Origin of the sequence: Allosphingosinicella sp., from assembly GCF_036402135.1 — a bacterium.
Taxonomy (GTDB): Bacteria; Pseudomonadota; Alphaproteobacteria; order Sphingomonadales; family Sphingomonadaceae; genus Allosphingosinicella.
This window is the reverse complement of record NZ_DASWTN010000037.1, coordinates 1-52258: the sequence shown is the minus strand read 5'-3', so window position 1 is coordinate 52258 and position 52258 is coordinate 1. Positions and strand designations below refer to the sequence as shown.

Sequence of the window (52258 nt, the reverse complement as noted above, 5' to 3'; positions counted from 1 at the left end):
AGCACGCGCATGCCGGGCTTGATGTTCAGCTTGGCGGCGAGGTGCGCCTTCTTGTCGAGCTGCGCCTGCTCGAGGCTGTCGTCGGGGTTCAGGAAGTAGGCGCACGTATATTGTCGGTCCTCGTCGAGGAAGAGGTCGTAGAGCGCGTTCCCCACGTCGTAATGATGGGCGACGTTCCGCTTCGAGCGACGTTCCCAGTTGACCTGGTCCACCTTCCGCAGGAGGCGTTTGGCGCGGTTTTTGCCGAGATTCGCCCCTCGCTCCCAGCGAGCGTTTGAGCGGATGAGGTCGAGGAGGTCGAGTATCTCGCCTCGCTCCATCACCAGTCGCCCGTCCATATAGGCTTCGGCGGCACCGAGCCGCGGATCGCTGACGATGTCGAAGGCGGCGCGGCGATCGGTCAGGCGGAAGGCCACGGGTGGCCGCTCCGGATCCCGCGATCCGAACCTGTGCTCACGCCCGTCTGCATCGATGACGATGAGTTCGCCTTTACGGACGACGCGGTTCAGGAATTTGCCGAGCAGCCACATGGCCCTCACCCGAATTCAATTGCTTCCAATGCTAAAGAAAGGTCCCGCTCCCGAAAAGGCTTTTGCAGGACGGGGTAAGAACGGAACTCCTCGATAATGCCTTTGATGCCGTAGCCGGTGGCGAAGAGGAAGGGGATGCCGCGGTCGCGAAGGATGGCGGCGATCGGGAAAGAGGGCGATCCGGCGAGGTTCACGTCGAGGAGCGCGAGATCGAATTCGCCTTCCCGGGCCAGCGACATGGCCGGCTCGACGCGGCTGGCAAGGCCCGCCACTTCATGGCCGAGGTCGAGCAGCATATCCTCGATATTCATCGCGACAAGCATCTCGTCCTCGACGATCAACACGCGGAGCCGCCGCTCAGCCAAGCTCCGCCTCCCGTGCCTGGATGGCCTCAAGCGAGGCCTCGATCACGCAGCAAAGGCCGTCCGGCTCGAAATGGAGGGTCGCTGTTCCGCCTAGATCGGCGGCAAGGCCACGCTCGATCAGGCGCGAACCGAAGCCGCGGCCCACCGGCGCCTCAACTGGCGGGCCGTCTCGCTCCTTCCATTCGAAACGGAGCGTGTCGCCCTCCGTTCTCCAGGAGATCGACACCCTGCCGCCATCGTTCGACAGAGCGCCATATTTAATTGCGTTGGTGCTGAGCTCGTGCAGCGCCAACGCAAGGGCGAGAGCGGCGCGGGGCGCGAGCCAGATCGCCGCGCCCTCCATGTCGATCCGGGTGCGCTCTCCGGCCAAAGGCGCGATCGAGTCGGCGACCACCCGGTGCAGCGGCGCGCCTTCCCAATTCTGCTCGGTGAGAAGATTGTGGGCGTTGGAAAGCGCGAGCAGCCGCGCCTCGAACCGCGACCGGGCCTCGGTGAGCGAGATATTGCCTTTCAAGGTCTGGAAGGCGATCGCCTGAACCGTCGCCAGCGTGTTCTTCACCCGGTGGTTGAGTTCGTTGATGAGGAGGCGCTGATGCTCTTCCGCGACTTTTTGCTCGTGAATGTCTTCAGTGGCGCCGTACCAAAGGACGATCTCGCCTTTCTCGTCGCGGCGAGGATAGGCGCGGGATCGGGCCCAGCGATAGCTGCCATCCCGCATCTTTACGCGGTGCACGATGTCGTAGGGGTCGCCGGTCGCGATGCAATGGCCCCAAGCTTCGAAGGTGCGCTGACGATCATCGGGGTGGAGGCCTTCCGCCCAACTTTCCCCAGTCCCCGGCGTACCGGTCCAATCGAGCCAACGTCTTGAGACGCGGTTCAACTGGCCGTCCGGAAGCGAGGTCCAGCTCACCTGCGGGTTGAGCTCGACCGCGTGCCGGTAATGGTCCTCGCTCGCGCGGAGCCGTAATTCCACCTCGGCACGCTCGACGGCAGCCCAGGTGCTGTCGGCGACGTCGCGCGCCAGTGCTATTTCCCACGGCGCCCAACGCCGGGGCTCGGCGGCGTGAAGGTAGAAGAGGGCGCGAAGCTTGCCCACTCTAAGGAGGGGCACCACGATCAGCGACCGCGTATTGATGCCTTCCCAAGTGGCGTAATGTTCGGGCGTCGTGACACGCGCGTCTTCCCGATAATCCTCGATCACCAAAGTCTCGCCGGCCCGCAACGTATCGATCACCGCTGGACCAAACGCGTCCATGATGCGGCTCTCGCCCGCCAGGCTCGGCATGTGCTCGCCGCGGGTCCAGTCGCGGCGCACAATCACCTGCTGACCCGCAGGATCGATCTCCCCATACCCCGCTCGGTCGATGCTGAGATGCGCGCCGAGCATTGACGCCGCCTCCATCTTGACCTGCTCAGGGCTCGATATGCTCCGCAGCCGTTCGGACAGGGCCACTTGGAATGACAGCCGCCGTTCGTTCGTGACAGCCTGAGTGACTTCATTGCCCTGGTTGAAGATGCCCGCAACCTTGCCGGTCTCATCGACGATGGGCGTGAAGCTGTAGTTCCAGTAGGTCTCATGGGGGACGCCATCTCGGACCATTGGCAGCATCTGCTCGAACGCGGACATTCCCTCGCCGGTTTCGATCACCTTCCGGAATTCCGGCCCGACGACTTCCCAGATGTCCGACCAGACTTCCGCCGCCGGACGGCCCAAGGCCCAGGGGTGGCGCTCAGCCGGAATAGGCGCCCAGGCGTCGTTGTAGAGAAGCCGAAGCTCCGGCCCCCAGTAGATGGCCGTCGGGAAGGCGCTGTGCTCGGCGATATTGAGTGCGAGCCTGAGGGCGGCGGGCCATTGCTCCATCGGCCCGAGTGGGGTCGCCGCCCAGTCATGGGCACGAATACGAGAGCGCATGTTTGCGGCTTCGCCTTCGCCGATTTCAAGAACAGGAGACGAGGCCATAGACGCTACGCGGTTCTCCACCACCTAGTTACCCCGCCCGGCGAGCGGTGATAACGGCGAACTATTAAAAGACAAGAAGCGGCAGGCAGATAGGGCCGCTCAGCCAAGGGCGGCGAGCTTTTCCTCGGCGAGTCTGTCGAGTTCGGCACGGCTCTTCTTCTCCGCCGCGGACTTCAGCTGCCCACAGGCGGCCATGATGTCGCGCCCGCGCGGGCGGCGGATGGGGGCGGAGATTCCAGCTTCAAAGATGATGTCACTGAAGCGTTGCACCCGTTCGTCTGACGAGCATTCGTAGGGGGCGCCGGGCCAGGGGTTGAACGGAATGAGGTTCACCTTGGCGGGAAGCTTGTACTTCTTGATGAGGCGGACCAACTCACGCGCGTCATCGTCGCTGTCGTTCTTGTCCTTCAGCATCACATACTCGAAGGTAATTCGGCGGGCATTGTTGGCGCCTGGATAGGCGGCGCAGGCGGCGAGCAGCTCCTCGATCCCGTATTTGCGGTTGAGGGGCACGATCTCGTCGCGCACTTCCTTCGTCACCGCGTGCAGCGACACGGCGAGGTTGACGCCGATCTCCTCGCCAGCCCGCTCCATCATCGGAACGACGCCGGAGGTCGAAAGGGTGATGCGCCGCTTGGAAAGGGCAAGCCCGTCACCGTCCATCACGATCTTCAGCGCGTCGCGGACATTGTCGAAATTGTAGAGCGGCTCGCCCATGCCCATCATCACGATGTTGGAGAGCATGCGCCCTTCCGGCTGCGACGGCCATTCGCCGAGCGAGTCCCGCGCCAGCATCACCTGCCCCACGATCTCGCCTGCGGTGAGGTTGCGCACCAGCCGCATCGTGCCGGTGTGGCAGAAGCGGCAATTGAGGGTGCAGCCGACCTGGCTCGAGACGCACAAGGTTCCGCGGTCCGCATCGGGGATGAAGACCATTTCGTAATCGTGGCCGTCCGGCGTCTTTAAGAGCCATTTTCGGGTGCCGTCGGTAGACACCTGCTGCACGACCACGTCGGGGCGCCCGATCACGAAGCGATCCGCTAACCAGGCACGCTGCGGCTTGGCGATGTCGCTCATCGCTTCGAAGCTGGTGGCGCCGCGATTGTAGATTTGATGCCAGATCTGCTTGGCGCGAAGCTTCGCCTGCCGCGCATCGAGCCCCGCTTCTTCGAGTGCGGCGCGAATTTGGTCGCGCGAAAGGCCGACAAGGTCCAGGCGCGCATCGTCCGCGGTCATCGGCGGACGAGGCACGGGGACCGGATCGATATGTCCGGGGATGGGCATCGCGGCTGTCATGATCGCGCCCATGTAAGGAGGAATGCGGCTTTTTTCCAGCCGTTTCAGGTCCGTGTGCAGGCGATCGCCGCGGCATCGACGGCGGTTGCGGCGCCGCGCAGATGGTAGCGGTCCCGAATGAGGCCGCCGCGCACCGAGCGGCTGTCCACCACCATTTCGGTTCCCGTCCTCATGGCGGTGACGATTTGCCGGTCCGCTGCCCCATTCGCAGTCCAGGCATCCTGCCCGCCGCTGCGGAGCTGGAACAGCTTCCCGTCGATGCGGAGGATCACGGCCGATCCAGCTCGCTTCGGCTGGCTGAGCCGGACATGGAATTGGGAGCGGATATTCCGAACGGGCCAATAGCTGACGGTCGCCCATCCCGATCCCTTGAGCCGGTCCGGAAGATTGTGCGGCTGCCCGATCGCGTAGCATTTTCCCGGCCTTTGATCGCGAAAAGCGCCCCACCCGAAAAAAATTCCGAGCGGCACCCGCTGCGCATGGGCCGGAGCCGTAACGATCAGCGAAAGAAGGAGAAAAACTGACGGCCGCATTGCAGCAGGACGATCAACGCATCGTGATCACAACGCAACAGAAAACCGCGTTTATCCGCCATTCATGGAACATTTTGCAGCTGCGAACGCTGGGTGCCACCGTTCCTTCGGGACCCTGTAATTAGTGGAGTTGATTAATGCGTAAATATACTTTTGCCGCGCTTCTCGCGGCTACCGTTGCCACCCCTGCTCTGGCTCAGGAAGCCGCACCGTTCACCGGCCTTCGCGTGGAAGGCATTGTAGGCTATGACCGCGTCGGCGTCGAGGATCTCGACGACGATCAGGACGGCGTGACCTACGGTGCGGGCATCGGCTATGACGTTCAGTTCGGCGCGGGTGTTGCCGGCGTCGAAGCCGAAATCACAGATTCGACCGTTGACGAGTGCCAGTCGGGCGTTCTCGTGACCGGCGACGAGCTCTGCGCTCAGGTCGGTCGTGACATCTATGTTGGCGGCCGCATCGGCACGCTCGTCGGCGCCAACACGCTCCTGTACGGCAAGGCCGGCTACACCAATGCCCGCCTGCAGACCGAATATGATCCGGTCACCGGTGATAACGTCGAGGAGGGCGATAACCTCGACGGTGTCCGTCTTGGTGCCGGTCTGGAGCACGCCATCGGTCCGAACAGCTTCGTGAAGGCGGAATATCGCTATTCTAACTACGAGTCCGGCTTCGAGAAGCATCAGGGAGTAGTCGGCATCGGCTTCCGCTTCTAAGCACTCAAGCCAAAGTAGTACTTTGGCTTGGCAAGAGAGAGGCCGGGGACTTGTCCCCGGCCTTTTTTCGCCGACGCCAATAAGGCTCTAGCGATGGCGCAAGAGCCGCTTTAAGGTTCCCGCCAAAGCACCATTTGGGGGATCTCATGAAGGCGACGATCGAACGGGCCACGCTCCTTAAGAGCCTCGGGCACGTCCAGTCCGTGGTGGAGCGCAGGAACACGATACCCATCCTGTCCAACGTCCTCATCGAAGCGACGGCGGACGGCGCGATCCGGCTGATGGCGACCGACCTCGATCTCCAGGTTAACGAGACGGTTGAAGCCAATGTGACCGATGCGGGCGCGACCACGGTTTCTGCCCACACCCTGTTCGACATCGCCCGGAAGCTGCCGGAAGGGAGCCAGGTCGAGTTGACCGCCGCCGAGGGCAAGATGCAGGTCGTCGCCGGCCGCGCCCGCTTCAATCTCGCGACGCTTCCGCGCGACGATTTCCCGGTGATCGCCGAAGGCGAGCTTCCGACCCAGTTCGAGCTTCCGGCCGCGACGCTCCGCCAGATCATCGACAAGACGCGCTTCGCCATTTCGACCGAAGAAACCCGCTATTATCTGAACGGCATCTTCATCCACGTGTCGGACGAGGATCAGCCGGTGCTGAAGGCGGCCGCGACCGACGGCCACCGTCTCGCCCGCGTCACCGTTGCCCGTCCGGAAGGCGCGCAGGGTATGCCGGACGTCATCATTCCGCGGAAATGCGTCGGCGAGCTCCGCAAGCTCCTCGATGAAGTCGACGGCACGGTGCAGGTGTCGCTGTCGGAATCGAAGATCCGCTTCGGCCTCGGCAATGCGATCCTGACCTCGAAGCTGATCGACGGAACCTTCCCGGATTACAGCCGCGTCATCCCGACCGCGAACGACAAGCTGCTCCGGATCGATCCGCGCAGCTTCGAAGAAGGCGTCGACCGCGTCGCCACCATCGCCAGCGAGAAGACGCGGGCGGTGAAGATGGCGCTCGACCGCGACAAGATCACCCTCTCGGTCACAAGCCCGGAGAACGGAACCGCCGCGGAGGAAGTGCCGGGCGATTACGGCGCCGACAGCATGGAGATCGGCTTCAACGCCCGCTATCTCCTCGACATTCTCGGCCAGATCGAAGGCGACACCGTCGAAGTCCACCTCGCGGACGCCGCCGCCCCGACCCTGCTTCGCGAGAATGATAAGGCGCCCGCGCTTTATGTGCTGATGCCGATGCGGGTATAAATATCGGGCCGGAGTGGTACTTCGGCCCTGCAATGCCCGCACTTACTCGCCTCTCCCTTACAAACTTTCGCTCCTACTCCGATGCGTTGATCGAGCCGGGCCCCCGCTTCGTCATCCTCACCGGTGAAAACGGCGCGGGGAAAACGAACGTGCTGGAGGCGGTGTCGCTGCTTTCGCCGGGGCGGGGGCTGAGGCGCGCGAGCCTTTCGGAAATAGCACGGACCGACGGGCCGGGCGGCTTTGCCGTGGCGGCGCGGCTTAGCGACGTAGAGATCGGTACTGGGACGAAGGCTGCCGCGCCCGAGCGGCGGCAGGTGCGGATCAATGGGGCTGCGGCGTCGGCGAACAGCTTGAGCGAATGGCTGTCGGTGTTGTGGCTGACTCCAGCGATGGACCGGCTGTTCAGCGAGGGTGCGAGCGGGCGCCGGCAATTCTTCGACCGGCTGGTGCTGGCGCTGGAGCCGGGCCATGCCGGCCATGCCACGCGCTACGAGGCGGCGATGCGCGCCCGAAACAAGCTGCTGGCGGAGCCTGACAGTGCCGACCCCTCCTGGCTTGCCGCGCTCGAAGCCGGAATGGCGGAGCATGGCGCGCTTCTCGCGGAGGCGCGGGAGCGAACTTTGGCGGCGCTGCAGGAACGGCTGCGGGCGCAGGTGGAGGGCCCGTTTGCCAGGGCGGGTCTCGCCTTCGATCGCTGGCGGCCTGAAGCCGCCGATCTGGCGGAAGCGCTCCGCCAGGCGCTGAAGGAGGGGCGCGGCCGCGACGCGGCGGCCGGCCGGGCGCTGACTGGGCCGCACCGAACCGACCTCCTCGTCACCCATCTCGGCAAGGGGCAGCCGGCGGAGCGCTGCTCGACCGGCGAGCAGAAGGCGCTCCTCCTGTCCATCACCCTCGCCCATGCCGATCTGGTGGCGGAGAAAACCGGCCAGCGGCCCATTCTCCTCCTCGACGAAGTGGCGGCGCACCTCGATCCCAGCCGCCGCGCGGCTCTGTTCGAGCGCCTTGCAACGGGCGGAGGACAGGTGTGGATGACAGGCACCGAACCGTCGCTTTTCAGTGCGGTTTCCGGCGATGTTTCGTGGCTGGCCGTGCGGACGGGAAAAATCGTTCAAGAACAGAGGCTTGCTGGCGGCGAAAACTAGCCGGATCGCGGCCTTTTTCCTTGGGTTTTCGTCACTCCGTCGCTATATCCTATCCATGGCATCTACACCTCAAAATTCGGAATATGGCGCGGAATCTATCAAGGTTCTGAAAGGCCTCGACGCGGTCCGGAAACGGCCTGGAATGTATATCGGCGATACGGACGACGGTTCGGGCCTCCACCACATGGTGTTCGAGGTTTCGGACAATGCGATCGACGAGGCGCTGGCGGGGCATTGCGATCTGATCCGCATCACTCTGAATCCCGACGGCTCCGTCTCGGTCGAGGATAATGGCCGCGGCATTCCGACCGGAATCCACAAGGAAGAAGGGGTGTCGGCGGCCGAGGTCATCATGACCCAGCTCCACGCCGGCGGTAAGTTCGAGAATACCTCCGACGACAATGCCTACAAGGTGTCGGGCGGCCTCCACGGCGTCGGCGTTTCGGTGGTGAACGCGCTGTCCGAATGGCTGGAGCTCACCATCTGGCGGGACGGCGAAGAGCATTGGATGCGCTTCCGGCACGGCGATGCCGAAGCGCCGCTTAAGGTCACCGGGGCTGCCGGCGACAGGAAGGGGACGAAGGTCACCTTCCTGCCTTCGCCAGAAACCTTCAAGATCACGGAATTCGACTGGGACAAGCTTGAGCATCGCTTTCGCGAGCTCGCCTTCCTCAATTCCGGCGTGCGCCTGATCCTCACCGATGCGCGGCACGAGGAGGAGAAGGCGGTCGAGCTATACTACGAGGGCGGAATCTCTGCCTTCGTCCGTTATCTCGATCGCACCAAGACGGCGCTCATCCCGGATCCGATCTCCGTCACCGGTCAGCGCGACGATATCGGTATCGAGGTCGCGCTGGAATGGAACGACAGCTACTACGAGCAGGTCCTCTGCTTCACGAACAACATTCCGCAGCGGGACGGCGGCACGCATTTGGCCGCTTTCCGCGCGGCGCTGACCCGCACGCTGAATAATTATGCGGAAAAGTCGGGCGCGCTGAAGAAGGAGAAGGTGAGCCTTACCGGCGACGACATGCGCGAGGGGCTGACCGCCATCGTCTCCGTGAAGCTGCCGGACCCGAAGTTTAGTTCGCAGACCAAGGACAAGCTCGTTTCGTCCGAGGTGCGCCAGCCGCTCGAGAGCCTGATGGCCGACAAGATGTCGGAATGGCTGGAGGAAAACCCGCAGCACGCGCGCACAATCATCCAGAAGATCATCGACGCCGCGGCGGCGCGCGAAGCGGCGCGGAAGGCGCGCGAGCTTACCCGGCGGAAGGGCGTGATGGATATCGCCTCGCTCCCCGGCAAGCTTGCCGACTGTCAGGAGCGCGATCCGTCCAAGTGCGAACTGTTCCTGGTCGAGGGTGACTCGGCCGGCGGTTCCGCCAAGCAAGGCCGCAACCGCGAGGTGCAGGCGATCCTTCCGCTGAAGGGCAAGATCCTCAACGTCGAGCGGGCGCGGTTCGACCGCATGCTGTCGTCGAAGGAAGTCGGCACGCTTATCCAGGCGATGGGCACCGGTATTGGCCGCGACGATTTCAACATCGAGAAGCTGCGCTATCACAAGATCGTGATCATGACGGACGCCGACGTGGACGGCGCCCATATCCGCACGCTTCTCTTGACCTTCTTCTACCGGCAGATGCCGGAGATCATCGAGCGCGGGCACCTCTATATCGCCCAGCCGCCGCTCTATAAGGTCGCGAAGGGGCGCTCCGAGGTTTATCTCAAGGACGACGCCAAGCTCGACGATTATCTCGTCGACGCGGGCATCGGAGCCATGGTTCTGGAGACGCCGGACGGGCCGCGTTCGGGTGAGGATCTGCGGTCGCTTGCCGAGCATGCGCGCCGCGTGCGGACATTGATGCGCTACATTCCACGCCGCTACGATCCCGCGATCATCGAGGCGCTCGCACTGTCCGGCGCGCTCGACCCGGCCGTCAAGCCGGAGCAGCACCGGTCCGCGATCGAGCGCGCCGCCGCCTGGCTCGACGCGGGCGACGAGGAAGGCAATTGGTCGGGCGAGATCGGCGCCGACGGCAATTACGTTCTGAAGCGGCTGTGGCGCGGCGTCACCGATTATCATGTGATCGACCACAAATTCACCGTCTCTGCCGAGGCGCGGAAGCTCCACACCTTAATGAAGGAGCAGGCGGCGACCTACGCCAGGGCGTCCCGCCTCCTGTCGCTCAAGGCCTCGGCGGCCGCCAATGAAGGCGACGGCCAGACGGATGACGAGGACGAGCCCCAGACCAAGGTGGAGGGCGTTCCGAGTTCCGACAGGGCGCCGGACGCGCGCGGTGTGCTGGTGCGCCGGCCGATCGAGCTTCTGGAGGCGATCCTCGCCGCCGGGCGGAAGGGCCTGTCGATCCAACGCTACAAGGGTCTCGGCGAGATGAATGCCGACCAGCTCTGGGAAACTACGCTGGATCCCGAAAATCGCTCGCTTCTCCAGGTCGAGGTCGCGCAGGCGGACGTCGCCGACGAGATCTTCACCCGCCTGATGGGTGACGTGGTCGAGCCGCGCCGCGACTTCATCCAGGAAAATGCGCTCAGCGTCGCCAACCTCGACGTCTGAGCACTAGCGGGCGGCAGAGGCTCAGTCCCGGCCGCCGCCGCCGCTATTCTGGGATCCGGTGCGGCTGTTTTCGTTGCGGTTATCGCGCTGCTTCTTGTCGCCGCCTTTGTCTTCCTGCTGCCACTGGTCGAAATCGCCCTTCTTCTTGTGATCGGTCATCAATGCTCTCCTTTGGTTGGAGAACAGTGGAGGAGGGGCTTTCGTTTCAGGCGGCGCGTGCGCCCAATGCCTTTTGCCGCCGCCGCTGAACTGATGAGCCGATCCCCATTGCCTCGCGATATTTGGCGACGGTGCGGCGGGCGATGTCGAAGCCCTTGGCACGGAGCAGATCGACCAGTTGGTCGTCCGACAGGATCTTGGCGTCCTCGGCACCGATAAGCGCCTTGATGTGACTCTTCACCGCTTCGGCGGAGACGGCATCGCCGCCGTCGGCGCTCTGAATTCCGCTGGTGAAGAAATATTTGAGTTCGAAGAGACCGCGGTCGCAGGCGAGATATTTGTTGGAGGTGACGCGGCTGACGGTCGATTCATGCATCCCGATCGCTTCGGCGACGGCGCGGAGCGTCAGCGGCTTCAGATGCTCAACGCCGTTCCGGAAGAAGGCGTCCTGCTGCTTGACGATCTCGGTCGAGACCCTGACGATGGTGCGGGCGCGCTGGTCGAGCGCCTTCAGCAGCCAGTTGGCGCTGGCGAGGCATTCGGACAGCCATGCCTTCGATTTCCGGTCCTGCGGCCCGCTTGCAAGCTCGGTATAGTAGGTGCGGTTGATCAGCAGCTTCGGCAGCGTCGCGCCGTTGAGTTCGATCGCCCAGCCGAGGCCTTTCCGGGCCACGAACACATCGGGCACGATCGCGTCGGCGCCATCTTCGTTCTGCTGGAACTTGCAGCCGGGCTTGGGGTCGTAGGCGCGAAGCTCGCGGATCATGTCCGCAAGATCTTCATCGTCGACACGGCAGATGCGCTTCAACGCGGGGAGATTGCCCTTGGCGAGATAGTCCAGATTGTCGATCAGCCGCGCCATGGCCGGATCGTAGCGGTTCGCGTCCGTTGCCTGCAGCGCCAGACACTCGGAAAGCGAGCGGGCGCCCACGCCAGGTGGATCGAAGGTCTGCACGATCCGGAGTACCCGCTCCGCCTCTGCCAGAGGCACGCCGAGGCGCTGCGCTATATCGCCGAGGGCGGCGAGAAAATAGCCCGTCTCCTCAATCTGCTCGATGATGTGGGCGGCGATGATCAGGTCCGTGCCGGAAAGGCATTCCCCCGCCTGCGCCATCAGGTGATCCTGAAGCGAAATCTCGCTGGCGGCGAAGCTGTCGAAGTCCGGACCCTCACCCGATCCGCTTCCCACATCGCCGGAAAGGCCGAGCCCGCCATCAAGGCCGAGTGTGGCGTCGGCTGTGCTGTCCTGATGGAAGTCTTCGCTATTGTAGTCGACGTCGAGCGGCGCATCCGCACCGGCGTCACCTGATAGAACGAGTTGATCGACCGTCGCCGGTTCTTCGCTTTCGAAATCGGAGTCTGCCTCTGTCGCCTCCGACGGCGCATCCTCGTTCTCGCCCGCGCTTTCGAGCAGTGGATTGCGGTCCAGCTCCTCGGCGATGAAGCTTTCGACTTCAAGGTTGGAGAGCGCCAGCAGGCGGATCGCCTGCTGAAGCTGCGGGGTCATTACCAGTGACTGGCTTTGCCTGAGATCGAGGCGCGGCCCGAGCGACATGGCTACAGCTCGAAGCTCTCACCGAGATAGAGCCGCCGGACATTCTCGTCGGCGACCAAAGCTTCGGGGCTGCCCGCGAACAGCACCTGTCCGTCGTAGATGATGCAGGCGCGGTCGACGATGTCCAGCGTCTCGCGGACATTGTGGTCCGTGATGAGAACGCCGATGTCCCGTTTCTTCAATTCGCCGACGAGGTCGCGAATGTCGGAAATGGAGATGGGGTCGATGCCGGCGAATGGCTCGTCGAGCAGCATGATCGAGGGATTGGCCGCCAGCGCCCGCGCGATTTCGCAGCGCCGTCTCTCGCCGCCTGACAACGCCATGGCCGGAGCGTCGCGGAGATGCTGGATGCTGAATTCGTCCAGCAATTGCTCCAGCCTTTGCGCTCGTGCATGCCGATCAGGCTCCGCCACCTCCAGCACCGCCATGATGTTCTGCGATACGGTGAGACCACGGAAGATCGAGGTTTCCTGCGGGAGATAGCCGAGGCCCAGGATCGCGCGCCGATACATGGGGAGGCCGGTGATGTCCTTCCCGTCGAGGAGGATACGGCCGCTGTCGGGCTTCACGAGGCCCATCACCGAATAGAAGCAGGTGGTCTTGCCGGCGCCGTTCGGCCCAAGCAGACCGACCACCTCGCCACGGTTCACGTCGAGCGACACGTCCCGGAGCACGGATTTGCGGTCATAGGACTTGGCGATCGAGATGACGGACAGGCCGCGCACATCCGCACGCGCTTCCGGCTGCCTTTCGATGGTCGTTACGTCGTTCATCCCTGCCTTGCCCTATAGTCGCCCGCCTGCCGGAGCGCGACTGGCAGGAATCCTGCATGACTTTGCCTGCCGGGTCCAGCCGTGAAGCGCCTAAGTGGTTCAGATTATGGGAGTCGCGCCCCTAATTCGTCCGCTGCGGCACGGTGAAGACGCCGGTCACCCGGCCGCCCTCGCTCCGCGTTCCGACAGGCGCCGCGCCGCCGCCGTCCATGACCGCGCGTCCGCTGTCGAGATCCAGCACCAGCCGCCCGCCGTTCACCCGCGATTCTCCGCGCGTCAGCGTGACGTTGCCGATCATGGTGATGAGGCGGCTGTTGAGGTCGTAGATGGCGAACTGGCTCCGTGCCGTTTCGGACGGGCTTCGAAGCGTAACGCCGCCGGACGCGTCGATCCGCTCGATCTCGATGCCGCCTGCATTGGTGTAGGCGAGTGTGATGCGAGCCGCATTCAAAGTAAGGTTGCCCTGCTGCGCGACGACATTACCGGAGAAGATCGCCCGATCCGCGCGGTCCTGAACCTCGATCCGGTCGGACGCCACGTTGACGGGTGCGTTGCTGTCATGGCCCTGAAGCGCCGATGTCGCGCCCTGGCTGAAGGCGGGCGATACCGCCAAAGCTGCCAACGCGGTGCCGCCAAGGGTGAGGGACAGGACGAGGCCTTTCATCCTGCTCATCTGAGGCCGCCCTGGACGATATGCAAGCGGGCGCGGCCCTGAAGCGTCACGTGGCGCTCGGGAAGGCTTGCCGTCATGCTATCGGCGGAGAAGCGGCCGAGCGGGATCTGTCCTTCGACGCGGCCGGTGCCGGTAACGGTGCGGTCGTTGAGGTTGACGGCGACGTCCCGGGTCTGCAGCCGGTAGCCGTCGGCGGCGGTGAAGAGGATCGGGCCAACGACGTTCACCGTCTCCCGCTCGAGATCGTAGCGCCCGCGCTCCGCCTCAATCGTGGCTGGCCCTTCGTCGAGGCGAATACCGGCGCGCATGCCGTTGATCTCGACAAGCGGATCGCTGGACGTCGCTTGGATGGCCGAGGCGGCGCTGATCGTGAAGGGGCGGCCGCGCGCGTCGAGGCCCTGATAGCGCGCTGCCTGCACCCGCATCCGTTCCTTCGCGACGTCGACCTTGTTCTTGTCGAGGATGAAGCTGATTTCCTTCGTCTTCTGAAGCGGAGCGAGCGCGAGATAGGCGGCTAGGAGGCCGATCGCGATCGGGAGCGCGAGCTTCAGAACGCCGATCAGGAAGTCGTGAAACCCGCCGGGCGCGGCCCAGCTGCGCTTTACCAGCCGTTCCCGGTCCGCAAGCTCAGACATGGGCGAAGATGTCCACCTCCGCCCAGCCGGCGAGGTCGAGCAGCGCCCGGTGCGGCAGGAAGTCGAAGCAAGCCTGGGCGAGCGCCGTCCGGCCCTCCCGCTCCAGCCGCTCGTCCAGTTTCTCCTTCAGCTGGTGGAGATAGCGGACGTCCGAGGCCGCATAATCCTTCTGCGCGTCGCTGAGGTCCGGGGCGCCCCAGTCGGACGTCTGCTGTTGCTTCGAGATTTCGTTGCCGAGGAGCTCGCGCACCAGATCCTTGAGGCCGTGCCGGTCCGTATAGGTGCGGATCAGGCGCGAGGCCGTTTTCGTGCAGTAGACGGGCGCGGGCAGCACGCCGAGATAGGCCTGGATCGAGGCGATGTCGAAGCGGGCGAAATGATAAATTTTGAGCCGCTGCGGATCGCCGAGCACCGCCTTCAAGTTCGGTGCGGCGTAATCGCTCCCCCTGGAGAAGCGCACCAGATGCTCGTCGCCGCGGCCGTCGGCGATCTGGACGACGCAGAGCCTGTCGCGGCTCAGCTGCAGCCCCATCGTCTCGGTATCGACGGCGACGGGGCCAGGGGCGAGCACGCCTTCCGGCAGGTCTTCTTCGTGGAAATGAACGGCCATAGGGCCCCGCATAGGCCGAAGCGGCCCGCGCCTCAATGCTTTGGCGCGCGGTTGCCCACTCGGTCTGCCTCCCTTACATGGCAGAGCGCCGGTGCTGGCGGGGAGACAATATGGAAATGGCCATCTTTCAGGTGCTCGACCTTCTGCTGCGGGTACTCACCTATATCATCATCGCGCAGGCGATCATCAGCTGGCTGGTCGCCTTCAACGTCATCAACACTCATAACGATTTCGTACGCTCCTTCCTCGGTGCGCTCGATCGGATCACGGAGCCGCTCTACCGGCCGATCCGGCGCATCCTTCCGGACTTTGGAGGTATCGACTTCTCCCCGCTCGTTGTCCTCCTTCTTATCTACGTCGTCCGCATCCTGCTCGCCGGCGTTGCTTCCGAAATGGCCTATTGATCGATGGTTGCGGCGGTCATCGACGGCAAGGCCTTCGCCGAAGGGCTGAGAGGCAGGGTTGCCGAGGGCGTGGCCGCTTTCACCGCAAGCACCGGTCGGAAGCCCGGTCTCGCGGTCGTGCTGGTGGGGCAAGACCCGGCAAGCCAGGTTTATGTCCGGTCGAAGGGCAAGGCGACCATCGCCGCCGGCATGGAGAGTTTCGAGCACAGGCTGCCCGAAACCACCAGCCAGGAGGAACTGATCGCGCTCGTTCGGCGCCTCAACGACAACGAAACAGTGGACGGTATCCTCGTCCAGCTGCCGCTCCCCAAGGGCATCGACGAGCAGGCGGTGATCGCCACCATCGATCCCGCCAAGGACGTGGATGGCTTCCACGTCATCAATGCGGGCAGACTCGCGGTGGGCGAGGAGGCGCTGGTGCCCTGCACGCCGCTCGGCTGCCTGATGCTGCTGAAGGACCGGCTTGGCGATCTTTCGGGAAAGGAGGCGGTGGTGATCGGCCGCTCCAACATTGTCGGCAAGCCGATGGCGCAGCTCCTCCTCCAGCAGAATTGCACCGTTACCATCGCGCATAGCCGGTCGAAGGACCTGCCCGGCGTCGTGCGCAGGGCCGACATCGTGGTGGCCGCGGTGGGGCGGCCGGAGATGGTGAAGGGCGACTGGCTAAAGCCGGGCGCGGCGGTGATCGACGTCGGCATCAACCGTGTCGACGGCAAGCTGGTCGGCGACGTGGACTTCGCCAGTGCCTCGGAAGTCGCCGGAGCGATCACCCCGGTGCCGGGTGGGGTCGGGCCGATGACGATCGCGGTGCTGTTGCGGAACACCCTGGTTGCGGCGCACGCACGTGCGGGCCTTGCGCCGCCGGAGGGCCTGTGACCGACCTGTTCATCTCGGCCTTCGTCACCCTGTTCGTGATCATCGATCCGCCCGGCTGCGCGCCGATTTTCGCCAGCCTGACCGGCGGGGCCACCGCCGCGCACCGGCGGGCGATGGCGATCCGCTCGACCCTGATCGCGGCGGCGATTCTGCTTTTCTTCGCCATCTTCGGCGAGGACCTGCTGGAGAAACTCGGCATCAGCCTGGCCGCGTTCCGCATCGCGGGCGGCATCATGCTGTTCCTGATCGCGCTCGAAATGGTGTTCGAAAAGCGCACGCAGCGCCGCGAGAACCGCGCCAACGAGATAAACGCCAGTCCGGAGCAGGAGGATATCTCCGTCTTCCCGATGGCGATCCCGATGATCGCGGGCCCAGGCTCCATCGCTTCGATCATGCTGTTGATGGCGCGGAGCGACGGACTTCAGGGGTCGCTGGTGGTGCTCTCGGCGCTTGGCGCGGTGTTGCTGCTGACGATGATCGCCCTGCTAGCGGCGGGGCCGTTGATGCGGCTTCTGGGGCACAAGATCGAGGCAATGATCACCCGCATCCTCGGCGTGATCCTCGCCGCGCTCGCCGCTCAGTTCGTGATCGACGGTATTTCGATCAGCTTCAGCGTCTGACCCGCCACATTCTGTAAGGCGAGTCCTTGCCGAGATCGATCGGCTCAAGCCAGGCAGGCACCTGCCCCTTCGTCAGCTGAACATAGAAGCCTTTCGGCGCTTCCGAACGGTAGATGGTGGATTCGGACAGGTTCGGGCAGATGAGGACGTAATCCACGTTACGCCGCTCGATCGTGGCGCGGGCGTTTTCCGGCGTGCCGCGGAAAGCGTGCATGATGTCGATGATGTCTTGGCCGTTGCGGTGATAGGGGCCGGCAATCGCCTTGTGCCGCGTCACGGTAATGAGGCGCGGGCCGAGGTCGACATGGGTGAGGACGAGCCCGGCGGGCTGCTTCGCCACAGGCGCGAGCGCCGGAAGCGTCGGGCAGCGCGCATTAGCCTGACCCACGGCGTCGGCGCGGCCATTCTTCTGCTCCGGGATCTGCGACACCGCGTAACGGGTGGCGAGGCCCGATATGATCGCAAAGGCGGCGACGGTGCCGACAATACGCACGACGAGGTTGGTGCGCGTGCGCATCCAGGGAATGACGATCCAGGCAAGCGCCGCCGAGCCAGGGACCGCAAGCAGCTGCGCGGCCGGACTCGCCCGCGTCTGCCAGGCGAGGAGCCCAGCCGCCATCAGCGCCAAAGCCGCGATAGAAGCCCAGCGGATCAGTGCAGTCTCGTCCCGCCGGCCCCGCCACAGCATGACGCTGTAACCGATCAGGCCCATGGTTGGGAGGGCAAGGGCGGTGGCGATGGTCTTCCAGCTATGCTTGTAGAGCGGCAGCGCTTCGCGGACCCGGCTTAGCCAGAGATGCTGAAGCTCCGGCGAGGCGCGTTCCAGACGCCCGACGCAATGCGGCCAGAAATAGGCATAGGCGCCTGCAAGCAGCAGCGCCGCGACTGCCGCCACGCCGAACCGCCCCCAACGCGAGGAAAGCGGAAGCAAGGCAAGTAGCACGCCGATCGCCCCTGCTGCGACCATGACCGAGAGCCAGACTGGCGACAGCGCATCGCAGACCGGCGCACGGTTGGCGTAGGAGGCGAATAGCAGATAGCCGAGCGCCGTTCCGCCGGCGAGGCTGGCGCCATAGGCGGCAAGCCGCGTCGCCTCGTTCCGGTCTCGCACCCACATCAATCCCGTGATCGCACCAGCCGCCGCGAGATAGAGCAGCATTTCGAGACCAATCGATAAGGACACGGCTGTCGCTAGGCCGACGGTCAGCCCTCCTCGTGCTGGCTTGGGATCAACAAGTCCTGCGACAGCAAGCGCAAGCATCGCCAGCTGCCAGCCATGATGATCAATCCTGAGCGGTCCCCACATGCCGATGACGGACGGTGCACAGAGCAGAATGGCGGTCGCGGGCAGGAAGGCGGCGGGGGCGATAAGACGCCGCGCCGCCGCGCCGATCGCCAAAAACGCGACCAGCATCGGCAGCAACGGGGCGACAGCCACAGCCACCTTTTCCGCCGTCCTGCCGCCGACAAGGCCTCCAAGCGCCAGCTTTATCCCTGCGATCGGCAGATCGACGATGCGCGACCAGTGGATATCGGCACCATGCGGCGGATTAAGCTTATACTGGCGAAGGTCGTACCAGTCCTGCCCCGCCATCAAGGCGCGCACCTGCGCCATGCGGAGATTGTCGTCGGTGTCGCCGAGGCTGAACCAGCCGATCATGTTCCATCGGCCGTAGATGAAGAAGGCGGAGGCCGCGATCCAGGCAAGCAGCAGCCAAAGGCGCCAGTGACGCGTGAAGAAGCCCTCTTTCTCCGCCTCCGCCTGCCCCGCCACGCTGTTCGCCCTTTCCAACCCCATGTGGCGCCATTAGTCGCTGCATAGGAAAGGGCAAGTTGAGGAAAGTTGAAGATTTTGATCGGAGCATTGCCGCGCAGCGACCTATTCGGTCAGCTGGTCCGCTTCGCGCTGACCGGCGGGCTTCTGACCCTGCTCGTCGCCGGCGGCTATTGGGTGGTTGCGGAGCTGTTCGGGGTCGAGCCGCTGTTGTCGATGACGCTCAACTATCTCGTCTTCACCGGCCTCGGCTACCTCCTTCACAGCCGCTGGAGCTTCAAGGGGCATGGCAGCCGGGATAAATCGGCGCTCCGGACGGCGCGCTTCTTCACGGTGAACACGCTCGGCTTCCTCGCCAACCAGTTCTTCGTCTGGCTGCTAGTGAAGCAGCTCGGCGGCCCCACTTGGTGGCCGGTCATTCCGGTGCTCTTCGTGACGCCTTTGCTCACGTTCGCACTCAACCGCCGCTGGGTGTTCGCCTGATGGAGCGGGTCGTCTACGACCGCATGGCCGAGCTGGACGAGCGCCACTGGTGGTACCGGGCGCGCCGCCGCATCCTTGAGCAGCTTATCCGGCGCCGGATCGGGCTGCCGAAGGACGCGCGCATCCTGGAGATAGGCTGCGGCACGGGTCACAATGTGCTGATGCTGAAGCGCTTCGGGGAGGTGGATGCAATCGAGATTGATCCGGCCGCCAGGAAGCTCGCTTCGGAACGGCTTGGGAAAGAGGTTGGCAGCGCGCCGCTCCCGGAGCTGCCCGGTGTCCCCGAAGCGCAATACGATATGATCGCCATCCTCGACGTGCTGGAGCATGTGCCGGAGGACCGGGAGGCGCTTCGGAGCATCGCCCGTAGGCTGAAGCCGGGCGGAAAAATTCTCATCGCAGTTCCGGCGCATCCCTGGATGTGGAGCGCGCATGACGTGGTGAACCACCATCAGCGGCGCTACACGAAGCAAGGCCTGCGGAGGGTGATCGCGGATGCGGGGCTGAAGCTCGACATGATGAGCTATTTCAACAGTCTCCTCTTCCCCCTTGCCGCCGCGGCGCGACTGGGCGGGCGGATCACGGGCAAGGAGGATAGCGACGACAAGCTGCCGCCGGCGCCGGTTAACAAGGCGTTCGAATGGCTGTTCGGGCTGGAGCGCTACGCGATCGGCCGGATTTCGCTGACGCCCGGCGTCTCCTTGGTGGCGATCGTCTCCGCGACGTGACCGAGGGCGCGGCGGCCGCCCGCCTCGCCCGCAATCTCAGAAACGATGTAGAGTGGCCGGCGCTTCGCCTCTATGAAGAGGCGCCCGAGATACTCGCCGATCATGCCGAGCACGAACATCTGCACGGCGCCAAGTACCACCACGACTAGCATCAGCGAGGTCCAGCCCTGAATGGCGGAGCCGGTGACAAATCCGACCGCGATGTAGAGCAGCAGAAGCACGGATGCGGCCACCAGCCAGAGGCCAATATGGCTGGCGATGCGGAGCGGCGCGGTCGAAAAGCCGGTCACCGCGTCGAGCGCGAAAGCGAGCATCTTCCGGAGCGGATACTTGGTCTCGCCCGCATGACGTTCGGCGCGGTCGTAGAGGAAGGGCACCTGCCGGAAGCCTACCCAGGCCACCATGCCTCGGATGAAGCGCGCCTGCTCGGGCAGTGCCAGCAAAGCATCCAGCGCGCGACGGCTCATCAGTCGGAAATCGCCTGCATCGACGGGAATTTCGACATCGGTGATGCGCGACAGCGCCCGGTAGAAGAGCGAGGCCGTCGCCTTCTTGAACGCGGTCTCGCCTGCCCGCTGGCGGCGCACGGCATATACGACGTCCGCTTCCTGCCGGTCCATCGTTGCCATCATCTCGGGCAGCAGTTCGGGCGGGTCCTGAAGGTCGGCATCAATGATCAGGATCCGATCGCCCGAGCAAAGGTCGAGCCCGGCGGTTAGGGCCAGCTGATGCCCGTGGTTGCGGGAAAGGTTGATGGCGACGAGGTGCGGATCGTCATGCGCCAGAGCCTGCATCATCGGCCAGGTGCGGTCCCGCGAACCGTCATTGACCAGCACGATCTCGTAGCTGCTGCCGACGGTCCCGCGCGCCGCGGCGGTCACCCGGCGGTGAAGCTCGCCGAGGCAGGCCTCTTCGTTGAAGCAGGGTATGACGATGGATAAAGTCGGCCCGTTCATTCTCGTCCCCGCGCGGCGGGACTGCCGCGGTCGTCCACCCGATACAGCACGCTCGTGCCGCTCCGCCAGAGGGGCGTAAGTCCGGCGGTAAGCCGCGGGTCATGACTCGGCGGCTGGATCAGCCAGACATAATCGAAGGCGTTCCGGGGAAGATGGAACAGCGTCTGGTTGAGCGACAGCCAGAATTCACCGCGGCATTTGACCGGGGTCACCATCTGCGAGGGATCGCGGACGAAGCGCAGCCCCGGCGGATAATTGACGCCGAGCAGCTGCGCGCCGACCATCGTCCATTGATCGTTCGAGAAAGCGTCACGCCGGACAACGGCAAGCGCCGGCATATGTTCGAGCCGCGACATCTTCCACGGCTGGCGGCAGGTGATGCCTGTGAAGGAGACGAGGCGGGCGCCGCGCGGCACGTGGTTCAGCGCCTGGAGCTCGCGGTCATAGACGCGGTCGAACATCAGGAAGCTAGCCGCCGTCGCGCCGGTGCGGGCGAGGAAGAAAGCGAGGGCGGCTATTGCAATCCAGCGCAGCGCGCCCGTGCTCATTGCCGGATGAAAGCGGATCGCGAGCAGCGCCATCGCGAAGGCGAAGGGTGCAAGCCGCATATCGGCATAAGCCGAACCGAACACGACGCGCGGGAGAAGAAGGAAGACGAGCGTCAGGAAAATCGCGAAGATCGCCAGCATGCGCGAGAAATCGACCCGCCGCCGCTCCGGCGGACGCAGGAAAAGGCCCCAGAGCATGATCAACAGCGCGATGACGATCACGAAGGACATGAGGGCGACACTAGCGACATCGAACAGCTCCCATCGGTCGCGGAGCATCATGTAGAACCAGCGGAATTTCTGCTCCCAATTGAACCAGTCGGTCGTGCGGCCGCCGACTTGGCCTGATCGCCAGGCAACCATCAGCAGGATCGGCGGCACCAGCGGGAGAACGTCGAACGCCGCCTGGAACCAGGACTTGAACCAGCCTTTCCCCTCGTCGCGGTGCCGCACCATCTCCGCCGCATAGGCAAGCACGCCAAGCACGCCCCAGCCGAACGTATGCGTGACCCAAATGAGGAGGGAGAGCGGAACGAACAAAGCGGCCCGCAAGAGGAAGCGCCGCCTGATCGCAAGCCAGCGCCATAGTGCGAACGCGAGGAAGGCGAAGGCGATCGAGAGGCAAAAATTCACGAACCCGAAGTGGAAGGGGAAGGAATAAGCGAATGGAAGCGCAAGCGGCGCCGTCGGCGGAAGCCGCCCATGCACCACCCGTGCGATGAGGAGCAGGCCTGCGGCAGTCAGCGGCGGGATGGAAAGGACGATTAGCCTCACCGCGAGCTCCAGCCCCAGCAGCGGCGCCAGCGGGATGACCAGAAGGTCGATCCCGAGATTGCCGATCAGCCGCCATTCGAACGTGTAGAAACGCTGCAGCGCCTCGGATTCGGCAAGGTCGAGCTGAACCCGGTAGCGTCCCATATGGCCGGGGAGGTCGACCAGCGGCGCGATGTCCGGCCAGAGCAGAGGCACGGCCGAAAGCAGCACGAGCAGGAGTGCGTAACGGGGGCTTTCCCACCAGCGCTCCTTCACTTCCCCCGCTTCGCTCTTCGTCATGAGCGCGGCATCCTTCGGAACGCGCCTCCGGTCAACCTGAAGCTGCGCCGGATCAGGCGGCGGTGAAGCCCGGCTTAGGCGCCGGATCGGCCCGGAGCAGGATCCAGGGCACCCGGTCCGGCGCGAACTGGGTGCGGTGGTGGCGATCGTAGAAGGGCGGGATATGATCGCCGACGATCAGGATATCGGTCGGCGGGAAATCGGGTGCGGTGATTTCCTTTGCCAACGCCCCGGCAGTTCGGTCCAAGATCTGGTTGAGGCGGCAAATCATCGGATATTGTGCATCGAGTGCAGTGCTGAAGCGCTTGCAGTCCGATGTGCCGAGCCGCTCATGCTTCAGAACAGGCAGGTGGGTGTTCACCGTCAGCCAGTAGAGGAATTGCGGCTTTTCCGCCTTCTTCAGCGCCGCCGCAATTTGTCCCGGCACATCGGTGTCGCAAGCGCCCGGGAAGACGCCTGGGCACCTTTGCGCCCCGTCAGCCATGATGCTGTCGCCAAAGCGAAGCGTCTGAAAGCCGATATTCGGGTACCATTTCGTCCGGTCGAAGAAGGCGCCTGTGAAGCTGTGCCAGGCCTGCGTGCCGTAACCCTTGGCCTTCATCCGGTGGGGGAGGCAGCCTGTATCCGCGCGGCCGATTACCTCCTGGTAGTCCCCCCAGCGGCCGCAAAGCTCGCGCATTTCCCCTGAAGTCGTTGAGCCGTAGTAAAGCGTGTCGCCGCTCGTCACTTGATAGCGGCTTCGCACCTCGGGCGTCGCCCACAGGTTGATCAGCTCTTTTCTTATTGCGGCGTCGGCGGGCTTGCCCATCGACTCCACCATGACGACCATCACGTGACGCTCGCCTGTCGCGAGGCCCTCGATGCCACTGCGCGAAATAGCGGATTCGAACGGGTCGCCGGGCGAGGCGGAGCGGTGATAGGATCCCCCGTGCGCGTCGGCAGCCTGCCTGTCGGCCACTGCCAAGGCCACTCCGGCAGCCATGGCGGCAACGAGCAGCACCGGTTTTGCAAGAACGGTGGAGCTTTGCAGGGAGCGACCAGCAATGACGACTGTCAGCAGAAGCGCCGCTCCAGCGACGACATATTGAAGGGAGGCTTCCGGACGGAGCTCGGATGCGAACCGGACGGAAGCCATCAGCGAGAAGATGCTGAGGTTGAACAGACCCGATATGTAGAAAGCGGTGGAGACGGAAAGCGCTACGAGAAAAGCCCCAAACTTCAGGGGGAAAGGCGCGCGGTGGAGCGCCAGTCCCATACTCGCGGTGATGATGATCGGCATGGTACGCGGCGGGCCGCCAACCAGCCACATCAGGCAGAAGGCAAGGTTCGGAAGGAGGATCCAGCACAGCAGCCAGTTCGCGAAGGAGCCGATCCTCTGCATCTTCGGCGGCCAAACCGGCCTTGCAAGCACTGCTTCCATTTCGCTCCCCTCGCCTCAGCATTTGCAGCGGAGCGCTCAAAAAATGGTTAATGCGACCGTTAAAGGCCCGGACAGGGAAGAACGTCTAGGTGTGCTTGCATCCAAGTACCTTAAAAGACAGGAAATGATGTGATGAAGAAGTTCATTATAGCCGCCGCCGCGGCGACTGGTGTCGTTGCGGTGCCGGCGTCCGCTCAACAGGCGCCTCAGGCGCGCGCGCTGACCCGGGCCGATGTGCAGGCACGGGTTCAGGCGCAGTTTGCGCGTGCCGATGCGAACCGGGACGGGTTCATAACCCAGGCGGAAGCGCAGGCGGCGGCCGGGCAGGTTCGGGCGCGTGGGCAGAAGGGGCGCGGCGACCGCCGAGGCCAAGTTTTTGCGCGGCTCGACACCAATCGGGATGGGCAGATCAGCCGGCAGGAATTCGACGCCCGCCCCGGTCGTGGCGACCGTAATGAGCGACGTGCGGCGCGCGGCGAGTGCCGGGCCGAACGGCAGGCGCTTCGCGTGCAGCGGGGGCTACGCCTCGGCCAGCAGGCCTTTGCCCGCCTCGACGCCGATCGCGACGGCCGCATCTCGCTCGCCGAAGCGACGGCGCGCCGGCTCGAGCGGTTCGACCGCATGGACGCTAACCGCGACGGCACTCTGACCCGCGAGGAGCGCCGCACGCCGCGTGGACAGCGGCAGGGTCGCCGAAACGGCTAAAGGCTGAAGCAGCGACAAGGCCGGGGCGTTTCGACCGCCCCGGCCTTTTTTTCGTGTGCACTGCAGATGTCGCCTCAAGGCGTGAAGCCTTTGCATTTTCGGGGGAGCCCTGCTTAAGGGCGGGCATGTCCGATATCGAGAGCATGACGAGCGACTGGCTGAGCCGGATCGAGGGTGCGGCAGACCTTGGCGCGCTCGAGGCGGAGCGCGTCGCCGCGCTCGGCAAACAGGGCGCGGTTACCCAGCTTCTGAAGACGCTTGGCGGCATGACGCCAGAGCAGAGACAGGCCGAGGGCCCGCGCATCCATGGGCTGCGCGAAAAGGTGTCGGACGCCATAGCCGCGCGGAAGGCTGCGCTGGAAGCGGCGGAGCTGGACCGGAGGCTTGCGACGGAGACGTTGGACATGACGTTGCCGATCTCGACCGGTGCGCAGGGCAGCGTTCACCCCGTCAGTCAAGTGATGGACGAGCTTGCCGAAATTTTCGCCGACTTGGGCTTTTCGGTCGCGACGGGGCCCGAGATCGAGGACGACTGGCGGAACTTCACCGCGCTCAACATTCCCGAAAGCCATCCAGCGCGGGCGATGCATGACACTTTCTATTTTGGCGAGGACAAGGCGAAGGACGGCAAGCGCATGCTGCTCCGCACCCATACGTCACCGGTCCAGATCAGGACCATGACGTCGCAGGAGCCGCCCATCTACATCATTGCGCCGGGCCGCACCTACCGCTCCGACAGCGACGCCACGCATACGCCGATGTTCCACCAGGTTGAGGGGCTGGTGATCGACAAGGGTATTCACCTCGGCCACCTCAAATGGACGCTCGAGACCTTCCTGAAGGCCTATTTTGAGCGGGACGACATCGTGCTGCGGCTGCGCCCGAGTTATTTCCCCTTCACCGAGCCTTCTGTGGAGGTCGATGTCGGCTTCACCATGCAGAACGGCAGGCGGGTGCTTGGCGGTTCCGACGGCTGGATGGAGCTGCTCGGCTCGGGAATGGTGCATCCGCGCGTCATCGCCGCCTGCGGGCTCGATCCAAACGTGTGGCAGGGTTTCGCCTTCGGCTGCGGCATCGACCGGTTGGCGATGCTCAAATACGGTATGGACGACCTCCGCGCCTTCTTCGACGCGGACCTTCGCTGGCTCCGCCACTATGGCTTCAGGAGCCTCGACGTTCCGACGCTGAGCGGAGGCGTGGGCGCATGAAGTTCACCCTCAACTGGCTCAAAGAGCATCTGGAGACGGATGCGACACTCGAACAGGTGGTCGACACCCTCACCCGCATCGGCCTCGAAGTCGAGGGCGTGGAGAATGCCGCCGAGAAGCTCGCGCCCTTCACCATCGCCAAGGTTCTGAAGGCAGAACGTCATCCGCAGGCCGACAAGCTGCAGGTGCTGACCGTGGATACCGGCGCGGGCGATCCCGTACAGGTGGTGTGCGGCGCGCCCAATGCGCGAGCGGGTCTGAAAGGCGTATTCGGCGCGCCTGGGACCTATGTGCCGGGCAGCGACATCACGCTGAAAGTGGCGGCAATACGCGGCGTCGAGAGCCGGGGCATGATGTGTTCGGTGCGGGAGCTGGAGCTCGGCGACGAGCATGACGGGATCATCGAACTTCCCGAAGATGCACCGGTGGGCGCTGCTTATGCGGGCTGGGCCGGGCTCGACGATCCGGTGATCGATGTCAGCGTCACGCCGAACCGGCAGGATGCGATGGGCGTCCATGGCATTGCCCGTGACCTTGCCGCGGCAGGGCTCGGCGCTCTGAAGCCGATCGAGGTAAGGGAGATTGCGGGCAGCTTCCCCTGTCCCGCCGAAATCCGCATCGACGATCCGGAAGGCTGCCCCGCTTTCTACGGCCGCGTCGTCCGGGGCGTGAAGAACGGGCCGTCGCCCGCCTGGCTGCAGCAGCGGCTGAAGGCGGTCGGGCAGCGGCCGATCAGCGCCCTCGTCGATATGACGAACTACATCATGCTGAGCTATGGGCGGCCGCTCCACGTCTACGACCTTGCGAAGCTTCAAGGCGCGGTCGTCGCGCGCCGAGCGGCCGAGGGCGAGGAGGTGCTGGCGCTCAATGGGAAGACCTATGCCCTGGACCCGTCGATCACGGTCATCGCCGACGAGGAAGGCGTGCACGACATAGGCGGCATCATGGGCGGCGAGCATTCGAGTGTCGCCGACGAGACGACCGATATCCTCATCGAATGCGCCTATTTCGATCCGGAACGCATTGCGCTCAGCGGTCAGAAACTTGGCCTCACCTCGGATGCCCGGAGCCGCTTCGAGCGGGGAGTCGATCCTGCCTTCCTCGACGCGGGTCTTGCGATCGCCACCCAGATGGCGCTGGAGCTGGCAGGGGGCGAGCCCTCCGAGATCGTCCGCGCCGGAACGCCGCCCATCCCCCAGAAGGTGGTGGATTATCGTCCCGACCGCACCGCCGAACTGGCGGGGGTCGCGGTGCCGCAGGCGCGGCAGAAAGACATATTGGAGCGGCTCGGCTTTGGCGTCACCGAGGGCTCCGTCTGGAGCGTCGAGGTGCCGTCGTGGCGTCGCGACGTCGATGGTTCCGCCGACATCGTCGAGGAGGTCGTGCGCATCGAGGGGCTGAACGCGGTGCCTTCGACGCCGCTGCCGCGGGCTCCGGGCGTTGCGAAGCCGACCGCCACTGCCGAACAGCTTCTGGAGCGCCGTGCCCGGCGTACGGCGGCATCACGCGGTTTTAACGAAGCAGTGACCTGGAGCTTCATTTCCGAAGCCGAGGCGGCGCCGTTCGGCGGCAGCGCCTGGATCCTCGACAATCCGATTAGCGAGGAGATGAAGGCGATGCGCCCCTCGCTCCTCCCCGGGCTGCTGTCTGCGGCGCGGCGCAACATGGATCGGGGCGCGGAAAGCGTGCGGCTGTTCGAAATCGGGCGGCGCTACCTTGCCGACGAGGAGCGGGCGACGCTCGGCATCGTCCTCGCGGGCGAGCGCGAGGGTCGCCATTGGCGCAGCGGCAAGGCCAAGTCCTTCGACGCCTATGACGCCAAGGCGGAGGCGATGGCGTTGCTTGCGGCGGCGGGGGCGCCCGTCGACAATCTGCAGGTGCTGGACGGCGCGGCGGGCATCTATCATCCTGGCCGCTCGGGACGGCTATGCCTCGGGCCGAAGAATGTGCTGGCCGAGTTCGGCGAGCTTCATCCGGCGACGCTCCGCGCCTTCGACCTCGACGGGACTGCGGTGGCGGCGGAAATCTATCTTGACGCCATCCCGCAGAAGCGCGGTGGCGGACGGATGCGGGACGCTTATGCGCCGCCCGCTCTGCAGGCTGTGAAGCGCGACTTCGCCTTCCTCGTGCCAGCCGAGATGAAGGCCGACCAGCTGCTGCGCGCGGTGCGGGGCGCCGACAAAGCCGCCATCGTCTCCGCCAGCCTGTTCGACATCTTCACCGGCCAAGGCGTGCCGGAGGGACAGAAGTCCCTTGCGATCGAGGTGACGCTGCAGCCGGGCGAGAAGAGCTTCACCGACGAGGAGCTGAAGGCGATCTCCGACCGGATCGTCGCCGCCGCCGCTAAGCTTGGGGCGCAGCTCCGCGCCTAAGCTTCCAGACTATTGATCGACGCGTGAACCCGCGCCTCGACCTCTTTGCGAGGCAGACCGGGCGGAATCGCTTCATGGACGCGGAAGGTCACGATGCCCGCCCGTTTGACGAAGCTTCGACGCGGCCAGAGTCGGCCGCTGTCGAGTGCAATGGGAAGCACTGGCACGCCGAGCGCCTTGTAGAGGCCGGCGAAGCCCGCCTGCAGCGGAGGCTGCTCGCCCGGCAGGACCCGGGTACCTTCGGGGAAGATGACGATGGCCCGGCCTTGGGCGATTGCCTGGCTCGCCGCCTTCAGCATGCGGCGGAGCGAGGCGGCCCCGCCTTCCCGGTCAACCGGAATGACGCCGTAGCGGCGGGCGACCCAGCCCCAGCCGGGAATGTCGGCAAGTTCCCGCTTCAGCACCACCGTCGGCCGGTCGAACATGAGCAGCAGTTCGATCGTCTCGAACATCGACTGATGCTTGGAAGCGACCAGCAGGGGACCGCGTGGACGTGGCCCCTCGACCCTCGATCTGATGCCGAGAAACACTCTGGCGCAGAAGCGATGATAGCGGGCCCAGCCGTAGGTGACGCGGATCAGCGGCTCCCGCCCGACCACCGCGCCCAAGATCGCGAGCAGCACCGCAACGACGCTACCCGAATAGAAGAACAGGGCGAACAGGCTGGAACGGAGGCCGTTCATCAGATGCCGACGAGGACCGCCGCCCGCCGGAGCAGATATTTGTTATATTCGGTGAAGAGCACGCGGAAGCTGGGATCGCTGTCCACCGCGTCCGGAAGCACAGTGACGCCCTCGTCCAGGGCCTGCGAGAGTTCGAAGCGGGCACGTGGCATGTGCCAGTCGGTGGTGACGAGGCGGATCGACTTGAACTTCTTCTGCCGCACCCAGCGGGCCGTTTCGGTGCCGTTGGAGCGGGTGTCCACCGACTCCCGGCCAAGGTCGATGCAGCATTCGAAGAGGGCTTCGTCGGCATTGTAGCGCGTGGCGAGTTCAACCGGCCGAACCGTCCTATCGACGCCGGAGACGAGGAGCCGCCGCGCCCTGCCGCGCTCGACGAGGTCGAGACCTCGCTCCAGCCGCTTGGCGCCGCCGGTCAGGACGACGATTCCGTCGGTGCGCTCCTCTCCGGCCGGCTTCGGCAGCAGCACCACGAACAGTGCGTAGCCGAGCACATAGATGAGCAGCAGGAAGGCAAGGGCGCGGGCGATCATAGAAGCCTATCCAATGCCCGCAAAATCGTCGCGCGGGCAACCAGCATTGCGAGCAGCACGCCGAGGAGCGGGATCAGCGCCAGAAGCAGGAGGCTTGGCACAGGCAGTGAAACAGAGCCGATGAGGTGGGAACCGAGCGCGGCCACAAGCCGGCCGAGGAGCCACAGGACCAGCAACGCCCCGACAAGCCCGGCGCCGCCGCCGAACAGAGCGTCGCGCGCGATGCGGCGCTGGAAGAGGTGCGCCACCTGATGATCGGTGGCGCCCATCAGGTGCAGCACCTCGATCGTGCCGCGATGGGTGTCGAGCGCGGCGCGAGCGGCAAGGACCACCGAGGCGGCGGTCGCCGCAAGCATCAGCAGCACGAGACCAAGTGCCAGCCAGCGAAGGGCGGAGATGAGGCGCTTCAGAGGCGCCAGCCATTCTGCATTGGCATCGACGCGGGCGGATGGCGAAACGCTGCGGAGCGGTTGGCGCAGCTGTTCCGCGTCGCCTCCGGGCTTCAGCTCCGCCTCGATCATCGCGGGAATGGGGATATCGCCGTCGCTTGCCACGCCGAGCCACGGTTCGAGGAGTCGCTGCATTTCGGCGTCGCTGACGCGGCGGGCCAACTGGACGGCGGGATGCCGCTGCAGAAGGGCAAGGGCGGACCCGGCTTCCGCGTTCCTTCTCGCGGCGTTCGCCTCGACGATCTGCACCGTCACCCGGTTACCGCCTTCTATCCCGCGCGCGGCGCGATCGAGACCAAGGCCCGCAGCGGCGGCGAGGATGGTAAGGAAGATCATGATGGCGATGACCCAGGGCATCGGTCCTGCCGTGCGCCCCTCCGGCAGCAGGTTTCGGTCCGCGGCGCCTATGGCCGCACCGCCGATCATTCAGCGATCCTTCGCGGTGGGTGACGGAGCGCTCCTGTCGGGTCCGACACTTGGCCCCGGTCCAGCCGCAGCATCTCGGCGCGCGGCACGCGGCCGATCAGGTGGAGGTCATGGGTGGCGACGATCACCGTCGTCCCGAGCTTGTTGAGCGCATCGAACAAGCCGAGGAGGCGGGTTGCCATTTCCGGGTCGACATTGCCGGTGGGCTCGTCGGCAATCAGCAGTTCGGGCTTCGCAATGACGGCGCGGGCGATCGCCACGCGCTGCTGCTCGCCCCCGGAGAGCGTGGCCGGGCGGGCGCTGGCGCGGTGGGTAAGGCCTGCCCAGTCCAGCATTTCCGTCACCGTACCTTTGAGGTCCTTCTCCGGCAGGCCCATGATGCGGAGCGGCAGCGCGACATTGTCGAAGGCCGAGAGGTGCGGGACGAGCCGGAAATCCTGGAAGACGACGCCAATGCGGCGCCGGAATTGCGGAAGGCGGTGCCGGGGTACCCTGACGATATCCTCGCCGAACAGGCGGATGAGGCCGCGGCTCGGCCGATGGGCGAGATAGAGGAGGCGAAGGAGCGAGGTCTTGCCGGCGCCCGAGGGGCCGGTGAGGAAGTAGAAGCCGCCCGCGCGCAGGGAGAAGCTGAGGTCCGAAAGCGCCTCGGATCCCGTGCCGTAGCGCAGGCCGACATTCTCGAACTGGACGATCGTGCCCTGGCTCAGACCTGCCTCCGCCGCTCCCCTTGAGGCAAAGCAATGGCATGGCGCCCGAATCCTGGCAAAGCAAATCGGTGCGAAATCGCGGCATTCGCTTGCATGGCGACCCTATCACTGGTTAGATTCGCGGAAAGAGCGTCGAAGGGGCAGCCGTAGCGAATGATCCTTACCTGTCCAGCATGCCACACCCGCTATACGGTGCCGGACAGCGCGGTCGGGGCAACCGGCCGCCAGGTGCGGTGCGCGAGCTGCAAGCATAGCTGGTTCCAGGAGCCCGCGCCTCCCGTCGCATCTCCGTCAGTGCCTCCGCCCGTTGCGGCTACTGCGCCGACGTCGCCGCCGCCACCGTCTCCGTCGCGCGGTCGGAAAGCCGAGCCCGAACCGCCTCCCGAGCCCCTGACGGAACCTAAGGTCGAGGCTGAGGAACCCGCATCTGATTACCAGCCCTACGATCCCGAGCCGGAGCCTCGGCGCCGCATCGGCCTCTGGCTATTGCTTGCGGCACTCGCGCTTGCAGCGGCAGCGGCTGCGGCCTGGTATCTCGGCCTCCTCAACATCGGCGGCGAGCGCAGCGCCGATGCCGGCCTGTCGCTCGAATATACCAAACAGCCGGAGCGCGCGGTGCTGGAAAGCGGGAACGAGCTGCTCCGCGTTTACGGGCGCGTAATCAACACCAGCGACGAGGCGCGGAGGGTGCCGCAGATCAAGGCAGAGCTTCGCGACGCGACGCAGCGCGTAGTCCATACTTTTTCCATTTCCGCACCGGTGAGCCAGCTTGGCCCGAATGAAAGCGCCACCTTCGACGTGGCCGAGACCAATGTGCCGCGAAGCGCGCGTGATCTGAACCTCAGCTTCGGCCCCGCCGTTTAACCTTCATGCGCATCGGAATTCTCACGGGCGGCGGCGATGTGCCGGGCCTCAACCCCTGCATTCGCTCAATCACCCTGTCAGCGGACGATCTCGGCTGGGAGGTGACCGGCTTTCGCCGCGGCTGGGAGGGCGTGCTCGCCATCGATCCTTCCGACGCGGCGAGCATTGCGATCAACAGCGTGCCGCTCACGCGCGAGGGTGTCCGCGGCATCGACCGGATGGGCGGCACGATCCTGCACACCTCGCGCACCGATCCCCGCACGCTGAAGGAGGGCGACCGCACAGCGCGGGTGCTGGAGGTGCTGGAAAAACTCGGCATCGACGCGATGATCACGCTCGGCGGCGACGGCACCCTGCGCTTCTCTGCGCATCTGGCGGCGCAGGGGGTGCCGGTCATCTCCGTCCCGAAGACCATGGATAATGACGTTTTCGGCACCGATTATTGCATCGGCTTTTCGACAGCCGTCAGCCGTTCGGTCGAGGCGATCAATGCACTCCGCACCACCGTCGAAAGCCACGAGCGGATCGGCGTGGTCGAGCTGTTCGGACGGCGGAGCGGCGAGACGGCGCTTCTCGCCGGCTTCCTGGCGCAGGTCGACCGCACGGTGATCGCGGAGGTTCCGGCCGATCTCGACGTGCTGCTTCCGCTCCTTGCCGAGGACAAGGACAGCAACCCGGCCCATTATGCGATGTGCGTCATCTCCGAAGGCGCCCGTATCGAAGGCGAGGGCGCGGGCGGCGACGACCTTTCCAAGCCTGCAAGCCAGCGCGGCGACATCGGAATCGGTCACCGGCTCGGGCAGGCGATCAGTGCCCGGCTCGGCTGCGGCGTCGTCAATCAGGAGCTTGCCTATCTGATGCGCGCCGGCGAGCCCGATGCGATGGACCGGATGGTCGGCTTCGCCTTTGGCGGGCTTGCCGTGCAGCTGCTGGCACGGGGCCAAATGGGTTGCATGGTCACCCTGACCGACGGCAACTATGATCATGTGCCGGTCGACACTTTGCTGAAGGGCGAGAAGAAGGTCGACGTCACCGGCCTGTACGATCGTTCCGCCTATCGGGCGCGGCTGATGCGCGTCGAAGGCATGCCCATGTTCCTTTACTGAGATTGTGATAGGCTCCGCCCATCGGCCTTGAGTCGAAGGGGAGGAATTCATGAGGAAATTCGCTGTTCTGGCGGCCGGGGCCGCGCTTGCGTTCGGCGCCGCGCCGGCTTCGGCCGACGTCGTTTGCGAATGGATGGACTTCGCGCAGCTGATCACCGCTGCAAGCCAGCCTCCGGCGGATGCGCCGCGCACGGGCGAGCATGACCGCGCGCAGACACAGGCCGCGATCGCCATGTTCGAAGCGCTGAATGCCATCGACCGCCGTTATGAAAGCTATCTTGGCATGGCCGCCGGCGATCCGACGGCGTCGCAGGAGGCTGCGGCCGCGACAGCAGCCTATCAGGTGCTACTGTCGCACTTTCCGGGCCAGAAGACGGCGCTGGAAGACAGCTATAACGTGACGATGATGGGTATTTCGAACGTCGCTGCCCGCGACAAGGGCAAGGCGATCGGCGAGGCGGCGGCGAAGCTAGCGCTCGCTTCCGGAGGGTTCGTGCCGGACATGGCGCAGACGCCGTACAGGCCGCGCACCGCACCGGGCGTCTGGACAGCGACGCAGCTCCCGGTCTTCCAGCCTTATTCCTTCACCTTCAAACCCTGGATCCTGAAGAATTGGGAGGAGGTCCGTCCGGGGCCGCCGCCCGCACTCGACAGCGAACGCTGGGCCAAGGACTTCGAAGAGATCAAGCAGATCGGCGCCAAGAGCAGCAAGACGCGGACGCCGCAGCAATCGTTGATGGCCCGCTATCGCATCACGCCCAACATGACACCGTCGCTGCGGCTCATCGCCGACGCGAAGGGCCGGCGGGTGGTCGACAATGCGCGCATGTTCGCGATGTTCAACATGGTGAGCGACGATGCGAATGTCGCGACCGGCGCGGCCAAGCTCCATTACAATTTCTGGCGGCCGATCACGGCGATCCGGAATGCAGAGGACGACGGCAATCCGGCGACAACCGCCGATCCGGCATGGGAGCCGCTGATCGGCACGCCCAACCACCCGGAATATCCCTGCGCCCATTGCAGCGGGACAGCTGCGATCGCCGAGGTGATGAAGGCCGAAGTGGGCGCCTCGCCGCCGGGCGGGGTAAGGGTGGCGTCCCGGTCGATCCCTAACAGCATCGTCCAGGTCGTGCCCAATTGGGACGGTTGGGTGAAGGAAGTCTCGGCCTCCCGCACCTATGGCGGCGTCCATTATCGCTTCTCAAACGAGGCGGGCGAGGAATTGGGTCGGAAGGTGGGGCAGCTTGCCCTCCAGCGCGTGATGCGCCCGCTGCCGCAGCCGAAGAAGAAGGGGCGCTAAGGGGCTGGTGCCGCTTTCCCATTTCGTTGGGAAGCGGCATTGCGTCGGCAAAAGGCCTTTGCTAGAGGCGCGCTCCTGCCAGAGGGCGCTTTGCGCTCAATCATCAAATGTGCGGTCGTGGCGGAACTGGTAGACGCGCAACGTTGAGGTCGTTGTGTCCGAAAGGACGTGGAAGTTCGAGTCTTCTCGACCGCACCATTTGATTCAGTAGCAAGTCAGGGCGCGAAGCGGCTTTCGGCCGCCCCACTTGCCAGCTTTCCCTCCGTATCTGATCATCGACCCTTCGAATCGGGGACTTTCGGCAATGGCAGGTGCGGACGCGCTTCTGACGGCGCTGGACTTCCTCATGCGCGAGGCGGCGCTGTTTTCCGCCAGCGGCTTCCTGATCCTGGGCGTCGGCGATCTCTTCATCGACGCGGTCTGGCTGGTGCTCGCCGGCGGCCTGCTCCTGAAGCGGCGGAAAGGCGTGGAGCCGCTCCGCGTCGAGACGCTCCCAAAGCCAGCACAGCCGGGACGGCTGGCCGTCTTCACGCCCGCCTGGGACGAAGCAGGCGTGATTGGAACGATGCTCCGGCACACGCTCGCGACTTTCGATTATTCCGACTACCGCGTCTATGTCGGCTGCTATCCGAACGATGCCGCCACCATTGCCGAGGTGCGCGCCATTGCCGATGAGCGGGTGCGGTTGGTAGTGGGGCCAGTGCCGGGACCTACCACCAAGGCGGACTGCCTCAACCGGCTATGGGAGGCGATGCTTGCGGACGAGCGAACGGAAGGACGGCAGTTCAAGGCGGTGGTCCTGCACGACGCTGAGGATGTGGTGCATTCGGCGGAACTCCGTATCTTCGATGCGCTCAGCGAAGAATATGATCTCGTTCAACTGCCGGTCGTGCCGCTCATCCACCCGAAGTCGCTGTGGGTCAGCGGCCATTATGCGGACGAGTTTGCGGAATCCCACGCGAAGGAGCTGGTGGTCAGGGAGGCTTTGGGCGCCGCGGTTCCATCCGCTGGTGTCGGCTGCGCCTTTCGCTGCGACGCGCTAGTCCGGATGGCGGAGCGGAACGGCGGCCTGCCGTTCGACGCCGACAGCCTCACCGAGGACTATGAGCTAGGTCTCAAGCTCAGCGAGATTGGCGGCCGCCGCACCTTTGCGCGGATAGCGGCAGGGCGCGGCGCAGTGGTCGCGACGAAGGAATATTTTCCGCAAACGTTGCGGGCGGCGGTGAATCAGAAGGCGCGTTGGATGACGGGCATCGCGCTTTCAGGCTGGGACCGGCTCGGCTGGAGGGGCGGTCTTGCCGAACGGTGGATGCGGCTTCGCGACCGGCAGTCGCTGCTCGCCGCCGTGCTGCTGTTCTTCGGCTATCTGAGCTTCGGCTTGTGGGTGTTCCTCAAGGTGCCGGAGCTGGTGACCGATTGGCGGCCGCAGCCCGTGTCCGAACTGCTCGCCTTCATCCTGCTGCTCAACCTCGCAATTTTGGTCTGGCGCCTGTCCATGCGCTTCGCCTTCGTCACCCATAGCTATGGCTGGAAGCAGGGCCTCATCTCGCTCCCGCGCGTGGCGGTGAGCAACGTGGTAGCGATCTCGGCCGCCTGGCATGCGGTGCTCCGCTATCGCACTATCCGCCGGAGCGGGCGGGCCGACTGGCGCAAGACGGCGCATGCATTTCCGGCAGAGCTGCCCGCCGAATGAAGGGATCGCCGCCTCTTCGATTCCTGACGCTGGTGCTGGCGGGTTGGGTGTGCCTCAGGGGAACGGTATTCGCCTCAGACTGGTGGATGAGCCCGGAGCCGATAGCCCCGGCCGCCGAAGGCGTCTCCTTCGTTCCAGCTAAGTCGCCGGCGGTTGCGGCCGTTGCTGCGTCTCCTATTCAAGGGGCGGCGACGCCTCTCGTCGAGGCGGTGAGGGTCAGCTTCACACCGCCTGCCGCTATGCCCTCTCACGCAGCAATAGCAGCCGCTGTTCTACCGGAGGCGACGGTAGATCCACAGCAGCCGAGGCCGACACTCTTCCAACCTGGTAGCAGGCCTACTCCCGTCGCACTCGCTCCTACCTTGCAGAAGCAGAGCCGATGGTCCGCTTCCCTTTGGTCGTTCGTGCGGGACAGCAATGCCGCTGCACTGGCACCGGGCAGCCTGCTCGGCGGCAGTCAGGCGGGCGCGCGTCTTACCTACCGGCTGAATGCTGATGTACGGCGGCCGCTGGCGCTGAGCGGCAGGATTTATGCACCTCTCGATAGCTTCGAAGGTTCGGAAGTGGCTGCAGGCGTCGACTGGCAGCCGCTGGCGGACGTGCCCGTTCATCTTCTGGCGGAGCGGCGGCAAGCTTTGGGAAAGAGTGGCCGTTCGGCCTTTTCTCTGACTGCCTATGGCGGAGTAAGCCAGGCGCTGGCGGGACCGCTGCAGCTCGACGCCTATGGGCAGGCCGGTCTGGTGGGAATGAAGGCGCGCGACCTGTTCGCCGACGGATCGGCGAAGCTCAGCTACCCCGCAGGAGAGACGAAGATCGGCATCGGCGCATGGGGCGCTGCCCAGCCGGGCGTTGAGCGGGTGGATGTCGGGCCGCAGGCATCGTTCCGGATGCCTTTTGCTGAAGCGGGGGTCGTCGTCGCCGTGGATTGGCGGCTGCGTGTCGCAGGCGAGGCGGAGCCGAAGAGCGGGCCGACGCTCACGCTCTCCACCGGCTTCTGAGCGGCATCTTCCGCCGCCTGAGATAAGCCGCTAGCGTCCGCGCGTGGATATCTACCTCCCGATCGCCGGCCTTTCCGTCAACGCGCTCACCATCATCGCGATCGGCGGGCTGGTGGGGCTGCTGACCGGGATGTTGGGCGTCGGCGGCGGGTTCCTGACGACGCCGATCCTGATCTTCTACGGCATTCCGCCTACCGTGGCGGTGGCTTCGGCGGCGACGCAGATCACCGGCACCAGCGTGTCGGGCGTGCTCGCACACCGGCGGCGGAAGGGCGTCGATTATCTTATGGGCGGCGTCATCATCGCGGGCGGCCTCATCGGCTCGCTGGTCGGCGGCTTCCTGTTCCGCCTGCTGCAGCAGGGCGGGCAGATCGATACCGTGATCGCGCTCCTCTACGTGATCCTGCTGGGCAGTATCGGCCTGTTGATGGCGAAGGAAGCGGCGACCGCGCTCGACATCATCAAGCCCAAAGAGACGGCGAGGCCGCGTTCCCGGCGGCACAACCCGCTGATCGTCGCGCTGCCGCTCCGCTGGCGCTTCTACCGCTCCGGCCTCTACATCTCGCCGCTGGCGCCGCTTCTGCTCGGGTTCGTGTCGGGCATGCTGACCGTGCTTCTGGGCGTCGGCGGCGGGTTCATCGTCGTGCCCGCAATGATCTACCTGCTCGGCATGTCGGCGCAGGTGGTGGTGGGGACTTCGCTCCTGCAGATCCTGTTCGTGACCGCCGCGACGACCCTGGTCCACGCGACCACCACCCGGTCGGTGGACATCGTCCTTGCCGTGCTCCTCCTCCTCGGCAGCGTGATCGGCGCGCAGTTCGGCGTTCGGCTTGCCCAGCGGGTGAAGCCGGAGATGCTGCGCATGTTCCTCGCGATCGTGGTGCTGGCGGTGGCGGTGCGGATGGCGCTTGGGCTCGGCTGGCGCCCGGACGAAATCTACACGGTGCAGATGCTGTGAGGCGGCTCCGCGCCCTCGCTTTGCTCGCCGCCGCGCCTTTCGCGCTGGGGCAGGCGAAGCCCGAGCTGGTGCCGGACGTGTCGCAGCGCGAGATCGAGATACGCTACAGCTTCACGGGCGCCGACCTGCTGCTGTTCGGCGCCATTCTCTACCCGGGCGGGCGCGCGCCGAGCAGGCCGGCCGATATCGCCGTGGTGGTAAAGGGACCGACCGAACGGATCGTCGTCCGCGAGAAGCAGAAGGTCGCCGGCATCTGGATGAATGTCGAAAGCGCCCGCTTTCGCTCGGCTCCGGCCTTCTACGCCGTGGCGTCATCGCGGCCGCTTTCCGAACTGATCGACGAGCGGACTGCGGCTATTTATGAGCTCGGCCTCCAGAACCTTCAGCTCTCGCCCGGCACGGGCGCGCCGGTCGAGGTGCAGCGCCGGTTCGAAGCGGGCCTGCTCGACCTTCGCCGGCGCGGCGGCGTCTATATCGAGAGCCCGAGCGGCGTCGAGATCAGCGAAGGCGTGCTCTACCGCGGCCGCGTCAGCATTCCGGCGCAGGTGCCCGTCGGCACCTACACGGCCGAAACCTTCCTCATTCAGGACGGCCGGGTCGTCGCGGGCGCGGTGCGGGAGATCCAGATCGACAAATTGGGTTTCGAGAAGTTCGTTGCCGACTTCGCCGAACGCTGGTCGCTCGCCTACGGCCTTATCGCAGTCGCAATCTCGATCCTGCTCGGCTGGGCGGGAAGCGCCGTCTTCCGCCGCCGCTGACGGCAAAGAGTTGTTTACATCTTTGGGTTAACGCTCCGCGCACCAAACACGCGTGAAGGGGCAAGACTACCGCCATGACCGACATGAACATGCACAGCGTTCCGCAACCCGATCAGCCGCTCGGCTACATGCCGGCGCAGGAGCCGCAGCGGAAGAGCGGCGCCACCCATGCTCCGATCGGCAAGGTGATCGAGATTTCAGGCGGCGGTTCCAAGATCGAGATCGACGGTGCGCGCCTTCGCGAGCTGGGGAACGATCCTGATCCCAGCGTCGCTATGTCGGGCCAGGTCGGAAGTCAGGTGAAGCTCCGCGCCGGCAAGCGCTGGATCCTCGCCAATGTCCGCACGCTGCAGGTGGCGGATTCTTCGGGTGACAATATCGTCGCGGAGATCGACTTCCTTGGCGAAGGCGACGAGGACGAGAAGACGGGCGAGCTTACCAACTTCAAGCGCGGCATCACCGGCTATCCCATTCCGGGCGACAAGGTGCTCCCCGTAGCGGGCAGCGATTTGAAGCAGATGTTTGCCGCCAGCGAGCAGGCGCATATCGAGATCGGCACCGTCTATCCGACCAAGGACGTGCGCGGCGCACTCTATATTGACGCAATGCTCGGCAAGCACTTCGCGCTGCTGGGTTCGACCGGTACCGGTAAGTCGACCTCGGCGGCACTGATCCTCCACCGCATCTGCGAACTGGCCCCTGAGGGTCACATCGTCATGATCGACCCGCACGGCGAATATTCCGCCGCCTTCAAGGGCTATGGCGAGCTGTTCAACGTCGACAACCTGCAGATGCCCTACTGGCTGATGAACTTCGAGGAGCATTGCGAGGTGATCCTCACCTCGAGCGGCGCCGATCGCCAGGCCGACGCCGACATCCTTGCCAAGTGTCTTCTCCAGGCGCGCTCGAAGAACCGTGCCGCCGAGGGTATGACCAAGCTCACCGTGGATTCGCCGGTTCCCTATCTGCTGTCGGACCTGACGGGCGCAATCACGAACGAAATGGGCCTTCTGAACAAGGCGACCGACACGGCGCCGTTCATGAGGCTGAAGTCGAAGCTCGACGAGCTGAAGACTGACCCGCGCTACAGCTTCATGTTCTCGGGCATGCTCGTCGCCGACAGCATGGCGAGCTTCATTTCAAAGATTTTCCGCCTGCCCGCGAGCGGCAAACCGATCTCGATTGTGGACGTGTCCGGCGTGCCCTCGGACATCACGTCGGTGGTGGTAGCGGTGCTGTCGCGCCTCGTCTTCGACTATGCGATCTGGTCGCGCAACGAAGCGCAGCGGCCGGTTTTGCTCGTCTGCGAAGAAGCCCATCGTTACATTCCCGCCGACAAGACTTCGTCCGGCCAGGCCGTCCGCAAGATTCTGGAGCGGATCGCCAAGGAAGGTCGTAAGTACGGCGTGTCGCTGGGCCTCATTACGCAGCGTCCGTCCGACCTTGCCGAAGGCGTGCTTTCCCAGTGCGGCACGATCATTGCGATGCGCCTCAACAACGACCGAGACCAAGCGTTCGTGAAGTCGGCCATGCCCGAGGGCGCGCGCGGCTTCCTCGACGTCATTCCGGCGCTCCGCAACCGCGAATGCATCGTCTGCGGCGAAGGCGTGTCGATCCCGATCCGCGTTGCCTTCGACGATCTTGAGCGGGATCGCCGCCCGGCCTCGGCCGACCCGCTCTTCTCGGAACTGTGGAAGCAGAGCGGCGACGAGCAGGCGATGATCGGCCGTGTCGTCAAGCGCTGGCGGAGCCAGAGCGGTTAAGCGAAAGGCGGCGCGAGCGGCGCCGCGTCGATTTGGATTTTGAGCGGCGGTCAGGCGGAGGGCTTGGCCGCCGTTTCCTTATTGGCGGAGCGTGCTGCTCCGACCGGTACGGAGAGCAGGCTGCGGAGCTTAGCGCGGAAGTTGGCCAAGTCGGAGCCGCTGAGTTGGGCGCGGGTGGTGAACTTGACGGACATCGGGTTTACCGGCGCACCGTTACGATAGAGTTCGTAATGGAGGTGCGGCCCGGTCGAGAGGCCGGTCGAGCCGACATAGCCGATCACCTGTCCCTGGCGGACCTGCTGCCCCGGGCGCGCGGAAATGCGGCTCATGTGCGAATAGCTGGTCATGAGGCCGCCGGCGTGGCGGAGGCGGACCTGCCGGCCGTAACCGCCTGCCCATCCGGCAGCGCTGACCACGCCGTCGGTCGCGGCGAGGATCGGGGTGCCGTAGCCGGCGCGGAAATCCATGCCCTTATGCATGCGCGAATAGCCGAGGATCGGGTGGCGGCGCATGCCGAAATTGGAAGAGACGGAGCCCGGCACCGGCCGCTGCAGCATGCCGCTCGTCCTGCCGACGCCGGACGCTTCGAACCATTGGGCGCTGCCGCCTTGCGCCCATTGCATGAGCTGGAGATTCTTGCCGTCTGCGCGTTCTAGGCCCGCGTACAGAAGCTTGCCGACCTCGACCTCGCCGGTTTCGGCGCGGCGCTGTTCGATGATGAGGTCGAAGCGGTCGTCCGCGCCGATGCTGCCGACGTTGATCTGCGTCGCGAGCGCCCGAAGATAGGCTTCGACGGCCTTGGCTGGCGCGCCCGATGCGCGGGCAGCACGATAGAGACTTGAGCCGACGAAGCCCTGGATGCGGAGCGGGGTATGGTCGACGGCGATCGGGATGCGCTTCAGCGTCATTGCGCCGTTCACCCGCTCGACGGCGAGCCTTAGGTCGAAGCGGGCGCGGAAGGAGAGGCTCTCAAGCGGCCGCGCAACCGTTCGGTTCGGCCGGCGGCCGAGCGTGAGTTCGAGCGGGGTTCCCGCCTGGATAGCAGTCATATCCACCGTGTCTGCAACCATGGCTTCGAGCCGGTTTGCTTCTGCGGCGGAGACACCGGCGCGCTGCAACACGCGGGCGAAGCTGTCGCCGCGCCCTAGGGTGGCGGTGAGGTCGATGCGGGGGCGCTCCGGCGTGTCGGTGAGCGGCCGGACGGCATCGGTCGCAGCCATGCGGCGGCCGGTATCGGCGCCGTAAGCGAGTGGCGAAAAGGCTAAGGCGCGGGCCTCCTCAAGCTCTACATCGGCGAGCGGAGCGGGCGAGGCGCCGGTGACCGGCTCAAGACCGGGCGCGAAACTGAAGGCGGTATAGCAAAGCGCGGCGCAGGTTAGGAGCCCTCGAAACCATTCCGGCGAGCCGATGCGGACGCCGAGATCCTGGACAAGATCGAAATCAGGAAGACGGGGCGCACGTGCTGCTGGCGCGGGAATCGGCGCGGGCCGGAACAGGGGCGCGTCGGCCCGCAGGACGGCCGCGCCGCCGCCGCTTCCAACGTTCACGTCCCCAAATCTGTACAAGGCTAGATGCCCCCCAAGACCCGCTAAACCCCCGCCGCGGTCCGCCGGCAGGAACTCAGTTCGTGTACAAAGAAGGTTAAAGTCAAATTACATCCGGCGCTTGGCGGCCGCCGCTGCGGCGAAGCGAAAGCTCCCGGCGATGAGTTGAAGTATAGGCCATGGAACCGCGGCTGCCCGTTGCACTTTGCCAACGATGTGCCGACTTATAGCTCATGAGCGATTTCGCCCGGGCGCCTCTCGCGGCCATTTTGGGGCCGACCAATACCGGCAAGACCCATTTGGCGGTGGAGCGGATGTGCGCCCATTCGAGCGGGATGATTGGCTTCCCGCTGCGGCTGCTTGCGCGGGAAGTCTATGACCGGGTGGTGAAGCTGAAGGGCGCGAACCAGGTCGCGCTCATCACCGGCGAAGAGAAGATCCTGCCGAAGGACGCCCGCTGGTTCCTCTGCACCGCGGAATCAATGCCGATGGAGCGCGATTTTGCGTTCGTCGCGCTCGACGAGGCGCAGCTCGGCGCGGACCACGAGCGCGGCCATGTCTTCACCGATCGTCTGCTCCATGCGCGCGGGCGGGAGGAAACGATGATCCTTGGTTCGGAGGCCTTGACGCCAATGGTGCGCTCTTTGCTTCCGAAGGCGGAGATCATCGGCCGACCGCGTTTCTCGACGCTGACGTATGCAGGGCCCACCAAGCTTTCGCGCCTGCCGCCGCGATCGGCCATCGTCGCCTTCTCCGCCGAGCAGGTCTACGCGGTGGCCGAGATGCTGCGGCGGATGCGCGGCGGCGCCGCGGTGGTGATGGGGGCACTTTCACCCCGGACCCGCAACGCCCAGGTCGCCATGTATCAGGCGGGCGAGGTCGATTATCTCGTTGCCACCGATGCGATCGGCATGGGGCTCAACATGGACGTGAGCCATGTCGCCTTTGCCGGGCTTACGAAATTCGACGGGCACAGGCGGCGGCGCCTCTCCCCCGCCGAGATGGCACAGATCGCGGGGCGCGCGGGACGGCACCAGCGTGACGGCACTTTCGGTTCTCTGATGCTGGAAGGCGAATATGGCGCCGAGTTCCGGCCGGAGGAGATCGAGGCTATCGAGGAGCACAGCTTCGCGCCGCTCGACCATCTTTACTGGCGGGAGGGAGATCCGGATTTCCGGACCATCGACGGCCTCATCCGCTCGCTCGAGCGACGGCCGTCGGAGGCAGGCCTGCGTGCGGCCCCAGAGGCGGTGGATCTTGCGGTGCTGAAGCGGCTGGCGGACGATCCGCAGGTTCGCGCCCGCGCCAAAGGCGATAATGTGCGGCGGCTCTGGGCGGCCTGCGGGCTGCCGGACTTCAGGAAGACGGGCCCCGATCATCATGCGCGGCTTGTCGCCCGCATCTTCACCCACCTGACGGAGGGGGACGGCCGCATCCCGCAGGGCTGGTATGCAGCGGAAGTGGCTAAGCTCGACAACGTACAGGGCGATATAGACACGCTGGCCGACCGGATCGCGGGAGTGCGGACCTGGGCCTATATCGCGCACCGCGCCGACTGGCTGGCCAGTCCGGAGACGATGGCGGAGCGGACGCGGGAGGTGGAGGAGAAGCTGTCCGACGGGCTCCACGAGCGGCTGACGCAGCGTTTCGTCGACCGGCGCACGTCGGTGCTGATGCGGGACGTTGGCGGCAAGGGCGCGGGCGAATTCCCGGTAATCGTCGATGAGCAGGGCGAGGTGTCGGTCGGAAGCTATGCGATTGGCCGGCTTCAGGGTTTCAACTTCGAAGTCGATCCCGCCGCGCGGCACCAAGACCGGAAGATGCTGCTAGCGACTGCCGAACGGCGGCTGGGCGGCGAATATGAGAAAAGGGCGGCGGCTTTGGTCGCCGATACGGACGATCATTTTTCGCTCCGGACTGAGGCGGATCAGCCGGTGGCGATCCTTTGGCGAGGGCACGAAGTTGCGCGACTTGGGCAGGGCAAGAACCTGCTTTCACCGCGGGTCCATCTCGACCGGCGCATTGACCGCCTATCTGAGAACGGGCGTGAGGCGGTGATCGAGCGGCTGAAGAATTGGGTGCGGGAGCAGGTGGAGCGCGCGCTGGGGCCGCTCCGGGCGGCAGGCTCGGCGGCGCAGGATGCGGGAGCGTCGCCGGCGGTGCGGGCGGTGCTCGCCATGCTGGTCGACGAAGGCGGCATCGTTGCGCGCGAAACCGTTTCGAAGCCGCTGGCGGCGCTCACGCGTGACGAGAGGCGAGCGATCTCGAAGTTGCGCGTCCGCATCGGCGCGCTCGACATCTTCATGCCCGATATCCTGAAACCGGAGGCGCGGCGCTGGCGGACGGCGCTCCGCACAGCGGCCGCGAATGAGAAGATGCCCGCGCTGCCGCCAGAGGCGAGTGTCGTGCTGCCGGCCCCTAAGGAGGAGCGGGAACGGGCGCGGCTCACCCGCCTCGGCTTCCGCGCGACGGGGCCGCAGATGCTGCGCGTAGATCTTGCCGAGCGGCTGGCGCGGCATGCGCATGAGGTGCGCGCCGGCAAGGAGGCGTCGGTGGTGGACGAAGCCTTAGTCACGTCGCTCGGCCTCCAGCCGCAGGCGGTGGCAAAGCTGATGCGCGACATCGGTTTCCGTCCGGCGGAGAGCGAGGCGGGGTGGATCTGGCGGGGCCGGGAGCGGCGGCGGCCCGAGCGGAAGGCGGAAGCGACGGGCGCCTTCGCTGCGCTCGCAGGATTGCGGCGTGGCTGAAGCCGAAAGTCTGAGGCTCGACAAATTCCTGTGGTTCGCGCGGATCGTGAAGACGCGCGGCCTCGCCCAGCAGTTTGCCGAGGAAGGGCGTATGCGGCTTGCCGGGCGTATCATCGACCGAGCCCATGTCCCCGTTCGGGTGGGCGACGTCCTATCCTTCGCCATCCGCGGCAAGGTGCGGGTGCTGAAGATCGAGGCGCTGCCGAAGCGGCGCGGCCCGCCCGCGGAGGCGCGGCTTCTCTACAGCGAGATCGGGGAAGCCGTTGACGAGCCCCGAGGAGACTGACTAGGGAATCGGCACCTCGGGAGAAGCACATGACCTACGTCGTCACGGAAGCCTGCATTCGCTGCAAATATATGGACTGTGTCGAAGTCTGTCCGGTCGACTGCTTCTATGAGGGCGAGAACATGCTCGTCATCAACCCTAGCGAGTGCATCGATTGCGGCGTTTGCGAGCCGGAATGCCCGGCCGAGGCGATCCTTCCAGACACCGAAGCGGGTCTTGAGAAGTGGCTCGAGATCAACGCCACCTATTCGGCGGAATGGCCGAACCTGACCCGGAAGCGGGAGTCTCCCGCCGATGCCGACGAGCATAAGGGCGAGGAAGGCAAGTTCGACAAATATTTCTCGGCGAACCCTGGCCAGGGCGACTGATCCCGCACTTCGCGCTGCAATCCGTTCGCAGCGCTGGCTTTTGCGCCATTTTTGTGTTACATAATCGTCATCGAAGCGGCTGCGTATAGGTGGCCGCATTGGTGATCGATCAGAATCGCCGCAAAATCAGGAGACTGGAGACTGCGTCTAATTGGGGCAGATGCAGCTGAGGACCGGTATTGGCGGCTAATTTCCACGGGAAGGTTTGTAAATGGCAACGAAGGCGTTGAACTTCGACGTTGGCGATTACGTAGTTTACCCCAAGCACGGTGTGGGCCGTGTCATCGAACTCCAGAGCACCGATATCGCGGGGATGCAGCTGGAACTCTACGTTCTCCGGTTTGAAAAAGAAAAGATGACGCTGCGCGTTCCGACCAACAAGGCGGAAAGCGTCGGTATGCGCAAGCTTTCGTCCGACAAGACGATGCAGGAAGCGCTCGCGACCCTTAAGGGCAAGCCGAAGGTGAAGCGCACCATGTGGTCGCGCCGCGCCCAGGAATATGAAGCGAAGATCAATTCGGGCGACCTCGTGTCGATCGCCGAAGTGACCCGTGACCTGTTCCGTGCCGACGACCAGCCCGAACAGAGCTATTCGGAGCGGCAGATTTTCGTAGCCGCCTCCAGCCGTCTTGCTCGCGAGCTTGCGGCGATGGAGCAGACCGACGAGCCGGCTGCTCTGGTGAAGATCCTCGAGATCCTCAACAAGGCCGCGGCGATCTATAACAAGGACAAAGTGCTCGAGAAATAAGGCTCGCGCGCTTGTTTTATTCGGAAAAGGCGGCCCCGGCGGGGCCGCCTTTTTCATATTGCAGCAGACCTACCTAGCGTGTACTATCTATCTAACACAGCTTGGGAGGAAGCCATGCGTTCATTCTATATTCTCGCGTCCACGCTCGCACTGGCGGCATGTAACATGGCGGCCGATGCCCAGGACGGCGACGGGGGCGGCAGCGGCCGAACCACCCAGCAGACCTATAATGTCGGCGCATTCGAGGGGGTCGCACTCGCCGGCTCCCAGAATGTTGTCGTCACGGTTGGCGGCGCGCCGTCGGTTCGTGCCGAGGGCGACGCGGAGATGATCGAACGGATGGACATCCGCGTCGAAAACGGCACGCTCCGTATCGGCACGAAGAAGGGCGAGCAGTGGAGCATCGGCTGGGGCCGCGACCGGAAGCCCGTAACCGTTTATGTGACGACGCCCCGCCTCGCCTCCGCAGCCGTGGCGGGATCGGGCGACATGATGATCGACAAGGTCGAAGGCGAGCGTTTCGCCGGCTCCATAGCAGGGTCGGGCGACATGCAGATCGGCGCGCTGCGCGTGAACGAAGCCGATTTCTCCGTCGCCGGATCGGGCGACGTTCGCGCGGCGGGCAGTGCCGGTCGCCTCAAGGCATCCATCGCGGGTTCGGGCGACATCGACCTGGCCGGCGTGAGCAGCCGGCAGGCTCAAGTGTCGATCGTCGGATCTGGCGACGTAAGGGCACAGGCCACTGAAACGGCCGACGTGTCGGTCATGGGCTCCGGCAACGTCACGATGGCGGGTAGCGCCCGCTGCTCGGTCAACAAGCGCGGATCGGGCGACGTTCGCTGCGGCGCGTGAGCCCTCCTTATCGGCACGTTAACCATTAGGCGGCATGGTCCTTCGCATGAAAAGGACCATGCTTGCTCTCCTTGCCATCGCTCTTGCCGCTCCGGCGCAGGCCGCGGACCGGCGCGTCACGATCACCGACTTTGACCGAGTGCAGGTCGACGGACCTTTCGAAGTGGTGCTGGCCACCGGTAAGCCGCCGTCGGCGACTATCAGCGGGAGCACGGAAGCCACAGACCGGGTGTCGGTGGAGGTGCAGGGGCGGATGCTTCGCGTACGTCCGAACCGGTCCGCTTGGAGCGGTTATCCGGGCGCAACTACCGCGCCTGCCAAGATAACATTGTCCACGCACGATCTCCGGTCGGCCACCGTCGTTGGATCGGGAAGCCTCAGCATCGATAAGGTGAAGACGATGCGCTTCGACGCATCACTCTCCGGAAGCGGACGGCTTTCAATGCCTAAGGTTGAAGCCGATACGCTGATCGTCGGTCTGGTCGGATCGGGGGCCATCGAGGTCGGCGGCAAGGCGAAGACGGTTCGCGCGGGTGTGCAGGGCACGGGCGACCTCAATGCGCAGGCGCTTACGGCGGAAGATGCGGAGATCAATGCCGACACGGCGGGCACGATAAATATGGCGGTGCGGCGCGCGGCGACGGTGAACGGCACGGGATCGGGCGATACCGTGATTGCGGGAAGCGCGGCCTGTACCGTGAAGCTGCTCGGCTCCGGCCAGATCCTCTGTTCTAAATATTCAGATCAGCGCCAGCGCTGACAGCTTGATTGCGAGCGCGGGCGGAAGCGCTGCCAGCCCCTCGTCGTCGCCATCGAAATCCAGCGGTGCGTCGGCGGGATCGAGATAGCGCCAGCCCTGATGCGCCCGCTTCGGTCGCGCCTTCACCGGCACCAGCTTCGGATCGAGCGCGATCACCGTCCGCCGGTCCTCACCTTCGGCAAAGCCGAGAATGGTCTGGCGGGCGGTGATCCTGTGCTTGATGATCCAGTAGATGGAGCCGCCGACGAGCTCGTCGGCTCGCTTAGGCTTGAAGCGGGTGGTGATCGGCACCACGCCGCCGGTGAGCCGCAATTCCTGTCGGCGCTTCAGCGCGTCGAAGCTCGCACAGCCGACCGCCACCTTGCTGATGTTGAGGGATGTCATAAACGCGAATCCAGATGCCGCATTAGCGGCCCCAGATCAACAGCTTAGCCCGCTAAGCCGGACGCGACGGCGAGCCCGAGGAAGGCGAAGAAACCCATCGAATCAGTAATCATCGTGACGAACACGGAGGAGGCGACCGCCGGGTCCTGATCCATTCGCTCGAGGAGTACCGGGACGAGAACGCCGGCAAGGCCCGCGATGGCGATGTTGATGAGCATCGCTGCTGCGATCACTCCGCCGAGCTGCGGATTCGAGAAAACGAGCGCAGCGCCGACGCCGATCAGAAGGGCAATGGTGAGGCCGTTCAAAAGCGCCAACCGGATCTCGCGCCAGATCGTTCGCCAAGTGTTGGATCGGGTAAGCTGGTTCATGGCGAGCGCCCGCACCGCAACGGCCATGGTCTGCGTTCCGGCATTGCCGCCGATCGAGGCGACGATCGGCATCAGCACGGCGAGCGCCACCATCTCCTCGATGGCGCCGCCGAAAAGGGCGATGACCGAGGAGGCTACGAGGGCGGTGAACAGGTTGGCGATAAGCCAGCGGACGCGGGCGCGGTAGCTGTCGCGGATCGGCTGGTTGATGTCGCCTTCATCGCCCGCGCCGGACATGAGGAGCACGTCCTCGCTCGCTTCCTCCTGGATGATGTGGACGACGTCGTCGACAGTGATCATGCCGACCAGCCGCCCGTTCTGATCCACCACGGCCGCGGAGATAAGCGCGTATTTCTGGAAGCGGAGCGCCACTTCCTCCTGGTCCATGTCGACCGGGATCAACGTCTGCTCGCGCTGCATCAGGTCGGCGACGGCGAAGTGGCGCGGCGTGCGGAGGATCCAGCTTAGGAGGATAGTGCCGACCGGCTTGTGCTGCGGATCGACCACATAGACTTCCCAGAAGTCGGTGGTGAGGTTCTCGCCGCGGCGGAGATAATCGATAACCTGGCCGACGGTCCAATGTTCGGGCACCGCAATAAGGTCGCGCTGCATTAGGCGGCCGGCGGATTCCTCCGGGAAGGTGAGCGCTTCCTCGATGGCGGCGCGGTCGTCGGGGTCGAGTGCGCGAAGAACGGCGCGCTGCTCGTCCTCCTCCATGTCTTCGATCAAGGCGACGGCGTCGTCCGTTTCGAGTTCGCCGGCAATTTCGGCAACTTCGTGCGGTTCGAGCGCATCGATCAGCTCGTCGCGCACCCAGTCGTTCATTTCCGACAGCACGTCCCCGTCGAGGAGGTCGGCAAGCGCGGCTGCGAGCGCCCGGCGCTCGTCGGTATCGACCAGTTCGAACAGGTCGGCAATGTCGGCCGGGTGCAGCGGATCGACCAGAGCGCGGGCCCCTTCGGCATCGCCCGCCTCTACGCGCTCCATTACGGCGCGGACGAATTCGGGCTTCAGCCGGTCGTCCTCATCCATCCGGTCTTCGGCGGTGGGAAGGGCACCGTCGGGCGTTTCGAGTTCGCTCTCGCTCATCGCCCTCTCCCCGAAATCTGCAGCCTTCCCGTCTCCTAGGCGCGCTTTACCGCCCTGTCGATATTTTGGTGCCTTGAGGGTGGTTTATCGGATGCGCCCTGCCTAAGTGCCGGCTTGCGACAAAGGAGATATCGACATGGCCGACGAAAAGAACACCCTGGTGCTGACCCTCGACAGCGGCGGCGATGTCGTGATCCGGCTCCGCCCGGACCTCGCGCCCGGCCACGTCCAGCGGATCAAGGACCTCACCGTCGAGGGCTTCTATGACGACACTGTTTTCCACCGCGTGATCGACGGCTTCATGGCGCAGGGCGGCGATCCGACCGGCACCGGCATGGGCGGCTCCGAAAAGCCGGACCTCAAGGCCGAATTCAGCCGCGAGCCGCATGTGCGCGGTACCGCCTCCATGGCTCGGGCGATGAACCCGGACAGTGCCAACAGCCAGTTCTTCATCTGCTTCGAGGATGCCCGCTTCCTCGACGGCCAGTACACCGTCTGGGGCGAGGTGGTCGAAGGCATGGACTATGTGGACGCGCTTCCGAAGGGCGAGCCGCCGCGCCAGCCGGGGAAGATCGTGAAGGCGACGCTGAGGGACTGATTCCTTGCGCCCCGTGACGCTGATCACCGGCGCGTCGGCCGGGCTCGGCGCGGAGTTTGCGCGCCAGTGCGCGACGCGGGGCGACGAACTGGTGCTGGTGGCGCGGCGGCGGGAGCGGCTCGATGCGCTTGCGGCCGAGCTTGGCGGCAAGGTTCATGTCATCGCATCCGACCTGTCGAAGGCGGAGGCTGCGGCCGAGCTGATGGCGGAGGTGGAGCGGCTGGGGCTGTGGATCGAAACGTTGATCAACAATGCCGGCTTCGGTCTCACCGGCCGCTTTGCCGACATCCCGCTGGGTCGGCAGCAGCAGATGATCGACCTCAATATCCGCACGCTCACCACGCTCGCTCATCTTGCACTGCCGAAGATGATCGAGCGCGGGCGGGGCGGCATCCTCAATGTCGCCTCGACGGCGGCTTTTCAGCCAGGGCCGGGTTTCGCCGTCTATTTCGCGACTAAAGCCTATGTCCTCTCCTTCAGCGAGGCGCTGCACCAGGAGCTGAGGCGGAAGGGCATTAGAGTGTCGGCGCTCTGCCCGGGTCCAACGCGGACAGAGTTTGGCCAAGTAGCGGGCGTCACCAGCCAGAGCTTCGACCGCTTTTCCGCCGATGCGCCCGCCGTGGTCGGTGCCGGACTAAGGGGTCTTCAGCGGAACAAGGCGGTGATCGTCCCCGGTCTCACTAACAAAGTTACTGCGCAATCGGGCCGGGTCATTCCGCGCGCGCTCATGCGGCGGATCGTTGCGTCGCTGAAGCTGTAGCTTCGCCGAGAATGTCGTTGAATAGCCAGTCGTGGAAGATGCGCACTGGCCGGCGCGCGAGTGAGGAGCGGCGGCAGGCGAACCAATAGCTGTAAGGGCTTTCGACCGCCTGCGCGAAAAGCTGAACCAGCCTTTCGTCATGCGACTCCTTCAAGTGGCTTTCGAGCATGAAGGCGACGCCGAGCCCCTCCGCGGCCGCGTCGAGGATCAGCTGTCCGGAATCGAAATGGTCCTCCGCCATCGGCTGCAGGTGCGGAAGCCCGATCGCCTCCTTCCAGTAATCGAAGGTGTCGGGGAGGTCCCGGTGAAGGAAGATGGTGGCGCGGGCGAGGTCGGCGGGCTCGCGGATCCCCTCGTCGAGCAGCCGGCGTGCGCCGATTGCAATCACGCGGTTGCTGTCGATGCGGCGGGAATAGAGGTTCGGATCGACTTCGGTGGTGATGGCGATGGCGGCGTCGAGACCTTCGTCGAGACGAGCGAGGCCGTGGGCGCCGGTGTCGATGTCGATGTGAAGCTCAGGGTGAATGGCGCGGAGCTCGCCGAGGTGCGGCATTAGCCGCTGCGAGGCGAAGAGCGGCAGGACCGCAAGCCGGAGCCGCATCAATTCCCCGTCGCCGGCGGCGCGCTCCATCGCTCGGGAAAGCGAGTCCAGCGAGGGGCCGATCTCGGCCAGTAGTCGCTCGCCGTCAGGATTTAGGTGGACGGCCTGATGCCGCCGCTCAAACAAGGGATGGCCGACATAGCGCTCCAAGGACTGGATGCGGCGGCTTAGCGCCGGCGAGGAGAGGGCGAGAGCTTCGGCGGCGGCCTTGACCGATCCAAGCCGCGCCACCTGCACGAATGCTTCGATGGCGGTGAGGGGCGGCAGCCGGCGCATGCCCGGAGGTTAGACTTCCAGGTTGCTGATTGCAACTATTGCACCTGCGCGAAATCTCTTCGCAATTGCACAAAAATGGTGCAGCTGCGAAATAGAGCCTGCCTTTCAGGCATCCTCTCCTAAAAACTATTCATGGGTCGGACCTTCGGGTCCGGCCCCTTTTTTATCCGCAGCCTAGCCGGTTGGTTTGAAGGCGTAGGTGAAATCGGTAAGCGCTAAAGCCACATTCCCGTCGGCGGAGAGGCCGTAGAATGTCGGATAACAGCCGTCGGAATTTGGGTTGAAGATAGCGCCGCCGCCGCCAAAGCCCGTGAGCGGCAGGAAGGCCGGATACTCTTTGAGCCAGCTGTCGATGATGGCCCGTATGCGACTATCGCCCATCGCCTCGTCATAGCGGTAGAACGCCCCGGCATCGAACAGCGACCCTCTCGCGGCGTCAACTGGATAGCAACCAGGCCTTTGAGGATCCTCGCGCCCGACAGACGCCCAGTTTGCCGCAATCCAAGTAACCACCGGCTCGTCGGAATAGAAAATCGTGCCTGCCAAAGCCGTCTCGAACACGCCCTCTGGATACTGACTTACCTCCACCAGTGCGCCCATTCTGAAGCGGCCAGATGGGAGCCGGCGCAGGTAGGGTTCGCTCCCGTAAGTAATACCAGCGTCAGAACCGACCAGCCTGCCGGTTGGGAAGGCCAGCGGCGGAGA

Annotated in this window: 52 protein-coding genes and 1 tRNA gene; 29 read left to right on the top strand and 24 right to left on the bottom strand. The window is 65.0% G+C overall.

Annotated elements, in window-relative coordinates:
• From VGD10_RS10975 to VGD10_RS10955, 5 genes are all read right to left on the bottom strand, one after another.
• A partial coding sequence (locus VGD10_RS10975) for a class I SAM-dependent methyltransferase (RefSeq protein ID WP_331040862.1) occupies positions 1-530 on the bottom strand: 530 nt, incomplete at its 3' end.
• 5 nt (positions 531-535) lie between these two features.
• Positions 536-895 carry a response regulator gene (locus VGD10_RS10970; RefSeq protein ID WP_331040857.1) on the bottom strand — a complete coding sequence of 120 codons (360 nt, stop codon included), beginning with the start codon at positions 893-895 and terminating at the stop codon, positions 536-538.
• Entirely contained in the window at positions 888-2807 is a 1920-nt protein-coding gene (locus VGD10_RS10965; protein ID WP_331040856.1) for a sensor histidine kinase, read from the bottom strand. Before VGD10_RS10965 ends, VGD10_RS10970 begins: the two co-directional genes overlap by 8 nt.
• Before the next feature lie 147 nt (positions 2808-2954).
• The gene (gene rlmN / locus VGD10_RS10960) at positions 2955-4151 is read right to left on the bottom strand and encodes a 23S rRNA (adenine(2503)-C(2))-methyltransferase RlmN (protein ID WP_331040855.1); all 1197 of its coding nucleotides are present in this window, start codon (positions 4149-4151) and stop codon (positions 2955-2957) included.
• 44 nt (positions 4152-4195) lie between these two features.
• A complete protein-coding gene (locus tag VGD10_RS10955; RefSeq protein WP_331040854.1) occupies positions 4196-4684 on the bottom strand; it encodes a hypothetical protein in 489 nt (162 codons plus the stop codon).
• A 137-nt stretch (positions 4685-4821) separates the two neighbouring features.
• Here VGD10_RS10955 and VGD10_RS10950 point away from each other — a divergent pair, with 137 nt between their 5' ends.
• The 4 genes from VGD10_RS10950 (at position 4822) to gyrB (ending at position 10376) form a co-directional block, all read left to right on the top strand.
• Positions 4822-5400 carry a porin family protein gene (locus VGD10_RS10950; protein ID WP_331040853.1) on the top strand — a complete coding sequence of 193 codons (579 nt, stop codon included), beginning with the start codon at positions 4822-4824 and terminating at the stop codon, positions 5398-5400.
• Positions 5401-5546: 146 nt separating this feature from the next.
• A complete protein-coding gene (gene dnaN / locus VGD10_RS10945) occupies positions 5547-6659 on the top strand; it encodes a DNA polymerase III subunit beta (protein ID WP_331040852.1) in 1113 nt (370 codons plus the stop codon).
• A gap of 32 nt (positions 6660-6691) precedes the next feature.
• Complete coding sequence (recF, locus tag VGD10_RS10940; protein ID WP_331040851.1) at positions 6692-7801, top strand: DNA replication/repair protein RecF; 1110 nt, start codon at positions 6692-6694, stop codon at positions 7799-7801.
• A 55-nt stretch (positions 7802-7856) separates the two neighbouring features.
• A complete protein-coding gene (gene gyrB / locus VGD10_RS10935; RefSeq protein WP_331040850.1) occupies positions 7857-10376 on the top strand; it encodes a DNA topoisomerase (ATP-hydrolyzing) subunit B in 2520 nt (839 codons plus the stop codon).
• 21 nt (positions 10377-10397) lie between these two features.
• Here the strand turns inward: gyrB and VGD10_RS10930 are convergent, their stop codons facing one another.
• The 6 genes from VGD10_RS10930 to VGD10_RS10905 all read right to left on the bottom strand — a co-directional run bounded on the left by VGD10_RS10930 (position 10398) and on the right by VGD10_RS10905 (position 14781).
• Positions 10398-10535, bottom strand: a complete 138-nt coding sequence (locus tag VGD10_RS10930) for a hypothetical protein (RefSeq protein ID WP_331040849.1) — start codon at positions 10533-10535, stop codon at positions 10398-10400.
• 46 nt (positions 10536-10581) lie between these two features.
• Positions 10582-12090 (bottom strand): RNA polymerase factor sigma-54, encoded by a 1509-nt coding sequence (gene rpoN, locus VGD10_RS10925; RefSeq protein WP_331040848.1) that lies wholly within the window; start codon positions 12088-12090, stop codon positions 10582-10584.
• Positions 12091-12092: 2 nt separating this feature from the next.
• On the bottom strand, positions 12093-12863 hold the full coding sequence (gene lptB, locus VGD10_RS10920; RefSeq protein WP_331040847.1) for an LPS export ABC transporter ATP-binding protein: 771 nt from the start codon (positions 12861-12863) through the stop codon (positions 12093-12095).
• A 121-nt stretch (positions 12864-12984) separates the two neighbouring features.
• The gene (locus VGD10_RS10915) at positions 12985-13527 is read right to left on the bottom strand and encodes an LptA/OstA family protein (RefSeq protein ID WP_331040861.1); all 543 of its coding nucleotides are present in this window, start codon (positions 13525-13527) and stop codon (positions 12985-12987) included.
• 5 nt (positions 13528-13532) lie between these two features.
• Positions 13533-14171 carry an LPS export ABC transporter periplasmic protein LptC gene (locus tag VGD10_RS10910; RefSeq protein WP_331040846.1) on the bottom strand — a complete coding sequence of 213 codons (639 nt, stop codon included), beginning with the start codon at positions 14169-14171 and terminating at the stop codon, positions 13533-13535.
• On the bottom strand, positions 14164-14781 hold the full coding sequence (locus VGD10_RS10905; RefSeq protein WP_331040845.1) for a ribonuclease H-like domain-containing protein: 618 nt from the start codon (positions 14779-14781) through the stop codon (positions 14164-14166). Before VGD10_RS10905 ends, VGD10_RS10910 begins: the two co-directional genes overlap by 8 nt.
• A gap of 110 nt (positions 14782-14891) precedes the next feature.
• Here VGD10_RS10905 and VGD10_RS10900 point away from each other — a divergent pair, with 110 nt between their 5' ends.
• The 3 genes from VGD10_RS10900 to VGD10_RS10890 are packed head-to-tail and all read left to right on the top strand — an operon-like array spanning position 14892 to position 16681.
• Complete coding sequence (locus VGD10_RS10900) at positions 14892-15185, top strand: YggT family protein (RefSeq protein WP_331040844.1); 294 nt, start codon at positions 14892-14894, stop codon at positions 15183-15185.
• 3 nt (positions 15186-15188) lie between these two features.
• Positions 15189-16061 carry a bifunctional methylenetetrahydrofolate dehydrogenase/methenyltetrahydrofolate cyclohydrolase FolD gene (gene folD, locus VGD10_RS10895; protein ID WP_331040843.1) on the top strand — a complete coding sequence of 291 codons (873 nt, stop codon included), beginning with the start codon at positions 15189-15191 and terminating at the stop codon, positions 16059-16061.
• Positions 16058-16681, top strand: a complete 624-nt coding sequence (locus VGD10_RS10890; protein ID WP_331040842.1) for a MarC family protein — start codon at positions 16058-16060, stop codon at positions 16679-16681. The genes folD and VGD10_RS10890 overlap by 4 nt, the downstream gene beginning before the upstream one ends.
• Here the strand turns inward: VGD10_RS10890 and VGD10_RS10885 are convergent.
• Positions 16671-18479 (bottom strand): AcrB/AcrD/AcrF family protein, encoded by a 1809-nt coding sequence (locus VGD10_RS10885; RefSeq protein WP_331040841.1) that lies wholly within the window; start codon positions 18477-18479, stop codon positions 16671-16673. The two genes, VGD10_RS10890 and VGD10_RS10885, sit on opposite strands and share 11 nt — an antisense overlap.
• A gap of 45 nt (positions 18480-18524) precedes the next feature.
• Between VGD10_RS10885 and VGD10_RS10880 the strand changes: the two genes are divergently transcribed.
• The gene (locus VGD10_RS10880) at positions 18525-18938 is read left to right on the top strand and encodes a GtrA family protein (RefSeq protein ID WP_331040840.1); all 414 of its coding nucleotides are present in this window, start codon (positions 18525-18527) and stop codon (positions 18936-18938) included.
• Positions 18938-19666 carry a class I SAM-dependent methyltransferase gene (locus tag VGD10_RS10875; RefSeq protein ID WP_331040839.1) on the top strand — a complete coding sequence of 243 codons (729 nt, stop codon included), beginning with the start codon at positions 18938-18940 and terminating at the stop codon, positions 19664-19666. The genes VGD10_RS10880 and VGD10_RS10875 overlap by 1 nt, the downstream gene beginning before the upstream one ends.
• Here the strand turns inward: VGD10_RS10875 and VGD10_RS10870 are convergent.
• From VGD10_RS10870 to VGD10_RS10860, 3 genes are read right to left on the bottom strand one after another with little or no spacing between them, the layout of a single operon-like run.
• Positions 19600-20622, bottom strand: coding sequence for a glycosyltransferase family 2 protein (locus tag VGD10_RS10870; RefSeq protein ID WP_331040838.1), 1023 nt, complete (start codon positions 20620-20622; stop codon positions 19600-19602). The two genes, VGD10_RS10875 and VGD10_RS10870, sit on opposite strands and share 67 nt — an antisense overlap.
• The gene (locus VGD10_RS10865; RefSeq protein ID WP_331040837.1) at positions 20619-22223 is read right to left on the bottom strand and encodes a hypothetical protein; all 1605 of its coding nucleotides are present in this window, start codon (positions 22221-22223) and stop codon (positions 20619-20621) included. The genes VGD10_RS10870 and VGD10_RS10865 overlap by 4 nt, the downstream gene beginning before the upstream one ends.
• A gap of 52 nt (positions 22224-22275) precedes the next feature.
• Positions 22276-23643 (bottom strand): sulfatase-like hydrolase/transferase, encoded by a 1368-nt coding sequence (locus VGD10_RS10860; protein WP_331040836.1) that lies wholly within the window; start codon positions 23641-23643, stop codon positions 22276-22278.
• Between the two features lie 132 nt (positions 23644-23775).
• Between VGD10_RS10860 and VGD10_RS10855 the strand changes: the two genes are divergently transcribed.
• The 3 genes from VGD10_RS10855 to pheT all read left to right on the top strand — a co-directional run bounded on the left by VGD10_RS10855 (position 23776) and on the right by pheT (position 27928).
• On the top strand, positions 23776-24348 hold the full coding sequence (locus VGD10_RS10855) for an EF-hand domain-containing protein (protein ID WP_331040835.1): 573 nt from the start codon (positions 23776-23778) through the stop codon (positions 24346-24348).
• A gap of 125 nt (positions 24349-24473) precedes the next feature.
• Positions 24474-25556: a phenylalanine--tRNA ligase subunit alpha gene (gene pheS / locus VGD10_RS10850; protein ID WP_331040834.1), complete on the top strand. Its 1083-nt coding sequence runs from the start codon at positions 24474-24476 to the stop codon at positions 25554-25556.
• Positions 25553-27928, top strand: a complete 2376-nt coding sequence (gene pheT, locus VGD10_RS10845) for a phenylalanine--tRNA ligase subunit beta (protein ID WP_331040833.1) — start codon at positions 25553-25555, stop codon at positions 27926-27928. The genes pheS and pheT overlap by 4 nt, the downstream gene beginning before the upstream one ends.
• Here pheT and VGD10_RS10840 read toward each other — a convergent pair.
• Genes VGD10_RS10840 through ftsE form a run of 4 tightly spaced genes read right to left on the bottom strand, consistent with a single transcriptional unit; the run spans position 27925 to position 30726 of the window.
• Positions 27925-28611 (bottom strand): lysophospholipid acyltransferase family protein, encoded by a 687-nt coding sequence (locus tag VGD10_RS10840; RefSeq protein ID WP_331040832.1) that lies wholly within the window; start codon positions 28609-28611, stop codon positions 27925-27927. The two genes, pheT and VGD10_RS10840, sit on opposite strands and share 4 nt — an antisense overlap.
• Positions 28611-29141 carry a YdcF family protein gene (locus tag VGD10_RS10835; protein ID WP_331040831.1) on the bottom strand — a complete coding sequence of 177 codons (531 nt, stop codon included), beginning with the start codon at positions 29139-29141 and terminating at the stop codon, positions 28611-28613. The genes VGD10_RS10840 and VGD10_RS10835 overlap by 1 nt, the downstream gene beginning before the upstream one ends.
• Complete coding sequence (locus VGD10_RS10830) at positions 29138-30016, bottom strand: cell division protein FtsX (RefSeq protein WP_331040830.1); 879 nt, start codon at positions 30014-30016, stop codon at positions 29138-29140. Before VGD10_RS10830 ends, VGD10_RS10835 begins: the two co-directional genes overlap by 4 nt.
• The gene (gene ftsE, locus VGD10_RS10825; RefSeq protein ID WP_331040860.1) at positions 30013-30726 is read right to left on the bottom strand and encodes a cell division ATP-binding protein FtsE; all 714 of its coding nucleotides are present in this window, start codon (positions 30724-30726) and stop codon (positions 30013-30015) included. The genes VGD10_RS10830 and ftsE overlap by 4 nt, the downstream gene beginning before the upstream one ends.
• A gap of 153 nt (positions 30727-30879) precedes the next feature.
• Here ftsE and VGD10_RS10820 point away from each other — a divergent pair, with 153 nt between their 5' ends.
• From VGD10_RS10820 to VGD10_RS10780, 9 genes are all read left to right on the top strand, one after another.
• Positions 30880-31590, top strand: a complete 711-nt coding sequence (locus tag VGD10_RS10820; RefSeq protein WP_331040829.1) for a zinc-ribbon domain-containing protein — start codon at positions 30880-30882, stop codon at positions 31588-31590.
• 5 nt (positions 31591-31595) lie between these two features.
• Entirely contained in the window at positions 31596-32696 is a 1101-nt protein-coding gene (locus tag VGD10_RS10815) for a 6-phosphofructokinase (RefSeq protein WP_331040828.1), read from the top strand.
• A gap of 49 nt (positions 32697-32745) precedes the next feature.
• Complete coding sequence (locus VGD10_RS10810) at positions 32746-33999, top strand: vanadium-dependent haloperoxidase (protein WP_331040827.1); 1254 nt, start codon at positions 32746-32748, stop codon at positions 33997-33999.
• Positions 34000-34110: 111 nt separating this feature from the next.
• Positions 34111-34197 (top strand) — tRNA-Leu (locus VGD10_RS10805).
• A gap of 106 nt (positions 34198-34303) precedes the next feature.
• Entirely contained in the window at positions 34304-35692 is a 1389-nt protein-coding gene (locus VGD10_RS10800) for a glycosyl transferase family protein (protein WP_331040826.1), read from the top strand.
• A 404-nt stretch (positions 35693-36096) separates the two neighbouring features.
• Entirely contained in the window at positions 36097-36690 is a 594-nt protein-coding gene (locus VGD10_RS10795) for a hypothetical protein (protein WP_331040825.1), read from the top strand.
• A gap of 43 nt (positions 36691-36733) precedes the next feature.
• A complete protein-coding gene (locus VGD10_RS10790; RefSeq protein ID WP_331040824.1) occupies positions 36734-37648 on the top strand; it encodes a sulfite exporter TauE/SafE family protein in 915 nt (304 codons plus the stop codon).
• Complete coding sequence (locus VGD10_RS10785; protein ID WP_331040823.1) at positions 37645-38406, top strand: TIGR02186 family protein; 762 nt, start codon at positions 37645-37647, stop codon at positions 38404-38406. Before VGD10_RS10790 ends, VGD10_RS10785 begins: the two co-directional genes overlap by 4 nt.
• Before the next feature lie 128 nt (positions 38407-38534).
• Positions 38535-40169 carry an ATP-binding protein gene (locus tag VGD10_RS10780; RefSeq protein ID WP_331040859.1) on the top strand — a complete coding sequence of 545 codons (1635 nt, stop codon included), beginning with the start codon at positions 38535-38537 and terminating at the stop codon, positions 40167-40169.
• Between the two features lie 50 nt (positions 40170-40219).
• On the opposite strand, the gene VGD10_RS10775 is transcribed toward VGD10_RS10780, so the two are convergent.
• Positions 40220-41716, bottom strand: coding sequence for a M23 family metallopeptidase (locus tag VGD10_RS10775; protein ID WP_331040822.1), 1497 nt, complete (start codon positions 41714-41716; stop codon positions 40220-40222).
• Between the two features lie 230 nt (positions 41717-41946).
• On the opposite strand from VGD10_RS10775, the gene VGD10_RS10770 reads away from it, so the two are divergent.
• From VGD10_RS10770 to VGD10_RS10745, 6 genes are all read left to right on the top strand, one after another.
• Positions 41947-44460: a helicase-related protein gene (locus VGD10_RS10770; protein ID WP_331040821.1), complete on the top strand. Its 2514-nt coding sequence runs from the start codon at positions 41947-41949 to the stop codon at positions 44458-44460.
• On the top strand, positions 44453-44746 hold the full coding sequence (locus tag VGD10_RS10765) for an RNA-binding S4 domain-containing protein (RefSeq protein WP_331040820.1): 294 nt from the start codon (positions 44453-44455) through the stop codon (positions 44744-44746). The genes VGD10_RS10770 and VGD10_RS10765 overlap by 8 nt, the downstream gene beginning before the upstream one ends.
• 29 nt (positions 44747-44775) lie before the next feature.
• Complete coding sequence (fdxA, locus tag VGD10_RS10760) at positions 44776-45114, top strand: ferredoxin FdxA (RefSeq protein WP_331040819.1); 339 nt, start codon at positions 44776-44778, stop codon at positions 45112-45114.
• A gap of 211 nt (positions 45115-45325) precedes the next feature.
• On the top strand, positions 45326-45862 hold the full coding sequence (locus VGD10_RS10755) for a CarD family transcriptional regulator (RefSeq protein ID WP_331040818.1): 537 nt from the start codon (positions 45326-45328) through the stop codon (positions 45860-45862).
• Positions 45863-45976: 114 nt separating this feature from the next.
• Entirely contained in the window at positions 45977-46714 is a 738-nt protein-coding gene (locus VGD10_RS10750; protein ID WP_331040817.1) for a head GIN domain-containing protein, read from the top strand.
• Positions 46715-46760: 46 nt separating this feature from the next.
• Positions 46761-47474, top strand: coding sequence for a head GIN domain-containing protein (locus VGD10_RS10745; protein ID WP_331040816.1), 714 nt, complete (start codon positions 46761-46763; stop codon positions 47472-47474).
• Here VGD10_RS10745 and VGD10_RS10740 read toward each other — a convergent pair.
• Complete coding sequence (locus tag VGD10_RS10740; RefSeq protein ID WP_331040815.1) at positions 47454-47858, bottom strand: DUF1489 domain-containing protein; 405 nt, start codon at positions 47856-47858, stop codon at positions 47454-47456. The genes VGD10_RS10745 and VGD10_RS10740 overlap by 21 nt on opposite strands.
• A gap of 44 nt (positions 47859-47902) precedes the next feature.
• Positions 47903-49318, bottom strand: coding sequence for a magnesium transporter (mgtE, locus tag VGD10_RS10735; RefSeq protein ID WP_331040814.1), 1416 nt, complete (start codon positions 49316-49318; stop codon positions 47903-47905).
• Positions 49319-49454: 136 nt separating this feature from the next.
• Here mgtE and VGD10_RS10730 point away from each other — a divergent pair, with 136 nt between their 5' ends.
• Together VGD10_RS10730 and VGD10_RS10725 are read left to right on the top strand one after the other, a co-directional pair.
• Positions 49455-49916 (top strand): peptidylprolyl isomerase, encoded by a 462-nt coding sequence (locus VGD10_RS10730; RefSeq protein ID WP_331040813.1) that lies wholly within the window; start codon positions 49455-49457, stop codon positions 49914-49916.
• Positions 49917-49929: 13 nt separating this feature from the next.
• A complete protein-coding gene (locus VGD10_RS10725; RefSeq protein WP_331040858.1) occupies positions 49930-50676 on the top strand; it encodes an SDR family oxidoreductase in 747 nt (248 codons plus the stop codon).
• On the opposite strand, the gene VGD10_RS10720 is transcribed toward VGD10_RS10725, so the two are convergent.
• Complete coding sequence (locus tag VGD10_RS10720; protein ID WP_331040812.1) at positions 50642-51553, bottom strand: LysR substrate-binding domain-containing protein; 912 nt, start codon at positions 51551-51553, stop codon at positions 50642-50644. The genes VGD10_RS10725 and VGD10_RS10720 overlap by 35 nt on opposite strands.
• A 174-nt stretch (positions 51554-51727) precedes the next feature.
• Positions 51728-52258, bottom strand: a 531-nt coding sequence (locus VGD10_RS10715) for a DUF4241 domain-containing protein (RefSeq protein ID WP_331040811.1), incomplete at its 5' end; no start/stop codon positions are given.

What these genes read in the sequence shown, in the direction of transcription:
- VGD10_RS10965 (WP_331040856.1), bottom strand. Translation starts at nt 2,807, where the DNA reads ATGCGCTCTCGTATTCGTGCCCATGACTGGGCGGCGACCCCACTCGGG.
- rlmN (WP_331040855.1), bottom strand. Translation starts at nt 4,151, where the DNA reads ATGACAGCCGCGATGCCCATCCCCGGACATATCGATCCGGTCCCCGTG.
- VGD10_RS10955 (WP_331040854.1), bottom strand. Translation starts at nt 4,684, where the DNA reads ATGCGGCCGTCAGTTTTTCTCCTTCTTTCGCTGATCGTTACGGCTCCG.
- VGD10_RS10950 (WP_331040853.1), top strand. Translation starts at nt 4,822, where the DNA reads ATGCGTAAATATACTTTTGCCGCGCTTCTCGCGGCTACCGTTGCCACC.
- dnaN (WP_331040852.1), top strand. Translation starts at nt 5,547, where the DNA reads ATGAAGGCGACGATCGAACGGGCCACGCTCCTTAAGAGCCTCGGGCAC.
- recF (WP_331040851.1), top strand. Translation starts at nt 6,692, where the DNA reads ATGCCCGCACTTACTCGCCTCTCCCTTACAAACTTTCGCTCCTACTCC.
- gyrB (WP_331040850.1), top strand. Translation starts at nt 7,857, where the DNA reads ATGGCATCTACACCTCAAAATTCGGAATATGGCGCGGAATCTATCAAG.
- VGD10_RS10930 (WP_331040849.1), bottom strand. Translation starts at nt 10,535, where the DNA reads ATGACCGATCACAAGAAGAAGGGCGATTTCGACCAGTGGCAGCAGGAA.
- rpoN (WP_331040848.1), bottom strand. Translation starts at nt 12,090, where the DNA reads ATGTCGCTCGGGCCGCGCCTCGATCTCAGGCAAAGCCAGTCACTGGTA.
- lptB (WP_331040847.1), bottom strand. Translation starts at nt 12,863, where the DNA reads ATGAACGACGTAACGACCATCGAAAGGCAGCCGGAAGCGCGTGCGGAT.
- VGD10_RS10915 (WP_331040861.1), bottom strand. Translation starts at nt 13,527, where the DNA reads ATGAAAGGCCTCGTCCTGTCCCTCACCCTTGGCGGCACCGCGTTGGCA.
- VGD10_RS10910 (WP_331040846.1), bottom strand. Translation starts at nt 14,171, where the DNA reads ATGTCTGAGCTTGCGGACCGGGAACGGCTGGTAAAGCGCAGCTGGGCC.
- VGD10_RS10905 (WP_331040845.1), bottom strand. Translation starts at nt 14,781, where the DNA reads ATGGCCGTTCATTTCCACGAAGAAGACCTGCCGGAAGGCGTGCTCGCC.
- VGD10_RS10900 (WP_331040844.1), top strand. Translation starts at nt 14,892, where the DNA reads ATGGAAATGGCCATCTTTCAGGTGCTCGACCTTCTGCTGCGGGTACTC.
- folD (WP_331040843.1), top strand. Translation starts at nt 15,189, where the DNA reads ATGGTTGCGGCGGTCATCGACGGCAAGGCCTTCGCCGAAGGGCTGAGA.
- VGD10_RS10885 (WP_331040841.1), bottom strand. Translation starts at nt 18,479, where the DNA reads ATGGGGTTGGAAAGGGCGAACAGCGTGGCGGGGCAGGCGGAGGCGGAG.
- VGD10_RS10875 (WP_331040839.1), top strand. Translation starts at nt 18,938, where the DNA reads ATGGAGCGGGTCGTCTACGACCGCATGGCCGAGCTGGACGAGCGCCAC.
- VGD10_RS10870 (WP_331040838.1), bottom strand. Translation starts at nt 20,622, where the DNA reads ATGAACGGGCCGACTTTATCCATCGTCATACCCTGCTTCAACGAAGAG.
- VGD10_RS10865 (WP_331040837.1), bottom strand. Translation starts at nt 22,223, where the DNA reads ATGACGAAGAGCGAAGCGGGGGAAGTGAAGGAGCGCTGGTGGGAAAGC.
- VGD10_RS10860 (WP_331040836.1), bottom strand. Translation starts at nt 23,643, where the DNA reads ATGGAAGCAGTGCTTGCAAGGCCGGTTTGGCCGCCGAAGATGCAGAGG.
- VGD10_RS10855 (WP_331040835.1), top strand. Translation starts at nt 23,776, where the DNA reads ATGAAGAAGTTCATTATAGCCGCCGCCGCGGCGACTGGTGTCGTTGCG.
- pheS (WP_331040834.1), top strand. Translation starts at nt 24,474, where the DNA reads ATGTCCGATATCGAGAGCATGACGAGCGACTGGCTGAGCCGGATCGAG.
- pheT (WP_331040833.1), top strand. Translation starts at nt 25,553, where the DNA reads ATGAAGTTCACCCTCAACTGGCTCAAAGAGCATCTGGAGACGGATGCG.
- VGD10_RS10840 (WP_331040832.1), bottom strand. Translation starts at nt 28,611, where the DNA reads ATGAACGGCCTCCGTTCCAGCCTGTTCGCCCTGTTCTTCTATTCGGGT.
- VGD10_RS10835 (WP_331040831.1), bottom strand. Translation starts at nt 29,141, where the DNA reads ATGATCGCCCGCGCCCTTGCCTTCCTGCTGCTCATCTATGTGCTCGGC.
- VGD10_RS10830 (WP_331040830.1), bottom strand. Translation starts at nt 30,016, where the DNA reads ATGATCGGCGGTGCGGCCATAGGCGCCGCGGACCGAAACCTGCTGCCG.
- VGD10_RS10820 (WP_331040829.1), top strand. Translation starts at nt 30,880, where the DNA reads ATGATCCTTACCTGTCCAGCATGCCACACCCGCTATACGGTGCCGGAC.
- VGD10_RS10815 (WP_331040828.1), top strand. Translation starts at nt 31,596, where the DNA reads ATGCGCATCGGAATTCTCACGGGCGGCGGCGATGTGCCGGGCCTCAAC.
- VGD10_RS10810 (WP_331040827.1), top strand. Translation starts at nt 32,746, where the DNA reads ATGAGGAAATTCGCTGTTCTGGCGGCCGGGGCCGCGCTTGCGTTCGGC.
- VGD10_RS10800 (WP_331040826.1), top strand. Translation starts at nt 34,304, where the DNA reads ATGGCAGGTGCGGACGCGCTTCTGACGGCGCTGGACTTCCTCATGCGC.
- VGD10_RS10780 (WP_331040859.1), top strand. Translation starts at nt 38,535, where the DNA reads ATGCCGGCGCAGGAGCCGCAGCGGAAGAGCGGCGCCACCCATGCTCCG.
- VGD10_RS10770 (WP_331040821.1), top strand. Translation starts at nt 41,947, where the DNA reads ATGAGCGATTTCGCCCGGGCGCCTCTCGCGGCCATTTTGGGGCCGACC.
- fdxA (WP_331040819.1), top strand. Translation starts at nt 44,776, where the DNA reads ATGACCTACGTCGTCACGGAAGCCTGCATTCGCTGCAAATATATGGAC.
- VGD10_RS10755 (WP_331040818.1), top strand. Translation starts at nt 45,326, where the DNA reads ATGGCAACGAAGGCGTTGAACTTCGACGTTGGCGATTACGTAGTTTAC.
- VGD10_RS10750 (WP_331040817.1), top strand. Translation starts at nt 45,977, where the DNA reads ATGCGTTCATTCTATATTCTCGCGTCCACGCTCGCACTGGCGGCATGT.
- VGD10_RS10745 (WP_331040816.1), top strand. Translation starts at nt 46,761, where the DNA reads ATGAAAAGGACCATGCTTGCTCTCCTTGCCATCGCTCTTGCCGCTCCG.
- VGD10_RS10740 (WP_331040815.1), bottom strand. Translation starts at nt 47,858, where the DNA reads ATGACATCCCTCAACATCAGCAAGGTGGCGGTCGGCTGTGCGAGCTTC.
- mgtE (WP_331040814.1), bottom strand. Translation starts at nt 49,318, where the DNA reads ATGAGCGAGAGCGAACTCGAAACGCCCGACGGTGCCCTTCCCACCGCC.
- VGD10_RS10730 (WP_331040813.1), top strand. Translation starts at nt 49,455, where the DNA reads ATGGCCGACGAAAAGAACACCCTGGTGCTGACCCTCGACAGCGGCGGC.
- VGD10_RS10720 (WP_331040812.1), bottom strand. Translation starts at nt 51,553, where the DNA reads ATGCGCCGGCTGCCGCCCCTCACCGCCATCGAAGCATTCGTGCAGGTG.